Source organism: Pseudomonas piscis, assembly GCF_009380155.1.
Classification (GTDB): Bacteria; Pseudomonadota; Gammaproteobacteria; order Pseudomonadales; family Pseudomonadaceae; genus Aquipseudomonas; species Aquipseudomonas piscis.
Genome location: NZ_WHUV01000007.1, coordinates 114,679 through 170,661, shown reverse-complemented (window position 1 = coordinate 170,661; position 55,983 = coordinate 114,679). Strand labels below are relative to the sequence as shown.

The following is a 55,983-nucleotide window of genomic DNA, read 5'->3' as shown; positions in this document are numbered from 1 at the left end:
GGCATGGGCGGCCAGTTGTTCTTGCTGGTCCGCCGACCACAGCCGGTAGCACACCCCCGGTTCCAGGCGCCCGGCGCGACCGGCACGCTGGGTGGCGCTGGCCCGGGAGATGCGTTGGGTATCGAGGCGGGTCATGCCGCTGCCGGGATCGAAGCGCGGCACCCGCGCCAGCCCGGCATCCACCACTACCCGCACGCCATCGATGGTCAGGCTGGTCTCGGCGATGTTGGTGGCCAGCACCACCTTGCGCTTGCCCGGCGGCGCCGGATCGATGGCGGCGCGCTGGGCAGCAAGCTCCAGTTCGCCGTGCAACGGGCACAGCAGGATCTCGTCACGCTCGCCCAAGGCCTCGCTCAATTGCTGGTGCACCCGGCGAATCTCCGCCTGGCCCGGGAGGAACACCAGCAGGCTGCCGCTCTCGTCATGGACCGCCTCCAGGACCGCCTGCACCACCCGCGGCTCGATGAACTCACCAGGCTGGAACGGCCGGCCCCAGCGCTGGGCCACCGGGAACATGCGCCCCTCGCTGCGCAGGATCGGCGCATCGTCCAGCAACGCCGACAGGCGCTCGCCCTCCAGAGTCGCCGACATCAGCAGGATCTTCAGCGGTTGCTCGTCACGGAACAGTTCGCGGCCATTGAGGCTCAAGGCCAGGGCCAGGTCGGCATCCAGGCTGCGCTCGTGGAACTCGTCGAAGATCAGCAGGCCGACCCCCTCCAGGGCCGGGTCGTCCTGCAGGCGCCGGGTGAGAATGCCTTCGGTGACCACTTCGATACGGGTACGCGGGCCGACCTTGCTGTCCAGGCGGATGCGGTAGCCCACGGTTTCCCCGACTTTTTCTCCCAGCTCGCTGGCCAGGCGCTCGGCGGCGGCACGGGCGGCCAGGCGCCGGGGTTCGAGCATCAGGATGGTTTGCCCGGCCAGCCAATCCTGGTCCAGCAACGCCAGGGGCACGCGGGTGGTCTTGCCGGCGCCGGGCGGGGCTTCGAGCACCGCTTCGTGGCGTGTCGCCAGGGCGTCACGCAGTGCAGGCAAAACTTCATCGATCGGCAAGGATTTCATGCTGGCTCCAAAACAGAGGCGCGAGTATAACGGCGAACTGCCCGGGGCTGATCATGGTCTGAGTGCTGATCGACGAGACTTGCCCCCGCACCATTTGTCCGGGCCTTCATGCCTGTTAGGAGATATCCATGCGTATTCCCCACCGTGTCATCGGCGGCATCCTGGTGACCACCCTGCTGACCCAGCTCACCGCCTGCGGTTCGATCTTCTTTCCTGATCGGCGCGGCCAGATCGACGGCAAGATCGACCCGGTGATCGTGGCGCTGGATGCCGTGGGCCTGCTGTTCTACGTGATCCCGGGGCTGATCGCCTTCGGCGTCGACTTCGCCACTGGCGCCATCTACCTGGAGCCGGGCAAGACTGCGCAGGTCGCCCCGGAAAAACTCCAGCAGGCCATCGGCGCCGACGGTACAGTCGACAAGCGCAAGTTGCAGGCCATCCTCGAGCAGGAGCTGGGGGGCCACTTCCCGCTGGACGACCCACGCCTGATCCAGCACAAGGGCAGCGTGCAACAACTGGCCCTGTACGGACTGCAGCCAGCCGCTTGAACCCGCCACACAAGGAAATCCCATGATCGGCAGCCCGGAACACGCCCGCCTCCTGCGCCTCGCCACCCGCGCCTCGGTGACCGTGGCCGGCATCCTGATCCTGACCAAGGCCGTGGCCTGGTGGCTCAGCGGCTCGGTGAGCATGCTCGCGGGCCTGACCGACTCGGTGCTCGACGGCTTCACCTCGCTGCTCAACCTGCTGGCGGTGCACTACGCCCTGCGTCCGGCGGACGACGACCATCGCTACGGCCACGGCAAGGCCGAGTCCCTGGCCGGCATGGCCCAGGCGCTGTTCATCGCGGGCAGCGCGGTACTGATCGCCTTCCAGGCGGTCGAGCGCCTGCACCACCCGGAACCGGTCGGGGCACCGTGGCTGAGCATCGGGGTGATCGTATTGTCGCTGGTGCTGACCAGCGCCTTGCTGGTGCTGCAGCATCGGGTGATCCGGGCCACCGGCTCCAACGCGGTGCGCGCCGACTCGCTGCACTATCGCTCCGACCTGATGCTCAACGGCAGCATCCTCCTGGCCCTGGCCCTGGCGGCCTTCGGCTGGCAGCAGGTGGATGCCTGGTTCGGCCTGGGGATCGCCGTGTACATCCTCTGGAGCGCGATCCAGATCGCCCGGGAAAGCTTCTCGGTCCTGATGGACGAGGAACTGCCGACCGAGGTCAGCCAGCACATGCTGGAACTGGCCTGCGCGGTCCCCGGAGTATTGGGCGCCCATGACCTGCGGACACGGATTTCCGGCAGCCGCTGGTTCGTCCAGCTGCATCTGGAGCTACCCGGCGACCTGACCCTGAGGGTGGCCCACGGCATCAGTGACCAGGCCGCCGATGCGATCCACGCGGCCTATCCGCGGGCCGAAGTGCTGGTGCACGCCGACCCGCAGGAAGTGGTCAGGGCCGCCAGGGCTCAGTAGGTCACCTGGTAGCCCCGTGAGCTCAGGCAATTGCCCTGGGCCTGGCGATAGGCCTGGACCACTTCGGGCGCCGGCTGGTACGTCACGCTGGCCGGATCGAAACCACTCTGCTGCACTGCCCAGCGATAACAGTCGTAGCGGTCCTGATCGACCTGCTGCGGCGGCTGGCCGTTGACCGGATAGGCCAGCACGTCATAGCCGTTGCCAACCGGTTGCGGCGCAGGCGGCGCGACGCCTGCCGGCGGCTCCACCACCACGTACTCCTGGGTGTTGGCTTCATAGGTGTAGTAGGCACCGGCGGCAAGGAAGAACAGCGCGCTGCCGATCCACACTTCCCGCGCGTAATCGGGCAGGTAGCCCACGCGGATACCATAGGGCGGGGTCACCACCACATAGCGGCTGCCCTGGGGGCGATACCAGTAGCCACCCGAGAAAAAGTAGTCGTGGCCACGATAGGGCACGCGAAAGTTGCGCTCGGGGAAACGATCGATCACATAACCCGGGCGGTATTGCGGACCCGGCCCCCAACCGTTGCCACGACCGTCAGGACGACCCGGCCAGCGATGATCGTTGGGGTGGCGATTGTCTGGGCGCCAACCCGGATTGCCGGCCTGCCAATGCGGGTTGTAATCGTTGCGCCGGGGGATGTCCTGGTAATAGCCACGTTGTGGCTCCTGGGTCTGGCGCACAGTATCCGGACGCGGCTGGATCGGCAGGTTCGGGGCCGGTTGTGGCGCTGGCCGCCCCTGCTGCTCGGCTTCGTGGCGAGGCCGTCCCTGCCACTGCCCTTCCTGATGTTGAGGGCTGCGCTCGAACTGGCGGCTGTTGTCGCCACGGATGATTTCGTTCTGCACTCGCGGTTGCTGCGGGGCCGGCTGCTGGTACGCCGGATGGCCCTGGTTGCTCTCCCTGCGGCCTTCAGGAGCATGTTCGCGCTGTCCCCCGGCCTGCTCCCCCTGCTGGGGAGGGCGCCTCTCGTCTCGCTCATCGGCGAACACTTGCGCGCTGACGCTCACGCACAACACACCAACACCTGCCATACGCCAGATGCGCGACTTCATGCTATTCCTCACTGCGAATTGGGGGGACCTGAACATAAGACTGGCAAAAGCCCAGGGCGGTTCTGCTAGAGATTATCAGTCACGAAACTTATTTCGCAGGCAATAAAAAAGGGCGGCCCGTCGGCCACCCCTTGAGATTTTGTCCGTGCTCGGCGCTTGTGGCACCGGCTCACCTCACTCCGTCTTCTGGACAGGGTGCAGCCCGGGGGCCTGCCCAACCCTGTGGGGTTGGCGGCCGCGGCAGGCCTGATTCGGCGGGCCGCAGTGGACTCTATGTCCGGGCAGTGATTCTGGTGATAAGAATAGGCCTCGCCTCGCGACAGAGGATTGCGAAGATTGCTTTGCGAAACAGCTCTTGCGCAATTTTTAACCCGAGATAGATAATTCGACGCAATAGTTAAGACAAAGGCCTGAACGATGAGCAAACTGGACCGCTATGACCTGAGCATTTTGGCGGAATTGCAACGCGACGCCCGCATCTCCAACCAGGAATTGGCCGAACGCATCGGCCTGTCGCCCTCGCCTTGCTCGCGCCGGGTCAAGCAGCTGGAAGACGACGGCTACATCTCCCGCCAGGTCGCGCTGCTGGATCGCAAGATGCTCGGCCTGAGCCTGACCGCCTATGTGTTGATCGGCATGGATCGCCACACTCCGGAGCGCTTCGAGAACTTCGAAGCGGCGATCCGCAACCTGCCCCAGGTGCTCGAGTGCAGCCTGGTGACCGGGATGGATGCCGACTACCAGCTCAAGGTGGTAGTACCGGACATGGACCATTACCAGAAGCTGCTGCTGGGCCACCTGACTCGGATCGAAGGCGTGACCAGCGTCCGCTCCAGCTTCGTGCTCAACCAGGTACTCAACAGCACCGAACTGCCGCTGACCCACCTGCGCAACTGATCCGGCAAGCCGCCATGCGGTCCCGGGCTGTGGCGACGTAACGCACGCAGATCAATGCCCGGGCCGGAACGCTTGGCGTATACTCGCCCGGCTTTTTTTGTCCTGCGCGCACTGGAGATGTTCGATGGATCCGGCAGTATTCGAAGAGTGGATGATGACCGGCCTGGTCAGCATCCTGATCATTTTCATGGGTTTCATCGTCTGGGACCTGGCCAAGAAATCCAAGGCCGGGCGCTTCGGCTCGTTCATCCTGTTCTTCGTCCTGGGCCTGGGCGTGGCCGCCTTCATCATCAAGAGCGTGGTGATCGGCCTGATCGAGACCGGCGCCCTATAGCCGCGCCGGCACTTCCTTCCACTGGCCTTGGTCCAGCCCATCCAGGGTCCAGTCACCGATCCGCACCCGTACCAGGCGCAAGGTCGGCAAACCCACGGCGGCCGTCATGCGCCGCACCTGGCGATTGCGCCCTTCACGGATCACCAGCTCCAGCCAGCTGGTCGGCACGCTCTTGCGAAAGCGCACCGGTGGATTGCGCGGCCACAATTGCGGTTCTTCGAGTTGGCGAGCCTGGGCCGGCAAGGTCATGCCGTCGTTAAGCTCCACGCCGTCGCGCAAGCGCTGCAACTGCTCGGCACTGGGCTCGCCTTCCACCTGCACCCAATAGGTCTTGGCCAGCTTGTGCTTGGGATCGGCGATGCGCGCCTGCAACTGGCCGTCGTTGGTCAGCAGCAACAGGCCCTCGCTGTCGCGGTCCAGGCGCCCGGCGGGATAGACCCCGGGGATGGCGATGAAATCCTTGAGCGTCGCCCGGCCTTCGCCATCGCTGAACTGGGTCAGTACATCGAACGGCTTGTTGAACAGGATCAACCGTGGCTCGGCGGGCGGCGCCTTGGCCACGCGCTTGGCGGGGGATGCGGAAAACGGCTTCGCGCCAGGGCGACGGGAAGCGGGACGGGACGGACGGGACATGAGCTAGGGAACATCTGGCGATCAGGACCGACAATGCTAGTGGCCTGATCGCCAAATGACCATGGGGCGAGGTGTCAGCGGAACGGCGGCTCGTCGAAGCTGCGCAGTTTGCGCGAGTGCAGGGAGTTGAGTTCGCTGCGCAGCAGGTCCACGGCCTCGATACCGATCTTCAGGTGCTGGCTGACCGCCCGCTCGTAGAAAGCGTTGGCCGAACCCGGCAGCTTGATCTCGCTATGCAGGGGCTTGTCCGAAACGCACAGCAAGGTGCCGTAGGGCACCCGCAGGCGATAACCCTGGGCAGCGATGGTGCCGCTTTCCATGTCCACCGCCACGGCCCGGGACAGGTTGATCAGCGGCCGCTCCTCGGCCCAGCGCAACTCCCAATTGCGGTCATCGTAGGTCAGCACGGTGCCGGTGCGCAGGCGCTTCTTCAGTTGCTCGCCCTTCTCCCCGGTGACGTTGGCCGCCGCTTCTTGCAGCGCCAGCTGGACCTCGGCCAGGGCCGGGATCGGAATGTTCGGCGGCACCACGCGGTCGAGGATACCGTCGCGGCGCATGTAAGCGTGGGCCAGTACATAGTCACCGATAGTCTGGGACTGCCGCAGGCCGCCACAGTGGCCGATCATCAGCCAGCAGTGCGGACGCAGCACGGCCAGGTGGTCGGTGATGTTCTTGGCATTGGACGGGCCGACGCCGATGTTCACCAGGGTCACGCCGTGGCCATCGCTGGCCTGCAGGTGATAGGCCGGCATCTGGTAGCGATGCCAGACCACGCCGGCGGCAATGGCCGAGGCCTCGCCGTGGTCCATGCCCTTCTCGATGATCACGTTGCCCGGCAGCACCATGCGCACGAAGCGCGGATCGCTGCGCAGTTGCTCAAGGCCATGGACGATGAACTGGTCGACGTAGCGATGGTAGTTGGTCAGCAGGATCCACGGCTGCACATGGCGCCAGTCGCTGCCGGTGTAGTGCACCAGGCGGCGCAGGGAGAAATCCACCCGCGCGGCGTCGAACAGCGCCAGCGGCAGCGGATTGGCGTTTTCCCAGTTGTACAGGCCGTCGGCGATGCCATCGGTGGCGGCCGACAGGTCGGTGCTCGGGAAAACCCGGGCCAGGGCCGCGGCGGTCACGCCGGAGCCGGCCAGTTCATCGCCCTGCTCGACGACATAGGGATAAGGAATGTTCTGCTCGCTGACACCCACTTCCACCGTCACGGTGAAATCGTGCATCAGTGGCTCCAGTTGCTCGAGCAAGTAATTGCGGAAGGCCGCGGGATGGGTGACGGTAACGCTGTAGGTGCCTGGCAGCTGGACCTTGGCGTAGGCCCGGGTGGTCTGTGGCACTTCGCCCTGGCAGTGATAGGTCAGGCGCAGCTCGGGATAACGGAACAACGCTCGCTGCTCGGCATCCGGTTCGATGCGGTCCTTGAGGTAACGCTTGAGCGCCTGGCTCAGCGCGGTGGTGGCCCGCTCGTGCAGAGCAGCCAGCCGATCCACGGCTTGTTCGGCGGATTGAACGACAATAAAAGCTTCGGTCACGATGAGCACCCTGTGTTCTGATCTTGCAGGCGTCCATCTTGCCTGCAACCTCGCCCCACGGAAACAGTGGCATCGCAGCCAGGGCCGGCAAGCCGGCCCTGGAGCCCCTCAGAAGCCTTGTGGCGTTGAGCGAGCGACGATGGCGGCCACATCCAGCCCTCGCGGCAGGGTGCCGTAGGCCCGACCAGACTGGCCATCCAGGCGACTGGCGATGAAGGCGTCGGCAACTACTTGGTTGCCGGCCTCCAGCAGCAGCTTGGCCTGCAACCCCAGGGCAATGTCCTCGGTCAGCTGGCGAGCACGGTACTGGATGTCATCGGTGTCCTTGAAGCTCTCCTTCAATCCAGCGATATGGCCGGCCAGGCGCTGATCGCCATGGCCATCGCCCAGCTCGGCGAACAGCGCATCGAGCACGCCCGGCTCTTTCGACAGGGCCCGCAGCACATCCAGGCACTGGACGTTGCCGGAGCCCTCCCAGGTGGAGTTCACCGGCGCCTCGCGGTACAGCCGCGGCAGGATGCTGTCCTCGACATAACCGGCACCGCCCATGCATTCGGCGGCTTCGTTGATCATGGCCGGGGCCCGCTTGCAGATCCAATACTTGCCCACCGCCGTCACCAGGCGCGAGAACTTCGCTTCCTGGGCATCGTCCTGGTGATCCAGGGCCCGGCCCATGCGCATGCTCAGGGCCAGGGCCGCCTCGCTCTCCAGGGCCAGGTCGGCCAGCACGTTCTGCATCAGCGGCTGCTCGCCGAGCACCCGGCCACCGACGCTGCGGTGGGCGCAATGGTGGCTGGCCTGGGTCAGCGCCTGGCGCATCAGCGAGCTGGAACCCACCATGCAGTCGAAGCGCGTCATGGCCACCATCTCGATGATGGTCGGCACGCCCCGCCCTTCCTCGCCGACCATCCAGGCCAGGGCGCCACGGAACTCCACTTCGCTGGAGGCGTTGGATTGGTTGCCCAGCTTGTTCTTCAAGCGCTGGATATAGAACTGGTTACGGCTGTCGTCGGGACGATGCCGGGGCAGCAGGAAGCAGGTCAGGCCCTTGTCGGTCTGGGCCAGGGTGAGGAAGGCATCGCACATCGGCGCCGAACAGAACCACTTGTGCCCCACCAGCTCATAGGCCTGCCCCGGCCCCGTGGCCCCCACCGGATAGGCCCGGGTGGTGTTGGCGCGCACATCGGTGCCGCCCTGCTTCTCGGTCATGGCCATGCCGATGGTCAACCCGGCCTTGTGCTGCATGCCGACGTTGCGCGGGTCGTACTCGGTGGCGAGGATCTTGGGCAGCCACTGCTCGGCGATATCCGGCTGCAACTTCAAGGCCGGCACGCAGGCGAAGGTCATGGTCAGCGGGCAACCGCTGCCGGCCTCGGCCTGGCTGTGCAGGTAGGTCATGGCGGCCCGCGCCACATGGGCGCCAGGCTGGGGATGGGTCCAGGGCAAGGACGTGAGGCCGCCTTCGATCGCCGCCTGCATCAACTGATGGTAGGCCGGGTGGAACTCCACCAGGTCGATCCGGTGGCCGAAGCGGTCATGGCTGTTGAACACCGGCTTGTTCTGATTGGCCAGGAATCCCGCTTCCATCAACGGCCCGCCGGCCAGGGCACCATAGGCATCGACCCGGGACTCGGCCCAGCCGGCATCGAACCGACGCATCCATTGCTGCAATGGCAGGTCGATCCGATAGAGGTTGGTGCCATCCAGGGATGGTGGCTGGTTGGTGACTTCGTGGGTTTCAGCGAACTGGTGGAGGTTCATCACGGGGCTCCTTCAGGGTGTGCCAAGACCCCAGTTAAGCACCCGCCTCCCTCCGTTCAAAGTGGCATATCCGCCTAAATATCGGCGCTTTCGCCTTGTTCTTCCCGCAGCACCCACCTGGCCAGCACGGCTTGCAGTTCTTCGAATTTCACCGGTTTTCCCAGGTAATCGGCCCCGGAACCGCCGATGCAGCCCTCTGTACCGGGAACGCAGGCCAGCAGGATCGGCAAACGGGCATACCCCGGCAAAGCCTGGGCCTGGAGGCGGAACGCTCCGACCTGGGCGGTATTGATATCACCGTCCAGCAGCACCGCGCTGATGGCCTCGCGCCCCAACGCCTGCAAGGCATCGGTGGGACTGGCGACAGTGCGTACCCGGTACCCCAGCTTGAGCAGCATGCCCCGCAGCACCAGCTGGTTGACGTCGTTGTCGTCCACTAGCAGCACGCTGCAATCCTCGGGCAGGCGCCGCGAACCAACGACCGACGAACGGGCCACCGGTTCCTGGGAGTCGAGCGCCACATGCAGGCGGAAGCAGCTGCCCTGGCCCGGTGTGGATTCATGGGTAAGCTGCCCGCCGAGCAGTTCCACCAGCTGCCGGCAGATCGCCAGGCCGATACCCAGGCCACCGTATTCGCGGGTCATGGAACCATCGAGCTGGAAGAAACGCTGGTACAGGGTGGCTTCGTCCAGGTTGACGAAGCCGATGCCACTGTCGATCACCTCGAAGATCAGATTCACCCGCCCAGCCGGGGCGGTCCTGCTGACCACACGCAATATCACACCGCCGCCAGAGGTGAACTTGACCGCGTTCTCCAGCAGGCATTCCAGGCAATGGCTGAGCTTGCAGCGATCCCCCAGCAAGCGATCGGGGATACCGACGCCCAGGTCGACCCGGAACGACAACGACTTGTTCGCTGCGCTAGCGCCGAACTGGGCCTGCAAGGCGCTCAGCAACGAACGCAGGCTGAACGGCTGGCTTTGCGCCGTGAGCTTGCCGGCCTGCAATTCGGTGAGAGTGAGGATGCCGTTGACCATGCGCATCATGTCCCGGGCGGAGCCGGCGGCGGTCTGCTGGTACTGCTCCAGCTCCGGATCCAGCTCCAGGGTCTGCATCAGTTCCAGGGAGCCGATGACGCCATTCATCGGGGTGCGCAGTTCGTGGGTCAGGGTGGCCAGGAATTCATCCTTGAGCCGATTGCTATGGGCCAGTTGCTGGTTCAGCACCTCCAGCTTCTGCCCGGCGTCCTGCAGGGTCCGGGCTTGCTGTTCGCGCATCGAATTGATCCGGTCGGCCAGGGCCAGGGACAGCAGTGCCACCTCGATCGCCGAGCCGATCTGGCTGGCGTACATGGTCAGGAACACGTTGGGCAGGTAGCCGAGCACCATCAGGGTGTTGATCACTCCGCCGAACAGGAAGGCCGACCAGGCAATGATGAAATAGCGCGCCACCCGCAGGCCACGGCACCAGGCGACGATCCCCGCGACATAGATGACCACGGTGAAGACCAGGGCCAGGGTCGTGGCCAGGCGTAGCGCCAGGGCGTAGCTGGTCATCAGCGAGAGGGCCATGACCACGGCCCCGAAGGCCATCAGCGCCAACAGGACACGGTCGACCCAGGGACTGTGGCGGGCGGTCTGCAGGAAACTGCGGGCGAACTGGCTACCGAACAGGCCGGCCGAGCCGATGAAGAAGGGGGTCGCGGCGTTGGCCCACCAGGGGTTGTCAGGCCAGAAGTACTCTACCGCGGCGCCATTGACCGAAAGCTGGTACAGGCCGAACGAAGCGATATAGACGATGTAGTAGAGGTAGCTGGTGTCGCGGACGCTGAGGTAGATGAACAGGTTGTACACCAGCATGCCCAGCAACACCCCGTAGATCAGCCCCAGTACATACAACCGGGCGGGCTGGGCCTCCAGGTAGGCGGTGCTGGACCAGAGGCTCACTGGTGCCTGGATCGAACCTTCGCTGGAAAGGCGCAGGTAGACGGTCTTGTGCTCGTGGGGCGAGAAATTCAGGCTGAACAGGTAGTTGTTCTGGTGGATCTGCCGGCTGCTGAAGGGCAAGGCGTCACCGGTACGCCCGGCTAACCGATAACCGCCGCTTTCATCGGGGACGTACAGGTCCAGACGATCCAGGGGCGGGTAAGCTAACTCCAGCAGCCAGCTGCGTTGTGCGGCGGGGTTGGCGGGGCGGTAGTCCAGGTCGATCCGCAGCCAGAATGCCGAGCGCGAGTAGCCGGCATTGAGCGTGTCCTGGTCGTGGGCCTTGAAGGCTCCGGCCAGGGCTCCAGAACTGACATCGGCGATCGTCGCCTGGCCACTTGTGTCCTCGAGGACTTGCATCACCCGCCCCAAGGGCAGGCGTTGGGTGAACTCGTCGAACTCGACGGCACCAGCCAGCATCGGCAGGCTCAACAGCAACATCAGCAAATAGCGCATTAAAGCCCCGGCGTGGCTTGTCCGGTTGTGTCAGGAAGCCCCCCATTTCCCTTTGAGAAGACGTCAACCAGCATGACCTGTTATTGGTTTGAAACCACTCTAGCATAGCCTCTGATGGCCATTGAACACTATCGAGAATTTTAGTCTAAAGGCTCTAGAACGGGCCTTTCAGCGCAATCCCGCGAGCTAGAGCTGTTGCTTCGGTCAGGATTGTCGGCAGTAAAACAGCTCCGTGGATCATTCCGCGCCAGGCGCCGCGCAAAAAAGCGTTTGGTGGTAAGCTCGCCGCCCATGAATACCTACAGCTCCCGCCCCGTTGTCCTCTGTCTCTCCGGCCACGACCCCAGTGGCGGCGCCGGCTTGCAGGCAGATATCGAAGCCCTGCTGGCCCAGGGTTGTCACGCAGCTCCGGCTGTAACCGCCCTGACCGTGCAAGATACGGTCAACGTCAGCGATTTCCGCGTCCTGGATCGCGAGTGGGTACTGGCCCAGGCCAATGCCGTGCTCAACGACTCCACCGTGGCCGCGGTCAAGCTGGGCATGCTCGGCTCCCTGGAAATGGTCGACACCGTGGTCGAGCTGCTCCAGGCGCATCCGTACCTGCCCCTGGTCTGCGACCCGGTGCTGCGCGCCGGCGGTGGCGGCCGGCTGGGCAAGGATGAAGTGGGCTACGCCATGCGCGAACGCTTGCTGCCCCTGGCGACCATCGCCACCCCCAACCTCCCCGAAGCCCGGATCCTGGCGGAACTGCCCGAAGGCACCGCCGACCAATGCGCCGAAAAACTTTTGCCCTACATCAAGCACCTGCTGATCACCGGCGGCCATGGCGACGAGCACGAAGTGCACAACCGCCTGTACAGCCGCGACGGCCTGCGTGAAACCTATACCTGCCAGCGCCTGCCCGGCAGCTACCACGGTTCCGGTTGCACCCTGGCCAGCGCCCTCGCCGGCCGCCTGGCCCAGGGCGAGCACCTGGCCAGCGCCGTGAAAACGGCCTTGGACTACACCTGGCGGACCCTGCGCGACGCCGAACAACTGGGGCGCGGGCAGTTCGTCCCACGCCGCTTGCCGCTGGATTTCTGCTCGTAATGCCATGAGGCTCGCCCTATGAAACTACGTGGTCTGTATGCCATCACCGATAGCCAGCTGTTGGCTGGCAAGTTCCTGGAATACGTGGAAGCAGCGCTCGATGGTGGCGTCACCCTGTTGCAGTACCGCGACAAGAGCGACGACCAGGCCCGTCGCCTGCGGGAGGCCGAAGCCCTGCTCGGCCTGTGCGAGCGCTACAAGACCCAGCTGATCATCAACGACGACGCCGAGCTGGCGGCGCGCATCGGCGCAGGCGTGCACCTGGGCCAGACCGATGGCCCGCTGACCCCGGCCCGGGCCCTGCTGGGGCGCCAGGCGATCATCGGCTCCACCTGCCACAGCCAGCTGGCACTGGCCGAGCAAGCCGCGCGCGAGGGCGCCAGCTACGTTGCCTTCGGCCGCTTCTTCAACTCCAGCACCAAGCCCGGCGCGCCCACCGCCAACCTCGAGTTGCTGGACCAGGCCCGGGCCAGCCTGCAACTGCCGATCTGCGTGATCGGCGGTATCACCCTGGATAACGCAGCACCGCTGGTCAGCCATGGCGCCGACCTGCTGGCCGTGGTCCACGGGCTGTTCGGTGCCGATAGCGCCGAACAGGTGACCCGTCGTGCCCGCGCCTTCAACGCCCTGTTCGATCTTTGATATTTTTTGAGAGCCCTGCCATGTCTCGTTCCGAAACATTGTTCGCCAACGCCCAGAAACACATCCCCGGTGGCGTGAACTCGCCGGTCCGCGCTTTCCGCAGCGTGGGCGGCACTCCGTTGTTCTTCAAGCATGCCGAAGGCGCCTACGTCACCGACGAAGATGACAAGCGCTATGTCGACTATGTCGGCTCCTGGGGCCCGATGATCCTCGGCCACAGCCACCCGCAAGTGCTGGACGCCGTACGCAAGCAGCTGGAACACGGCCTGTCCTACGGCGCGCCGACCGCCATGGAGACCGAGATGGCCGACCTGGTGTGCTCCATCGTGCCGTCCATGGAGATGGTACGCATGGTCAGCTCCGGCACCGAAGCCACCATGAGCGCCATCCGCCTGGCACGTGGCTATACCGGCCGTGACGCCATCATCAAGTTCGAAGGCTGCTACCACGGCCACTCCGACAGCCTGCTGGTCAAGGCCGGCTCCGGCTTGCTGACCCAGGGCGTGCCAAGCTCGGCCGGGGTCCCGGCCGACTTCGCCAAGCACACCCTGACCCTGCCGTTCAACGACATCGCCGCCGTCGAGAAGACCCTGGCCGAAGTCGGCCAGACCGTGGCCTGCATCATCGTCGAACCGGTGGCCGGCAACATGAACTGCGTACCGCCGGCGCCGGGCTTCCTCGAAGGCCTGCGCGAGCAGTGCGACAAACACGGCGTGGTGCTGATCTTCGACGAAGTGATGACCGGCTTCCGGGTCGCCCTCGGCGGCGCCCAGGCCCACTATGGCGTGACCCCGGACCTGTCGACCTTCGGCAAGATCGTCGGCGGCGGCATGCCGGTGGGCTGCTTCGGTGGCAAGCGCGAGATCATGGGCTGCATCGCCCCGCTGGGCCCGGTGTACCAGGCGGGCACCCTGTCCGGTAACCCTCTGGCCATGGCGGCCGGCCTGACCACCCTGCGCTTGATCAGCCGCCCAGGCTTCCACGCCGAGCTGAGCGACTACACCAGCCGCCTGCTCGAAGGCCTGCAGCAACGCGCCGATGCCGCCGGCATCCCGTTCGTCACTACCCAGGCGGGCGGCATGTTCGGCCTGTACTTCAGCGGCGCCGACGACATCGTCACCTTCGACGACGTGATGGCCAGCGACGCCAACCTGTTCAAGCGCTTCTTCCACCTGATGCTCGAAGGCGGCGTCTACCTCGCGCCAAGCGCCTTCGAAGCCGGCTTCACCTCGATCGCCCACGGCGACACCGAGCTGAAGCTGACCCTGGATGCCGCGGAACGTGCCTTCGCTGCCTTGAAGTGATGCCTCGGCCGGCGGACGCTGCGACCCACAGCGTCCGTCACGCCCTTTATGCGGACTTTGCTCCCGCCGACCGGGAAAATACTGGCGAAAGCGGCGGATATCGCGCCCATGCGGCAGAAAAACGAGTAAAGACTTTGTAAGGTGGGCCCTGCTTATTTCATAATGCGCGCTTATTGGGCCCCACGCTGGGCCGCGCGCCCCTCAGAGGTAAGTCGATTCCCATGAACCGCACCGGCCGCGCCCTGACACTGGGCTGCCTGTTGCTCCTTCAACCCCTGCTCGCGCACGCACAAGCAGGCGGCAACTCGTTGTTGATCCCAGCGCTGGGTCGCTGCACCCTCGATCCCCAGGCACAGGAACAGGCCGAGGCTCTTACCGCGTGCCAGAAGGCCGCCGACGAAGGGGATGCCCAGGCGCAATACGAGTTGGGTGAGTTCTACTACGAGGGCAAGGGCGTACCACGCGACCTCAACCTGGCCCTGAGCTACTTCGAGAAAGCCTCCCTGCAAGGCCACGCCCAGGCGCAGTTCAAGCTCGGCACCATGTTCTTCCACGGCGAAGGCGTACCGGCCAACAACGTCCAGGCCTATATCGTGCTGAAGATGGCTGCGGTCAATGGCGCCGAAGACGCCCTGGATACCGCCGATGAAGTCGCCGAGCACATGCAGCGCGACGAGCTGGAAGTCGCCACCCAGGTGCTGGGACAGATCTTCCGTAAATACCTGCTGGAACTGCAGAGCGCCGACGGCCGCTCGCCCTTCTCGCCCCTGCCTTGACCGCCTCGGCCAGCCATTGGCCAGCAAGACGGCCGCCGCTCACCGGGAACGGCCAGCAATCATCGAACGACGTTACTTCTCCGGCATCGGCATCGGGAACGGCATGACATTGCCCACGCCACGGGCTTCGCTGATCTTCGGCGTTCCCAGGCGCTCCACCTCGTCGATGCGCACGATCGAATGCATGGGCACAAAGCTGCGTACCACGCCTTCGAACTGGGCCTTGAGCTTTTCTTCGCTAGGATCGACCACCACTTGCGTGCGCTCGCCAAAGACGAACTCCTCGACCTCCAGGAATCCCCACAGATCGCTCTGATAGATCTGCTTGGCGTACATCTCGAACACCTGGCCCTGGTTGAGGAAAATCACCTTGTAGATTGGAGCTTCGCGTTTGGTCATGGCGGACGGACAACAGGTCGGGGGAGAAAAATGGGGCGCGAACTATAGCATAGCTACCCGACGCGCAATGCTAGGAACCTGGGGGCATGGACCCTATAATGCGCGGTTCTTTGAATCACCTGAGACCTAGGTCCATGGCCAAAAAGCTTTACATCGAAACCCACGGTTGCCAGATGAACGAGTACGACAGCTCGCGCATGGTGGATCTGCTGGGTGAAAACCAGGCCCTGGAAGTCACGGCGCGCGCCGAAGACGCGGACGTCATCCTGCTCAACACCTGCTCCATCCGCGAACGGGCCCAGGACCGGGTCTACTCCCAACTGGGGCGCTGGCGCGAGCTGAAGCTGGCCAACCCGGAAATGGTGATCGCCGTGGGCGGCTGCGTGGCCAGCCAGGAAGGCGCGGCCATCCGCGACCGGGCACCCTATGTCGACGTGGTCTTCGGCCCGCAGACTCTGCACCGCTTGCCGGAAATGATCGACATCGCCCGAACCACCAAGCTGCCGCAGGTGGATGTCTCGTTCCCCGAGATCGAGAAGTTCGACCACCTGCCCGAGCCGCGCATCGACGGCCCCAGCGCCTATGTCTCGGTGATGGAAGGCTGCAGCAAGTACTGCACCTTCTGCGTCGTCCCCTACACCCGGGGCGAAGAAGTCAGCCGGCCGTTCGATGATGTGATCGCCGAGATCATCCACCTGGCGGAAAACGGCGTCCGCGAGGTCACCCTGCTGGGCCAGAACGTCAACGGCTACCGTGGCCAGACCCACGAAGGGCGCACTGCGGACCTGGCCGAGCTGATCCGCGTGGTCGCGGCCGTCGATGGCATCGAGCGGATCCGCTACACCACCTCGCACCCGCTGGAGTTCTCCGACAGCCTGATCCAGGCCCACGCCGAAGTCCCCGAACTGGTGAAGCACCTGCACCTGCCGGTCCAGTCGGGCTCGGACCGCATCCTGGCCGCAATGAAGCGCAACCACACCGCCCTGGAGTACAAATCCAAGTTGCGCAAGCTGCGCGCGGCGGTACCGGGGATCTGCATCAGCTCGGACTTCATCGTCGGTTTCCCCGGGGAAACGGAGAAAGACTTCCAGCAGACCATGAAGCTGATCGAGGACGTGGGGTTCGACTTCTCCTACTCCTTCGTCTACAGCCAGCGCCCCGGCACCCCGGCCGCGGACCTTGCGGACGACACCCCGGAAGCGCTGAAGAAAGAACGCCTGAACGCCCTGCAGCACCGGCTGAACCAGCAAGGTTTCGAAATCAGCCGACAGATGGTCGGCTCGACCCAGCGCATCCTGGTGACCGACTACTCCAAGAAAGACCCTGGAGAGCTGCAAGGACGGACCGAGAACAACCGGATCGTCAACTTCCGCTGCGACGATCCGACCCTGATCGGCCAGTTCGCCGACGTGCACATCGACTCCGCGCAGCCCCACTCGCTGCGTGGCTCGTTGCTGGCGTAGGGGCGAGGAAACCGGCCTGGGCGCAAGCCAGCCTGCCGAGCGGGCCAGAGGCCTGGAGAAACACCGGCAGTCATCGCTCCTCATAAGAGCTTTCGCACCCAGGCTGCTGGCGTTATCCTTGAATTCATCTTAATTGCCGTTGGGCGGCTAAAAACGACCTTGAACGCACCCATAGAACCTCATCGTTTCATCCTCGAGCCCTTCGAGGCTCGCCGCTTCGCCAATCTGTGCGGGCAGTTCGACGAGCATTTGCGCTTGATCGAGCAGCGCCTGGCGATCGAGATCCGCAATCGCGGCAATCAGTTCGAACTGATCGGCGAACCCAAGCACACCACCTCCGCGGAAAACCTCCTGCGCCGTCTCTACCGGGAAACCAAGGGTACCGAGCTGTCGCCGGATCTGGTGCACCTGTTCCTCCAGGAATCCGCCGTGGAACAGCTCGACAATCCTTCGGTGGCCGACGCCGCTGTCGCCCTGCGCACCCGCAAGGGCATGATCCGGCCGCGCGGCCTGAACCAGCAGCGCTACGTCAAGGAAATCCTCGCCAACGACATCAACTTCGGCATCGGCCCGGCCGGTACCGGCAAGACCTACCTGGCGGTAGCCTGCGCGGTGGACGCCCTGGAGCGCGAACAAGTGCGGCGCATCCTGTTGGTGCGCCCGGCGGTGGAAGCCGGAGAAAAACTGGGTTTCCTGCCTGGCGACCTGGCACAGAAGATCGACCCGTACCTGCGTCCGCTGTACGACGCGCTGTATGAAATGCTCGGCTTCGAGCATGTGGCCAAGCTGATCGAGCGCCAGGTCATCGAGATCGCGCCCTTGGCCTACATGCGTGGCCGGACCTTGAACAACAGCTTCATCATCCTCGACGAAAGCCAGAACACCACCGTGGAACAGATGAAGATGTTCCTTACCCGGATCGGCTTCGGCTCCACGGCGGTGATCACCGGCGACATCACCCAGGTCGACCTGCCCAAGGGCACCAAGTCCGGCCTGGCCCACGTGATCAAGGTGCTGGGCGATGTCCCGGGCATCAGCTTCACGCACTTCATGCCCAAGGACGTGGTGCGCCACCCTCTGGTGCAGCGCATCGTCGAAGCCTACGAGCGCTTTGAGCAGCACAGTGCCGACGAAGCCGCCAAGGCCGCCGCCGACAGGGGCAGCCGCCACGATGCTTGAGCTCGATCTGCAGCGCGCCAGCCAACAGCCGGCCCCCAGCGACCAACAGTTCCGCCAATGGTGCGAGCTGGCCCTGCGCCAGCGCACCGCTGACTCCGAACTGACCATCCGCCTGGTCGACGAAGCCGAAGGCCGCGAGCTGAACCACACCTGGCGTCATAAAGATTACGCCACCAATGTGCTGTCATTTCCTGCGGAAGTGCCGGATGAGTTGCTGGATATCCCGCTGCTGGGAGACCTGGTGATCTGCATCCCGGTGGTCGAACGGGAAGCGGCCGAGCAAGGCAAGGCGCTCGAGGCCCACTGGGCCCACCTGGTGATTCACGGCTGCTTGCATCTGTTGGGCTACGACCATATAGATGACGACGAAGCCGAGGAAATGGAAGCCCTGGAACGTACATTGCTTGCAGAACTGGGTCATCCCGACCCTTATGCAGACGACGAAAGCTGAACAACCCACTTGTAACAACCTAAGGATTCAGAGCAATCGCTATGAGCGAAGATCGATCGAGCAACGGGCAAAAGTCATGGCTGGGCAAACTGACCCAGGCTTTTGCCCATGAGCCGAAAAACCGCCAGGAGCTGCTGGAGCTGCTGCGCGAAGCCCATCAGAACAAATTGCTGGACAGCGAAGCGCTGGCCATCGTCGAAGGCGCCATCCAGGTCGCTGACCTGCAAGTCCGGGACATCATGGTCCCGCGCTCGCAGATGATCAGCATCAAGGCGACCCAGACCCCCCGGGAATTCCTGCCCGCGGTCATCGATTCCGCACACTCGCGTTATCCGGTGATCGGCGAAAGCCATGACGACGTGATGGGCGTCCTCCTGGCCAAGGACCTGTTGCCCCTGATCCTCAAGGAGAACGGCGACAGCTTCAATATCAAGGACCTGCTGCGCCCGGCCACCTTCGTGCCGGAGTCCAAGCGCCTGAACGTGCTGTTGCGCGAGTTCCGCGCCAACCATAACCACATGGCCATCGTCATCGACGAATACGGCGGCGTAGCGGGCCTGGTGACCATCGAGGACGTGCTGGAACAGATCGTCGGCGATATCGAGGACGAGCACGACGTCGAGGAAGACAGCTACATCAAGCCGCTGCCCAGTGGTGACTTCCTGATCAAGGCGCTGACGCCGATCGAGAACTTCAACCAGTTCTTCGACAGCGACTTCTCCGACGACGAGTTCGATACTGTCGGCGGGCTGGTGATGAGTGCGTTTGGCCACTTGCCAAAACGCAACGAAATCACTGAAATCGGTGCCTATCGCTTCCGCGTGCTCAATGCCGACAGCCGGCGGATCCACCTGCTGCGCCTGACCCCCGTCTCTCGCTGAGAACTGGACGTCTCGCCCCTCCCACTGGAACCTCGCCTGGCCGCCGACCGATCGGCAGCCGGCAGGGGGCCTGCGCAGGGGCCAGCGGCAAAGCGCTGCGTGATTCGACGCTCAGCTGAATCAACCCGAACAATCTCCTCGCGCCCTGCCCGGTGCGATACAGGAAAGAGCTGATGAAACGCCTCTTGCAGCGCTCGCTTCAACCCGGCTGGCCCGGCAACCTGCTGGCCGTCGCGGCTGGCGCCATCACCACCCTGGCCCTGGCCCCCTACGACATCTGGCCCCTGGCGTTGCTGGCCGTCGGCCTGTTCTACGCCGGCCTGCGGCAACTGACGCCACGCCAGGCCCTGGGCCGGGGCTGGTGCTTCGGTTTCGGCCTGTTCGGCGCTGGCACCAGCTGGATCTACGTCAGCATCCACACCTACGGCGGCGCCTCGGTTCTGCTTGCAGGCTTGCTGATGCTGGCCTTCATCGCCGCCATCGCCTGGTTCTTCGCCCTGCCCGCGTGGCTCTGGGCCCGCTGGCTACGACGCAACGAAGCGCCACTGGCCGATGCCCTGGCGTTCGCCGCCCTGTGGTTGGGCCAGGAAGCCTTCCGAGGCTGGTTCCTCACCGGCTTCCCGTGGCTCTATTCCGGCTACAGCCAGCTGGACGGTCCCTTGGCCGGGCTCGCACCGCTAGGCGGCATCTGGCTTATTTCCTTCGCCCTGGCCTTGACCGCTGCCCTGCTCTACAACCTGCCACGCCTGATCGGCAACGGTCGCAAGGGTTTCATCGCAGCAGGGCTGGTACTGCTGGCGGCCCCTTGGGTAGCCGGCCTGGCACTCAAGGGCCATGCCTGGACCAGCCCAGCGGGGGAGCCGCTGTCGGTTGCGGCCATCCAGGGCAATATCGAACAGAGCATGAAATGGGACCCCGCCCAACTCAATGCGCAACTGGGCCTGTACCGCGACATGAGCCTGGCCAGCAAGCGCGTGGACCTGCTGGTATGGCCGGAAACCGCGGTTCCAGTGCTCAAGGAGTCGGCCGAAGGCTATCTGTCGATGATGGGCAACTTCGCCGCCGATCGTCATTCCGCGCTGATCACCGGAGTACCGGTGCGCCAGCTGGTGCACCACGAGAAGCGCTACTTCAACGGCATCACCGTAACCGGCGAGGGCGACGGCACCTACCTGAAGCAGAAGCTGGTGCCCTTTGGCGAATATGTACCGCTACAGGACCTGCTGCGGGGCCTGATCGACTTCTTCGACCTGCCCATGTCCGACTTCGCCCGCGGCCCGGCCGACCAACCCTTGCTGCAAGCCAAGGGCTACCAGGTCGCGCCCTTCATTTGCTATGAGGTGGTCTACCCCGAGTTCGCCGCCAGTCTCTCGGCCCGCAGCGACCTGCTGCTGACCATCAGCAACGACACCTGGTTCGGCACGTCCATCGGCCCCCTGCAGCACCTGCAGATGGCCCAGATGCGCGCCCTGGAGGCCGGTCGCTGGATGATCCGCGCCACCAACAACGGCGTCACCGGACTGATCGACCCGTTCGGCAAGATCACCGTGCAGATCCCCCAGTTCGAGCGCGGCATCCTGTATGGCGAAGTAGTGCCCATGCACAACCTGACGCCCTACCTGCAATGGCGCTCCTGGCCTCTGGTAATACTCTGCACCCTGCTGCTGGGTTGGGCGCTGCTCGCCAGCCGGATCGCCAAGACCGTCTGAACCCCGCGCCGGCTCCCCGGGAGCCGGCACTCAGCGATAGAACAGGCGATACCCCACCTGGCCCACCGCCTCATTGAGCAACTGCCCGCTCTGCCAGATGGACTTGAACTCCGGCATCCAGCCACCTAGTGGCCGGGCGTTGTCCACCCCCAGGAACCCCACCGGCGCCGGCACCACCACGAACCCTGCATGCTCGAAGCTCCAGACCGAACGCGGCATGTGCCAGGCCTGGGTCACCACTACCACGCGCTTGATGCCCTTGGGCAACAGGACCTCGGCACTGAACTGCGCATTCTCCCAGGTGGTGCGGCTGCGATCTTCCTGCCAGCGCACCGTCACTCCGAAGTCGTCGCGCAGTGAGTCAGCCATCAACGCGGCCTCGCTTGGCGGCGTGCCGTAATGCAGGCCACCACTGGTCAGCACGGGCAGGCCGGAAGCCTTGGCCAGCCGGGCGGCATAGCGCTCGCGCTCGAGGCCCACGCCAGTGGGCTGGTCAGTGCCCCAAGCCGGATCGCCACGCTCGCGCCCCGACCCCAGGACCACAATGGCATCGGCCTGCTCGGCCAACCTGGCCCACTGTTCCTGTGGCAGGGGTGGCAATTGCTCGAGTCCACGGGCGCCCCACTCCACCATCACCGGCAAGCTCATCAGCCAGAAACCACCCAGGCCGAGAAAGAAACAGCAACGGGCGAGACGCGGCCTGGAACGACGCAACATCCAGGCGAATAGCAGCAACAGCAGGAGAATGCCGGGCGGCAGCAATAACTGTTTGATGAAATAGCGAAAAGGCATCGGACATCTCCAAAAAGATGCCCGAAGCCTAAAGGGATGGTTATCCGGCAACAACCGACGCCGGTGATTTTCGCTTTCGAGGTCCTCGGCAACGACCTCATTCGCCCCGTTCCGGGGCCCTGGAACCTACTTGAATTGCCGGGACCGGACCTTCACCGGACCCCGGACGGGGGCCTTGTCCTTCAGCCAGATGATCTTGGCCGAACGAGGCGCCTCCTGGTGTTGCAGTTTGCTCGATACATCGACCGGCATCTCACGCCGGTTATGGGCCAGGTAGGCCCGGATCAATTCCAGTTCGGCAGGGCTCAACCCCCGCAGCTCCAATTCGACGGAGCGTTCATCGCGCAGCCGATCCGCGGTTCTCGCTGCATCCAGGGCCAGAGCCAGTCGATTCAGCAGCCGCTCGTACACCTCCGATCCTGTTGCCTTGCGCTGCAATTCAAGCATCCGTTCACCTCATAGAAGAATAAGACTCACTCCCCTTTTTGAGCTTAGCCGGGCAGCCGCAGGCCACGCGCCGCCGCGACCAACGGCCCGCGCGCGCAATCAGGGTTTCCCTAGGCAGAGCGCGGTCATGTATGCTACGGCGCTTCCTGTAACTCCACTTCCAGCTCCACCGGGAACTGCAAACGCCATGTTTGGCGCCGTCACTACCCGAGTTGCGTTGAAGAGGATTAGGCCACCCTTATCCAGTACATAAAGTAGCCATGCACGAACAATACCTGCCCCGTGATATAGAAGCCGCCGCCCAGTCCTTCTGGGATGAGCAAAAGTCGTTTGAAGTCAGCGAACAGCCAGGCAAGGACACTTACTACTGCCTATCGATGTTCCCGTACCCGAGCGGCAAGCTACACATGGGGCACGTGCGCAACTACACCATCGGCGACGTCATCTCCCGCTACCAGCGCATGCAAGGCAAGAACGTCCTGCAACCCATGGGTTGGGACGCCTTCGGCATGCCGGCGGAAAACGCCGCGATGAAGAACAACGTCGCACCGGCCAAGTGGACCTACGAAAACATCGCCTACATGAAGAGCCAGCTGCGTAGCCTGGGCCTGGCGGTGGACTGGTCGCGCGAGGTCACTACCTGCAAGCCGGACTACTACCGCTGGGAACAGTGGCTGTTCACTCGCCTGTTCGAGAAGGGCGTGATCTACCGCAAGAACGGCACCGTGAACTGGGACCCGGCGGACCAGACCGTACTGGCCAACGAACAGGTCATCGACGGCCGTGGCTGGCGCTCGGGCGCGCTGATCGAGAAGCGCGAAATCCCGATGTACTACTTCCGCATCACCGACTACGCCGACGAGCTGCTGGAAAGCCTCGACGAGCTGCCGGGCTGGCCCGAGCAGGTCAAGACCATGCAGCGCAACTGGATCGGCAAGTCCCGCGGCATGGAAGTGCAGTTCCCCTATGACCAGGCCAGCATCGGCCAGGCCGGCGCGCTGAAAGTCTTCACCACCCGTCCCGACACCCTGATGGGCGCCACCTACGTGGCCGTCGCCGCCGAACATCCGCTGGCGACCCAGGCCGCCCAGGGCGATGCAGCACTGCAGGCGTTCATCGACGAATGCAAGAGCGGCAGCGTCGCCGAGGCCGACATGGCCACTCAGGAGAAGAAGGGCATGCCCACTTCCCTGTTCGTCGAACACCCGCTGACCGGCGAGAAGCTGCCGGTGTGGGTCGCCAACTACGTGCTGATGCACTACGGCGATGGCGCGGTGATGGCCGTGCCGGCCCACGACGAGCGCGACTTCGAGTTCGCCCACAAGTACAACCTGCCGATGAAAGCCGTGGTGCGCACCAGCGCCGGCAATGAAGTCGGTGGCGAATGGCAGGCCGCCTATGGCGAGCACGGCCAACTGATCAACTCCGGCGAGTTCGACGGCCTGGACTTCGCTGGCGCCTTCGACGCCATCGAAGCTGCGCTGATCCGCAAGGAACTGGGCAAGTCGCGCACCCAGTTCCGCCTGCGTGACTGGGGCATCAGCCGCCAGCGCTACTGGGGCTGCCCGATCCCGATCATCCATTGCCCATCCTGTGGCGATGTACCGGTGCCGGAAGACCAACTGCCGGTCAAGCTGCCCGAAGACGTGGTGCCCGACGGCGCCGGCTCGCCACTGGCGCGCATGCCGGAATTCTACGAGTGCACTTGCCCGAAATGCGGCACTGCGGCCAAGCGCGAAACCGACACCATGGACACCTTCGTCGAGTCGTCCTGGTACTTCGCCCGCTACGCCTCGCCGAACTACGAAGGTGGCATGGTCGATCCGAAAGCCGCCAACCACTGGCTGCCGGTGGACCAGTACATCGGCGGTATCGAACACGCGATCCTGCACCTGCTGTACGCGCGCTTCTTCCACAAGCTGATGCGCGATGAAGGCCTGGTCACCTCCAACGAGCCGTTCAAGAACCTGCTGACCCAGGGCATGGTGGTCGCCGAGACCTACTACCGTGTCGCCAGCAACGGCGGCAAGGACTGGTTCAACCCGGCTGACGTCGAAGTCGAGCGCGATGCCAAGGCCAAGATCATTGGCGCGCGCCTGAAGACCGATGGCCTGCCGGTGGAGATCGGCGGCACCGAGAAGATGTCGAAATCGAAGAACAACGGCGTCGATCCACAATCGATGATCGAGCAGTACGGCGCCGATACCTGCCGCCTGTTCATGATGTTCGCCTCGCCGCCCGACATGAGCCTGGAATGGTCCGACTCCGGTGTCGAAGGTGCCAGCCGTTTCCTGCGTCGCGTCTGGCGCCTGGCCCAGGCTCACGTAGCCCAGGGCCTGCCGGGCAAGCTGGATGTCACCACCCTGAGCGACGAGCAGAAGGTGATCCGCCGAGCCATCCACTCAGCCATCAAGCAGGCCAGCACCGACGTGGGCCAGTTCCACAAGTTCAACACCGCCATCGCCCAAGTGATGACCGTGATGAACGTACTGGAAAAAGCGCCACAAGCCAGCGAACAGGACCGCGCCCTGTTGCAGGAAGGCCTGGAGGCCGTCACCTTGCTGCTGGCTCCGATCACTCCACATATCAGCCATGAACTGTGGAACCAACTGGGCCATGACGGCGCAGTCATCGATGCCAACTGGCCGGCCGTGGACGAAAGCGCCCTGGTGCAGGACAGCCTGCAACTTGTGGTGCAGGTCAACGGCAAGCTCCGTGGCCAGATCGAGATGCCAGCCAGCGCCAGCCGCGAGGAAGTCGAAGCCGCCGCCCGCAGCAACGAAAACGTACTGCGCTTCACCGAGGGGCTGACCATCCGCAAGGTTATCGTGGTACCGGGCAAACTGGTCAACATCGTCGCCAGCTAATTGGATCAGGCGTCCGGTGGGAGCCGGGCGCCGAACAAGACCTTCAGGGCCACAAGGTTGGCCCATATGGTTTCAAGGGGAGCAATACATGATCAAACGTAACCTGCTGGTGATGGGCCTGGCTCTGGTATTGAGCGCCTGCGGCTTTCAACTGCGCGGTACTGGCACCCAGGAATTGAGCATCAAGGAACTCGACCTCAGCGCCCGGGACGCCTACGGCACCACCGTCAAGATGATGCGCCAGATCCTCGAGAGCAGTGGCGTCGACGTGCATGCCGGCGCACCTTACAAACTGATTCTGGTCAACGAAACGGAGAGCCAGCGCAACCTCAGCTATAGCGGTGGCGGTCGCTCTGCGGAATACGAGATCAGCATGGAGCTCAACTACCAGATCCGCACCCACGACAACCTGCAACTGCTGAGCGACAAGCTGCAAGTACAGAAAGTCTTCCTGCATGATGGCAACAACATCACCGGCTCCGACCAGGAAGCAGTTGAAACCCGTCGGGAGATGCGTCGTGACCTGGTCCAGCGCATGATGATCCGCCTGCAACTGCTGACACCGCAGCAACTGAGCGAATTGCAAGCCACCGCCGAAGCCAAGGCCAAGGCCGACGCCGACGCCCTGGAAGCAGCACGCAAGGCCGAAGCCGAAACTCCGCAACAGTCCCCTATGGAACTGCCGAACCAGTAAGCCTTGTGGGGCGCTCCGGCGCCCCACCGACCCGCATCTATGAAACTCGCTCCCGCCCAACTCGGTAAACACCTGCAAGGTTCCCTCGCTCCGGTCTACGTGATCAGCGGCGACGATCCCCTGCTCTGCCAGGAAGCCGCCGATGCCATACGCATCGCGGCACGCCAGCAGGGCTACGACGAGCGCCAGGTGTTCAGCGCCGATGCCAATTTCGACTGGGGCAGCCTGTTGCTGGCTGGCGCCAGCATGTCGCTCTTCGCGCAGAGGCGCCTGCTGGAACTGCGCCTGCCTTCGGGCAAGCCCGGGGACAAAGGTGCTGCTGCCCTGATCGAATACTGCTCGCGCCCGGCCGAAGACACCGTGCTGTTGATCAGCCTGCCCAAGCTCGACGGTAGCGCGCAGAAAACCAAATGGGGCAAGGCCCTGGTGGAAGGCGCCCAGACCCAGTTCGTGCAAATCTGGCCAGTGGACGCCAACCAGCTGCCGCAGTGGATTCGCCAGCGCCTGTCCCAGGCTGGGATGTCCGCCAACCAAGACGCCGTGGAGCTGATCGCGGCTCGGGTCGAGGGCAATCTGCTGGCTGCCGCCCAGGAAATCGAAAAGCTCAAGTTGATGGCCGAGGGAGGGCAGATCACTGTCGAAACGGTACAGGCGGCCGTGGCCGACAGTGCCCGCTTCGACGTATTCGGCCTGGTCGATGCCATCCTCAACGGGGAAGCTGCGCATGCCTTGCGCATGCTCGAAGGGCTCAAGGGCGAAGGGGTCGAGCCTCCGGTGATCCTCTGGGCCCTGTCCCGGGAGCTACGGCTACTGGCCAACCTGGCCCAGCAATTCGGCCAGGGAATCCCCTTGGACAAGGTTTTCAGCCAAGCCCGCCCGCCTGTCTGGGACAAGCGCAAGCCACTGATGAGCAAGGCCCTGCAACGCTATTCCGCCCAGCGCTGGAGCCAGTTGCTGCTGGATGCCCAGCGTATCGACGCACAGATCAAGGGCCAGGCCAGCGGTTCCACATGGAGCAGTCTGAGCCGCCTGTCACTGCTGATGGCCGGCCAACGCCTGCCCCTGCCTGCCGAGTAAGTCCGCAATACGGGAAAAGATCATGGGTACTGGACAGCAGTGCCCAGCTGGCCGATGATGCGCGCCGTTGTACCTCTCCCCATAAAGCGAGTATCGAGCATGAGCAAGCCATCCAAGCATGGCCCCAACAAGGCCAAATCCATCATTGCCCAGCCACTGTTCCGTTGCCGCCAGGAACGCCCGGCCAAGGGCAAAGGCAGCTACCGCCGCGAAGCCTTCCAGTCCAAAAGCTGGGAGGCTTCTTACTTTCTGGCCGCCTGAAGCCCTGGACCCCACAGGCATGATAAGGTCTGCACCTGATTGTCATTCTCTCTGGACCTGTGCATGCCCTTTTGTATTTCCCGTCGTTGGCACCTACGCCAACTGATCGCTGCCTCCAGCCTGATTCTGCTCGTCGCCTGCGCGGAAAAACCCACCGCCGCCGACGCCCAACCATTGCCCGCACTCCAGTCGGCCCCCATTGCCGCACCAGCGACCGTCGCCCCCCTGGTGGTCGATAACCTGGACATCCAACCGACCCAGAGCTTCGAACAGTGGCTGAGTGCCTTTCGCGCTGAAGCGCTGAATGCCGGTATCCGTGCCGATGTGTTCGACCGCGCCTTCGCCGGCATCACTCCGGACATGAGCGTGATCAAGGCCGATCGCAGCCAGCCAGAGTTCACCCGCCCGGTATGGGAATACCTGGACGGCGCCCTATCCCCCGTACGCGTGCGCAAGGGCCAGGCTCTGCTGAACCAGTATGGCGACATCCTGCAACGTATCGAACAGCGCTACGGCGTGGATCGCCAGGCGCTGGTGGCCGTCTGGGGCATGGAAAGCAACTTCGGCGATTTCCAGGGCAACAAGTCGGTGATTCGCTCGCTGGCGACCCTGGCCTATGAGGGCCGACGCCCGGCCTTCGCCAACAGCCAGCTGATCGCCGCATTGCAGATCATCCAGCATGGCGATATCCAGCCCGAGAAGATGCTCGGTTCCTGGGCCGGGGCCATGGGCCAGACCCAGTTCATCCCTACCACCTACAACACCCATGCCGTGGATTTCGACGGTGACGGCCGCCGGGATATCTGGAACAGCCCGGCCGATGCCCTGGCCTCGACGGCGCACTACCTGCAAAGCTCGGGCTGGCAGAAAGGCCAGCCCTGGGGCCTGGAGGTCCAGCTCAACAGTGGTTTCGACTACGCCCTGGCCGATGCCAGCACGCGCAAGAGCGTAGCCGAGTGGATGCGCCTGGGGATGAAGCCAGCCAACGGCAAGGCATTGCCCTACGGCTCCGAGCAACTGTCCGCGTCCCTGCTGCTGCCAGCGGGTTATCGGGGGCCGGCGTTCCTGATCCTGGATAACTTCCGGGCCGTGCTCAAGTACAACAATTCCTCATCCTATGCGTTGGCGGTGAACCTGTTGTCCGAGCGCTTCAGCGGTGCCGGACTGATCAGCGGCGACTGGCCCAAGGACGAACTGCCCTTGAGTCGCAGCGAACGTATCGACCTGCAGACCCAGCTCAACGCCAACAACTACGATGCCGGCAACCCCGACGGCATCATCGGCGCCAACACCCGCAAAGCCATCCGCAGCGCCCAGCAGACCCTGGGTTGGCCGGCGGACGGCTACCCGACCCGCAAGCTGCTGGACAGCCTGCGCAGTCGTTGAGCCGCAAGTCGCAACAGGAAAGTTCGCTGTTCCGCCAGCCGGTTATTTGAAGACCACATCCTGGGCCAGGGTCAGCTCCCTGGCTCCGGCATCCAGCCTGACCAGCGCCCCCATGGGCAAGGTCAGGTTGGGGTCGCAATGACCGCTGCGCCAGCCGGCCAGTACCGGTATCCGCAATGGCTCGAAGGTGCGCTTGAGCAAGTCACATAGCGCAGTGAAATCCACTCCGGCCACATCCCCCACCAACACACCCCGCAACTTGTCGAGCTTGCCCGCCAGCCGCAGGTGATTGAGCAGGCGATCGATGCGATACAGCGGTTCGTTGACGTCCTCGATGAACAGGATGATGCCGTCGGCGACGATGTCATAGGGCGTACCCAGGGTGCTGGCGATAATCGACAGGTTCCCCCCCAACAGCGCGCCCTGTGCGATACCTGGCTCGACGGTGGTCAAGGGAAATGCCACGGGATGGGGCAACGGGCTGCCGGCCCTGACCTGCCCGCGCAACAGATTGAAGAACGAGGCCTCAGTGGGAGCCTGCTTGGCTGCCAGCAGGTCGGCGTTGAGCAAAGGCCCGTGAAAACTCACGAACCCGGCATAACGATTGATCGCCAGGTGCAAGGCGGTGATATCGCTGTAGCCGACGAAGGGCTTGGGATTGCGCCGCAACAGGTCGAAGTCGATCTTGTCCAGCAACCGAGGGCTGCCATAGCCCCCGCGCAAGCACAGGATGGCGTCCACCTCGGAATCGGCGAAAGCGTCGTGCAGGTCTTGCAGGCGCACCTCATCACTGCCGGCCAGGTAGCCGTCCTGCTGCCCCACCCCGGGGAAGATCCGCAAGTCGTAACCCCTGGAGCGCATCCACTGGAAAGCCTTAGCGGTATCCAGCGCGGCCGGGCCGGCCGGAGCGATAAGACCGATGACGCCTTCGGCCGCCAGCGCCGGCACGGGCAGGTGGGCATGGAGGGCGGCGGTCGGTTGGATGGGCATACGGATTCTCCCTGTGCGAATTCACTGGAGCACAGTAGCCATGAATGCCGCGAAACAGAAGGGGGAAATAGCCCGCGAGGAGCAGAAAGCCCAAGGGCAGGCGATGGGACTCGAGGGAGTCGGCGGGAACGCCCGCAGGAGCCAGCTCCTGCGGGCTTGGCGAATCAGGAAACCAGACCTTCCTTGGCCAGCTTCGCTTGTTCGTCGGCGTGGTACGAGGAACGCACCAGCGGACCGGAGGCCACGTTCTTGAAGCCCATCCGGTAGCCTTCCTCGGCGAACCAGGCGAAGGTGTCCGGATGCACGAAACGCTGCACCGGCAGGTGGTTACGCGACGGCTGCAGGTACTGGCCAAGGGTCAGCATGTCGATGTCATGCTCGCGCATGCGCTTCATCACTTCGATGACTTCGTCGTCGGTCTCACCCAGGCCCAGCATCAAGCCGGATTTGGTCGGCACATGGGGCACCAGCTGCTTGAACTTCTGCAGCAGGGTCAGCGACCACTGGTAGTCGGAACCCGGACGGGCGGCCTTGTACAGGCGTGGCACGGTTTCCAGGTTGTGGTTGAACACGTCCGGTGGAGTCGCCGCGGTGATTTCCAGGGCAATGTCCATGCGGCCACGGTAGTCGGGAACCAGGGTTTCCAACTGTACGTTCGGCGAGAGCTTGCGGATTTCACGGATGCAATCGGCAAAGTGCTGGGCGCCACCGTCGCGCAGGTCGTCGCGGTCCACCGAGGTGATCACCACGTACTTCAGGCGCAGGTCGGCGATGGCCACCGCCAGGTTCATCGGCTCATCCACGTCCAGGGGCTTGGGACGACCATGGCCCACGTCGCAGAACGGGCAACGGCGGGTGCAGATGTCACCCATGATCATGAAGGTCGCGGTGCCGCCGGAGAAGCACTCGCCCAGGTTCGGGCAGGAAGCCTCTTCGCAGACGCTATGCAGCTTGTGCTTGCGCAGCAGTTGCTTGATCCGGTCGACTTCCGGGGATACCGGGATACGTACGCGGATCCAGTCGGGCTTCTTCGGCAGCTCGGTGGTCGGGATGATCTTCACCGGGATACGCGCGACCTTTTCCGCACCGCGCAACTTGACGCCGGTTTCAACTTTCGCGCGGGCTGGCCGCTCGGAAACATCCAGCGTCGGGATCAGGGTTTGAACAGCGTCTTGTTGCGCAGTAGTCATATCAGTCGATTCCGCCCGTTAGGGTCGTCTGCTCAGCGTAGTCGAGGTGTTTGACGAGCTGCGCACGCAGCCGGGCACTTACCTCGGCAAATTCAATCGGCCCTGCATGGTCGCTCAGCTGGGTCATCGCCAGACCGGCATAACCACAGGGGTTAATCCGTCGAAACGGCTGCAAATCCATATCCACGTTCAAGGCCAGACCGTGAAAGGAGCATCCATGACGGATACGCAGGCCCAGGGAGGCGATTTTCGCCCCATCGACGTAAACACCCGGTGCATCGGGCTTGGCCGCCGCCGGCACGCCGTAGCTGGCCAGCAACTCCACCAGGCATTGCTCCATGCGGCTGACCAGTTCACGCACGCCGAAACCCAGCCTGCGCACGTCCAGCAGCAAATAGGCTACCAGCTGGCCCGGACCATGATAGGTCACCTGGCCACCACGATCGGCCTGCACCACCGGAATATCCCCCGGCACCAGCAGATGCTCGGCCTTGCCGGCCTGCCCCTGAGTGAAGACCGGAGGATGCTGCACCAGCCAGACCTCGTCCGGTGCATCGGTCCCGCGTTCGTTGGTAAAGCGCTGCATGGCCTGCCAGACCGGCTCGTAGGCCCTCAGGCCAAGCTCACGAAAGCCCAGCGTCTGTGGCATCACAGCACCATGTGGACGACACCGGTAGCGCGCAGGGCACTATTGATATCACGCAGTTGGTCTTCACCAGTGGCGGTGATGTGCAGTTGCACCGTGGTGTACTTCCCATTGCTGCTCTGGCGCTCGGCCAGGGACTTGATGTCCAGGGTGGCGTACTTGGCAAGGATCTCGATCACGGTGTCCTTGAAGCCGACGACCGTGTCACCGATCACCTTGATCGGATAGTCATCGACGGGAAACTCAATCTTGTGCGACTTAACGTCAGTGTCTGTCATGGCAATAACGGCCTCGTAAGCCGTGGCGACGGACATGGCCCCCGCTCCGCTTGGGAGCGAGGGCCACGTGGGTCGACAATATCAGTTGAACAAGCCGTAGAAGAATAGACGGATGCTATCCCACATGCGACGGAAGATACCACCTTCGTCGACTGCTTCCAGGGCGATCAGGTCGGCGCTGTGCACCACCTTGTCGTCCAGTTTCACTTCGACTTTACCGATCACGTCGCCCTTGGCGATCGGCGCGACCAGCTGTGGGTTCATGGTCATGCTGGCTGCCAGCTTCTTCAGCTGGCCCTTGGGCATGGTCATGGTCAGATCCTGGGCCAGGCCAGCCTTGACCTGATGCGTGGTGCCCTTCCATACCGGCGCCTGGGCCAGTTCAGTGCCCTTCTGGTAGAAGGTCTGGGTTTCGAAGAAACGGAAGCCATAGGTCAGCAGTTTCTGGGTCTCGGCAGCCCGGGCCTGCTCGCTGTTGGTGCCGAACACCACGGCAATCAGGCGCATGCCATCACGTACCGCCGAGGACACCATGCAGTAGCCCGCTTCGTCGGTATGCCCGGTCTTGAGGCCATCGACGGTCTTGTCACGCCACAGCAACAGGTTGCGGTTAGGCTGCTTGATGCCGTTCCAGAAGAACTCCTTCTGCGAGTAGATCGCATAGTGGGCCGGATCTTCATGAATGATCGCGCGTGCCAACAGCGCCATGTCATGGGCCGACGAGTAATGCTCGGGGTTCGGCAGGCCGGTGGGGTTCATGAAGTGGCTGTTGCTCATGCCCAGGTCGCCGGCGGTCTTGTTCATCATGTCGGCGAAGGCGTCTTCGCTACCGGCGATATGCTCGGAAATCGCCACGCTGGCATCGTTGCCCGACTGGATGATGATGCCGTGCAGCAGGTCGCTGACGGACACCTGCGACCCCACCTTGATGAACATCCGCGAACCGCCAGTGCGCCAGGCGTTTTCGCTGACGGTCACCGGGTCGTTCTCGCCGATCTGGCCACGGCGGATTTCCAGGGTGGCGATGTAGGCGGTCATCAGCTTGGTGAGGCTGGCCGGCGGCAGGCGCTGGTCACCATTGTTCTCCACCAGCACGTTTCCGCTGCTGGCATCCATGAGCACGTAGGACTTGGCGGCCAGCTGCGGTGGTGACGGCATCACCTCGACCGCCCAAGCGGCGGGTGTGATGATCAGCGGTAGAAGCAGGCACAGGCGTTTGGCAAAGGTGGTGATGTTCATCCGTCTCTCGAAGTTGCTAATGGAAACTTGCCCCTGGGGGCAAAACTATTTCAGACAACCTTCTGAAGGGTTGTCGCGTGTGCGTTGTTCACTCACGACCCTTGCCGGGCTTTTGTTGTTCGGCGAGCCAACAACCCGGATCCGCCCCCCGATGTCGCAAGCGGACCCTCAATCTCGATGTCGCTATTCCGCAGTGACCACGCTGGCCTGGCCCAGGTTGGCCAGACGCACGCTGTTCTGCGCTTGCTGGGTTTCGTCCGGCGAACCGAACGGCCCAAGGCGTACCCGATGCAGCGTCTGCTGATTGCGTACGATGGAACTGATGAACACCGGAGCGCTCACCATCGAGCTCAGTTTCGACCTCAACAGTTCGGCAGCGTCCGGGTTGGCGAAGGCGCCCACCTGCAGGTACTGGCCGGAGGCTGCGGTGTTCTTGACCTGCACCGGGACCACGGCGGCCGCATGCTGCTGCGGCGGAGGCGTCCACTGCTCGACGGTACCGGCCGAGCTGGTGACCACCGGCGCGCTATTCTGCGCCACTTGCGGCTCATTGAGCATCAAAGGCGCCGGACGGCCACGCTGGGCCCACCATTGCTGAGGATCGATGCCCTCGACCTTGACCCGGGCGGTACCGGTTTCGGCATAACCGAGTTTCTTCGCCGCGGCATAGGACAGGTCGATGATCCGGTCGGAATAGAACGGGCCACGATCGTTGACCCGCAGGATCACGCTGCGGTTGTTGTCCAGGTTGGTCACCCGCACATAGCTGGGCAACGGCAGGGTCTTGTGTGCGGCACTCATGCCGTACAGATCATAGACCTCGCCATTGGCGGTGTTCTGGCCATGGAACTTAGTGCCATACCAGGAAGCCGTGCCCGAAGCCACGTAGTTCCTGGATTCCTGGATGGGAAAGTAGGTCTTGCCCAGCACCGTATAGGGGTTGGCCTTGTACGGACCGGTATGCAGGGTCGGCGTCGCATCGGGAATGCGCGATACGTCGACATCCCACCAGGGCGCGCCATCCTTGTGGGCGCGGTTGACATCCAGGCCCGGCATCGAACGCACGGCATTGGAGGATTTTGGCTGCGGCGAGCGGCTCGTCGAGCAACTGGCCAGCGACAGCGCCAACGCGGCAAAAGCCAGCAGCTTCAGGGGGTTGCGGATTGGCATTGCCAGCATTACTTGACGCCCCGTGCTTGGACCAGCTGTTCAGACAGCTGATGTACGGCCATGGCATACATCACGCTGCGGTTATAACGAGTGATCGCGTAGAAGTTCTTCAGCCCCATCCAGTATTCCGGACCGTTATCACCTTCCAGGCGAAAAGCGGTAACCGGCATATCGTCGCGCAGCGCATCATGACTCGACCAGCCCAGGGCTCGCAACTCCCCGACGGTCTTGGTCGGCTCAATACCGCTGGTCAGCCCCTCGTCCACCCGGTCCCCGCGCACATCGGCACGGCTGACCACCGGCTCGCCAGCTGCCCAACCATGGCGCTTGAAGTAACTGGCGACACTGCCAATGGCATCGTCCGGATTGGTCCAGATATTGATGTGCCCATCGCCGTCGAAGTCCACGGCGTAGGCGCGGAAGCTGCTGGGCATGAACTGCGGCAGCCCCATGGCTCCGGCATAGGAGCCCTTGAGGCTCAGGGGATCGAGCTGCTCTTCACGGGCCAGCAACAGGAACTCGCGCAGCTCCTTGCGGAAGAATTCGGCACGCGGCGGATAATCGAAGCCCAAGGTGGAAAGCGCGTCGATCACCCGGTAATTGCCGGTATTGCGGCCAAAAAAGGTCTCCACGCCGATGATCGACACGATGACCTGGGCCGGGACCCCATATTCCTGCTCGGCACGGGCCAGGACCGCCTCGTGCTGGCGCCAGAAGTCCACGCCACGAGCGATACGCGCATCGGTGATGAACATCGGGCGATATTCCTTCCATTGCTTGACCCGCTCGGCAGGCCGCGAAATGGCATCGAGGATCGCCTGCTTGCGCTCGGCTTCGCGGAACACGCCCATCAGCTGTTCTCCGGCGAAACCGTAGTCCCGGGTCATTTCCCCGACGAATTCGGCGACCTGGGGCGAGCCTTCGTAGGCACCAGCCGAAGCAGGCTCCACGGCCCCCAGGATGCTCGCCAGACCGACCCATGGAGCGTACCGAGCGGCCCAGCCACGCATTACTTGCATTGAGTTGTTCACCTTATTCAAACCTGCGCGATCCACTTGCGATGGGTATGGATCGACATCAAAACCCCAAACGCTGACAGTAGCGTCACCAGCGAAGTTCCTCCGTAGCTAATGAAGGGCAACGGCACCCCCACCACCGGCAACAAGCCACTGACCATACCGATGTTGACGAAAACGTAAACAAAAAACGTCATGGTCAGGCTGCCTGCCAGCAACTTGCCGAACAGCGTCTGGGCCTGGGCCGTGATCACCAGCCCGCGCCCGATCAACAAGAGGTAGATCAGCAGCAGCGCGCAGATGCCCACCAGGCCGAACTCCTCGCCCATGACCGCGATGATGAAGTCGGTGTGGCTTTCCGGCAAAAAGTCCAGGTGCGATTGGGTACCCAGCAGCCAGCCCTTGCCGAACACCCCGCCGGAGCCGATGGCGGCCTTGGACTGGATGATGTTCCAGCCGGTCCCCAAGGGGTCGCTTTCCGGATCGAGGAACGTCAGGATCCGCTGCTTCTGGTAGTCATGCATGATGAACATCCACATGGCCACCGCCACCGGCACAGCCGCCGCCAGCACACTGATGATCCAGCGCCAGCGCAACCCGCCCATGAACAGCACGAAGGTGCCGCCGGCCAGGATCAGCAGGGCCGTGCCCAGGTCCGGCTGGCGCACGATCAGCATGAATGGAATACCGATCAGTACCAGGCTGATACCCACATGCTTGAGGTGCGGCGGCAAGGTGCGCTTGGACAAGTACCAGGCGATGGTCGCCGGCATGATGATCTTCATGAACTCCGAGGGCTGGAAGCGGATCACCCCGGGGACGTTGATCCAACGGGTCGCGCCCATGGCGTTGTGGCCCATCACGTCCACTACCACCAGCAAAACCACGCCGAACACATAACCAAGCGGCACCCAGCGGGCCATGAAGCGCGGCTCGAACTGGGCAATGACGATCATCGACACCAGGCCGATGCCGAACGAAGTGGCCTGCTTGGCCAATAGGTCCCAGCTCTTGCCACTGGCCGAATACAGGACGAACAGGCTGCCGGCCGCCAGGGTCAGCAGCAGGATCAGCAGGGGACCATCGATATGCAGGCGCTGCAATAGCGTCGCCCGACGCCGCATCACGTCCTCGCTGGAGAGAATGCGGTCGAAATTACTCTTCACGGGCCGTAGCCTCCGTAATGGTAGGGCTGGCGAACTCTGGCTTGAGCTGGCCATCCAGGCCCAGGAGCCAGGCATCCATGACCTGGCGCACTACAGGGGCGGCGACGCCGGAGCCCGACTCACCGTTCTCCACCATCACCGACACCACTATCTTGGGGTTCTCGGCCGGGGCAAAACCAACGAACAAGGCATGGTCGCGATGGCGCTCCTGGACCTTGGAGCGGTCGTATTTTTCACCCTGCTTGATCGCCACCACCTGGGCGGTACCACTCTTGCCGGCAATCCGGTAGGGCGAGCCGACCGCCGCCTTGCGCGCAGTACCCCGGGGGCCGTGCATCACCTGCTGCATACCGTGGTTGACCCGCATCCAGTCCGCCGGATCACGCAGCACGATGTCCGGCATCGGGTTGTGGTCCACCGGCCGTGCGCCTTCGATGCTCTTGGCCAGGTGCGGCCGGTTCCAGCGCCCCTTGCTGGCCACCAGGGCCGTGGCCTGGGCCAACTGCAGGGGCGTCGATTGCATATAGCCCTGGCCGATCCCGAGGATCAGGGTTTCCCCCGGGAACCAGGCCTGGCGCCGGGTCGCACGCTTCCACTCACGGGTCGGCATCAGCCCTGGCGACTCCTCGAACATATCCAGGGAAACCTTCTGGCCGATGCCGAACTTGCCCATGTAGGCCGAGAGCCGGTCGATCCCCAGCTTGTGGGCCAGATCATAGAAATAGGTATCGTTGGACCGCATGATCGCCGTGTCCAGGTCGACGTAACCGTCGCCGGTGCGGTTCCAGTTGCGGTACTTGTGGTCATAGTTGGGCAACTGGTAGTAGCCCGGGTCGTAGACCCGGCTCGTGGCCGTCACCACTCCCGCGTCGAGCCCGGCAATGGCTACCGCCGGCTTGATGGTCGAACCCGGTGGATACAACCCGCGCAACACTCGGTTGAACAGTGGCCGGTCGATGGAATCACGCAGCTCGGCATAAGCCTTGAAGCTGATCCCGGTGACGAACAGGTTGGGATCGAAACTCGGCTGGCTGACCATCGCCAACACTTCGCCGGTGTTGGGGTCCAGGGCCACCACCGCGCCGCGTCGACCGCCCAGGGCCGCCTCCGCAGCCTCCTGCAGCTTGATATCCAGGCTCAGGATGATGTCCTTGCCGGGAATCGGGTCGGTGCGCTTGAGCACCCGTAGCACACGGCCACGGGCATTGGTCTCGACTTCCTCGTAGCCCACCTGGCCATGCAGGTCGTCCTCGTAGAAGCGTTCGATGCCAGTCTTGCCGATGTGGTGGGTGCCGCTGTAGTTCACCCGATCCAGGGACTTCTGTTCTTTTTCGTTGATCCGTCCCACATAACCTACGGAGTGGGCGAAATGCGCACCCTGGGGATAATGCCGGACCAACTGGGCCACCACCTCCACACCAGGCAGGCGGAACTGGTTCACCGCGATACGAGCGATCTGCTCTTCCGTCAACTCGAACAGGATCGGCACCGGCTCGAACGCCCGCCGCCCCTGCTTGACCCGCTTCTCGAACAGCACCCGGTCTTCCGGCGTCAGTTCCAGCACCTCGACTATCACGTCGAGAACCTGCCGCCAGTCGCCGGAGCGCTCGCGGGTCATGCTCAGGCTGAAGCTGGGCCGGTTGTCGGCCACCACCACGCCATTACGGTCGTAGATCAAGCCCCGGCTCGGAGGGATGGACTGGACGTGAACCCGGTTGCTCTCCGAAAGCGTGGAGTGAATCTCGTACTGGATCACCTGCAGGTAATACAGCCGGGCGATCAGCACGCCGATCAGGCTGACCACCAGGATGGCGCCGAACACCACCCGGTTACGCACCAGGCGGGCGTCTTTTTCATGGTCCTTGATACGGATCGGCTGGGACATGGGGGGCGCAGGCTACTTGTGGTAAGGGTGGCCGGACAGCACGGTCCAGGCGCGATACAGCTGTTCGCCGATGAGGATCCGCACCAACGGGTGCGGCAAGGTCAGGGGCGACAGAGACCAGCGCTGGTCCGCCCGCGCGCAGACTTCCGGCGCCAACCCTTCCGGGCCGCCGACCATGAAGTTCACGGTACGCGAGTCCAGGCGCCAGCGGTCCAGCTCCACCGCCAACTGCTCGGTGCTCCAGGGCTTGCCGTGCACCTCGAGGGTCACGATGCGTTCGTTATGCCCGACCTTGGCCAGCATGGCCTCGCCTTCCTGACGGATGAAGCGGGCCACGTCGGCATTCTTGCCCCGGGTGTTGAGCGGTATTTCCACCAGTTCCAGCGCCAGCTCGGATGGCAGACGCTTGGCATACTCATGCCAACCCTCTTCCACCCACTTGGGCATGCGTGAACCGACAGCGATCAGACGCAGGCGCACAGCCGTCCCTTATTGCTGGTCTTTGTTGAGCTTGGCGAAATGCTCGTGGGTGTTTTCCGGGCTGTGGTGCTTGCCATCGGCCGCGCGGCTCTGCTCGGCGCCCTGCCACAGGCGCTCCAGGTCGTAGAACTGGCGGGCCGAGGCGGTCATCATGTGGACGATCACTTCGTCCAGGTCCAGCAGCACCCAGTCGCTGTCGCCCTTGCCTTCTTCACCCAGCGGACGCACGCCCTTGGCCTTGACCATCTCGCGGACCTTTTCCAGCATCGCGCCGATCTGGCGGTTGGAGGTACCGGTGGCGATCACCATGTAGTCGGTGATGCTCTGCTTGTCGCGCACATCGATCACCAGGATGTCCTGGGCCTTGACGTCTTCCAGCGCGGCGACAGCCACCTTGACCAGATCTTCGCCTTTCATTACTTGGTTAGTCATATAAAACTCGTTCAGCTCGTATGTATGGAACGCCGCACGACATGGGCCGGCAGCCTTCCTTCAGTTCGGCACACGGTACAGTCCGTGAGCATCGATATAGGCCAGGACCGCGTCAGGCACCAGGAAACGTACCGACTTACCGCTGGCCAGCAGTTGACGGATCTGGGTGGCAGACACCGCGAGCGGTGTCTGCCAGACGAATGCAATGTGTCCCCCCGGCCCTTGCAGGGCCAGCGGATCGCTCACCGAGCGGGCCGCCAGAAGGTTGCGCAGGGCATCCGGCGGCTCACTGTCGGCATCCGGGCGTTGCAGCACCAGGATGTGGCAGTGCTGGAGCAGTTCTTCCCAGCGATGCCAGGTGGGCAGGCCGCAAAAAGCGTCCCAGCCCAACAGCAGGAACAACTGGTCGTCCGCGGCCAGTTCGGCGCGCATCTGCTCCAGGGTGTCTATGGTGTAGGACGGTTTGTCCCGTTTCAGCTCACGGTCGTCCACCACCAGGGGTGAAACGCCCGCCACCGCGCGCTCGACCATCGCCAGACGATCGAGCGCCGACACCTGCGGTGTATCCCGATGAGGCGGCCTGGCACTGGGTGTCAGGCGCAGCTCGTCGAGTCGCATGGATTCGGCCACTTCCAGTGCGCCACGCAGGTGGCCGATATGCACTGGATCGAAGGTGCCGCCCAGCAGGCCGATACGTTTGCCCATCAAGTACGCACGTGACCGTCGCCAAAGACCACGTACTTCTCGCTGGTCAGGCCTTCCAGGCCTACCGGCCCACGGGCGTGCAGCTTGTCGGTGGAGATGCCGATCTCCGCGCCCAGGCCGTATTCGAAACCGTCGGCGAAGCGCGTCGAGGCATTGACCATGACCGAGCTGGAATCCACTTCGTTGAGGAAGCGCCGGGCGTCACTGAAGTTCTCGGTGACGATGGAGTCGGTATGGTGCGAGCCGTAGGCATTGATGTGTTCGATGGCCTGCTCCAGGCCGTCAACCACGCGGATCGAGAGGATCGGCGCGGTGTACTCGGTACGCCAGTCTTCTTCGCTGGCCTCCAGCACATCGGTCCCGAGGATCGCCCGGGTCTGCTCGCAACCCCGCAACTCGACACCCTTGTCGCGATAGATCGCGGCCAGCGGCGGCAGTACGCGCCCAGCGATACCGGCATGGACCAGCAGGGTCTCCATGGTGTTGCACGGGGCATAGCGCTGGGTCTTGGCGTTGTCGGCGATGCGGATGGCCTTGTCCAGGTCCGCGGCGACATCGATGAATACGTGGCAGACGCCATCCAGGTGCTTGATCACCGGCACCCGGGCATCACGGCTGACCCGCTCGATCAGGCTCTTGCCGCCACGGGGCACGATCACGTCGACGAACTCGGGCATGGTGATCAGCGCGCCCACCGCGGCGCGGTCGGTGGTCTCCACCACTTGCACCACATGGGCCGGCAGGTCGGCCGCCGCCAACCCTTGCTGGATGCAAGCGGCGATGGCGCGGTTGGAATGAATGGCCTCGGAACCGCCACGCAGGATGGTGGCGTTGCCGGACTTGAGGCACAGGGCCGCGGCGTCGATGGTCACGTTGGGACGCGACTCGTAGATGATGCCGATCACGCCCAGGGGCACCCGCATCTTGCCCACCTGGATGCCCGAGGGCAGGTAGCGCATATCGCGGATTTCACCGATGGGGTCAGGCAGCTTGGCCACCTGACGCAGGCCTTCGATCATCTCGTCGATACGGGCGGGGGTCAGTGCCAGGCGATCCAGCAGGGCCGGTTCCAGACCATTGGCCCGGCCGCTGGCCAGGTCCTGCTCGTTGGCCACGGTCAGTTCCGGTCGCGCAGCGTCCAGCGCATCGGCAGCCGCCAGCAGCGCGCGGTTCTTCTGCACGGTGGTGGCGCGGGCGATGACCCGGGAAGCTTGGCGGGCAGCGCGACCCAAACGGGTCATGTAGTCAAGAACGGACTCAGTCATGGTCTGGTGTGGTCTTGGCAAAGAGGAAAGCGGCTGATTATAGCTGTCGCGCCGGCCCACGGACAGCGGTCACGGGCGGATGGTCGAAATACTGCTGGTTCAGCCTGAATTAAGCCTGAAGTTGTTATCATTCCGGCACTTTCCTGGCCATTACCCTTCACCATCATGTCCATCCTGACCTCTGCGAAACTGCCCAAAGCCCTGCCTGACAGCTTTTTCGACCGTGATGCTCAGCTCCTGGCCCGTGAACTGCTGGGCAAGGTGATCCGCCACAAAGTCGGGGACCTGTGGCTGTCAGCGCGCATTATCGAGACTGAAGCCTATTACTGCGAGGAAAAAGGCAGCCATGCCTCCCTCGGCTTCACGGAAAAACGTAAGGCGTTGTTTCTGGATGGTGGCCACATCTATATGTATTACGCCCGGGGCGGTGACTCGCTGAACTTCAGCGCCCAGGGCCCCGGCAACGCGGTGCTGATCAAGTCCGCCTATCCCTGGGTCGACGAGGTTTCAGGCCCTGCCAGCCTGCAACAGATGCAACTGAACAACCCGGATGCCAGCGGCCAGCCTCGCCCAGCGCAAAAGCTCTGCGCCGGCCAGACCCTGCTATGCAAGGCCCTGGGCCTGAAAGTCCCGGTCTGGGACGCGAAACGCTTCGATCACGAAATCCTTTTTGTCGAAGACGCCGGCAACGCCGTGCCCAAGATCATCCAGACCACCCGCCTGGGCATTCCCCACGGGCGCGACGAACACCTGATGTATCGCTTCGTCGATGCCGCCTACGCCCCCCGCTGCACTCGGAACCCACTGCGCCGAGGCCAGGTCGAAGGCCGCGACTACCTCATCCTCGGCTGATCCACCGGCCCTGCCTGACACTGAAATGGAGTTGAACCTATGGGCCCATGGCTCGACAGCGTGACCGCCTGGCTGAGCACCAATCCGCAGTGGCTGGCCGCCGCGGTATTCATCGTCGCCTTCGTGGAATGCCTGGCCATCGCCGGCCTGATCGTCCCCGGTACGGTGCTGCTGTTCGCCATTGCCGTACTAGCCGGCAACGGTGCCCTGTCGCTGGGCGAGACCTTAGTGCTGGGCTTTACCGCCGGGATCCTCGGCGATGTGATCTCCTACCTTTTAGGTCGGCGCTTCCACCAGAGCATCCGGCGCCTGCCGGGCTTGCGCCAGCATCCTGAATGGATCAATGGCGCCGAGGCCTACTTCCAGCGCTATGGCATCGCCAGCCTGTTGGTCGGACGCTTCATCGGCCCCCTGCGCCCGATGCTGCCGATGGTGGCGGGCATGTTCGACATGCCGTTCCCGCGCTTCTTCGCCGTCAGCCTGCTGGCCGCGGCGGGTTGGTCGGTGGCCTACCTGTTGCCGGGCTGGGCCACTGGCGCGGCCATTCGCCTGCCGCTGCCCGAAGGCTTCTGGCCCCAGGCCGGGGTAGTCATCGGCAGCCTCGCGGTGTTGATCGGGCTGAGCGTCAACAGCAGCCTGCGCCGCCACCGCCGGGCAACCCTGCTGATGTCCGGCCTGGGCCTGGCCTTGCTGATCGGGCTGTTCATCGGCTATCCCCACCTGGCCCAGTTCGATCAGGGACTGATCGCCCTGGTACAGGAACATCGTGACCCGGCGCTGGACAAGGTCATGGTGATGGTCACCCAGATCGGTGAGTTCCGCGCCATGTTCGTCATCAGCGCGGTCCTGACCCTGCTGCTGGTGCTGCTGCGCCAGTGGCGCCAGGCGGTATTCGCCGGCGCCACGCTGCTGTGTACCGCGCTGGCCAATACCGCCAGCAAATGGTTCTTCGCCCGGGTGCGTCCCGAGGTGCTGACCGAGCCGCTGACCAGCTTCAGCATGCCCAGTGGGCATTCTTCCGGATCCTTCGCGCTGTTCCTGACCCTGGCCGTACTGGCCGGGCGTGGCCAACCGCCGCGGATGCGCCTGACCTGGCTGCTGCTGGGCTGCCTGCCGGCGCTGTCGATCGCGATGTCGCGGGTCTACCTGGGGGCCCACTGGCCTACCGACATTCTCGCCGGAGCCATGCTGGCGACCTGCGTCTGTGCTGCGAGCCTGACCCTTTGCCAGTGGCAGGCCCCGCTCAAGCCGATGCCGGCCAAGGCCTGGTGGCTGGTACTGCCGGTGATGGTCCTGCTGTGTGCCTTCATGTCGATGCGGCACCTGCCACAGGCGCTGCTGCGCTACGCCTATTGAGGCGGGCTGCGCGGCAGCTCAGGCGAAGAGCTCGCCCTGCAGCTCGTCCAGCAACTGCTGGATCGCATCCAGACGCTGCTGCGGATCGTCCAGTTGCAGCAGGTCGATCTTGTCCAGCTCGGTAAAGGGCAGCAGATAGGCCAGCTGATTGCCCAGGGACAGTTGCCCGGCCGCCTCGGCCCCCATTTCCAGGGCCTCGACCATGGGGTGTTCGGCCAAGGCCTTGAGCAGCGCCACCAGGTCGGCATCGTCGTCCCGCAGCGGCTGCTCCGTCGCCTCCTCCAGCCATTGCACCCGGGCCACCGTCAGCTGGTCCTTCTGCACCTCGCTGTCCAGTACGCGAAAGCGCCGCCCGCCCTTGACCCGGATTCCCAGCAGGCCGTTGTCCTGCTGGTGGAAGTCGGTGATCAGCGCCTCGCAGCCCACCCGGGCATAGCCCTGGGGCGCAAGACCGGTCTCCTCGCCCTCCAGGATGCACACCACACCGAAACCGCTGCCCTGCTTCATACAGCGACCGATCATGTCCAGGTAGCGCGCCTCGAATATCTGCAGGTCGAGGATGCACTCGGGAAACAACACGGTATTCAGGGGGAACAACGCCAGACTCATGCCACCATCCTCAAACCAGCAACGACACCGCCAGCGGCAGAAGGACCGCCGTGGCCACGCCCATTAGACTCATCGCCAGCGCCGCGAAGGCGCCACACTCCTCGCTTTCCTGCAGGGCCACCGAAGTGCCCACCGCATGGGCCGTCATGCCCAGGGCCATGCCCCGCGCCTCCGGCGCCTCGACCCCCAGGCGATCCAGCAGCGCCGTGCCGAAGATCGCCCCCAGCACCCCGGTGATCAGCACGAATACCGCCGCCAGCGCCGCCACGCCGCCGATCTGCTCGGCCACCAGCATGGCGATCGGTGACGTCACCGACTTGGGCGCCATGGTCATGAGGATCATGTGCTCGGCACCGAACCACCAGCCCAGCAGCACTCCCAGGCTGGTGGCCAGGACTCCGCCCAACACCAGCGTAGTAAAGATCGGCCAGAACAATTGGCGGATGCGTCGCAGGTTTAGATACAGCGGCACCGCCAGGGCCACGGTGGCCGGTCCCAGCAGGATGCTCAGGATCTCGGTGCTCTTGCGATACTCGGTGTAGCTCAGGCCACAACCGACCAGGACGCCGATCACCAGCAGCATGGACACCAGCACCGGTTGCAGGAATATCCAGCGGGTCTTCTCGAAGGCCGCCAGCACCAGTTGATAGGCCCCCAGAGTGATGCCGATGCCGAACAGCGGATGGTGGATCACCGCCGCCCAGGCCCCCTGCCAGTCGAAGGTCATTGGCCATCCTCCCGGCGCGCCTGGCGCTTGACCAGGCGCTGCATCAGCACACCGGCGAAGGCCATGGACAGCACCAGCGACAAGACCAGTGCCCCGACGATGGCCCAGAAGTCCGCGGCGATATCCCGGGCATAGACCATCACCCCAACGGCGGGCGGCACCAGCAGCAGCGGCAGGTAGCGCAACAGGCTGCCGGCGGCCTGGCTCAACGGCTCGCCCACCTCACCGCGGATGATCAGGAACACCAGGAGCAGCAACAGGCCGATGATCGGACCGGGAAGCACGGGCAACAGCAAGTGATTGAGCGCCGTCCCGAGCAGCTGGAACAGCACCAGCCATGTCAAACCCCGTAGCAACATACCGCCTCTCCAGCCAGATACCGTGGCGCATTATAAGCACGCAGGCGCTATGAACCGGCATTCGCCAAAAGCATGGACGTTTACCCGGGCCGGATCGCCATGATGATCTACAGTGGAGATTCCGGATCGAAAAACACCCTATCGATCACTAAAACCGTTGAAACCAAGGAGAGTGTCAATGCCCTATGTTCCTGCTGCAGAGCTCAAGGACTATGTTGGGAAGGAACTGGGACGTTCCGCATGGCTCACCATCGACCAGGAGCGTATCAACCTGTTTGCCGAGGCCACCGGTGACTTCCAGTTCATCCACGTGGACCCGGTCAAGGCCGCACAGACTCCGTTCGGCGGCACCATCGCCCATGGGTTCCTGACCCTGTCGCTGATCCCCAAGCTGATGGAAGACATCCTGGTGCTGCCCAAGGGCCTGAAGATGGCGGTCAACTATGGCCTGGACAGCGTGCGCTTCATCCAGCCCGTGGCAGTCAACTCCCAGGTGCGACTCAAGGTCGACCTGACCGACGTCACCGAGAAGAAACCCGGCCAATGGCTGCTCAAGGTCACCGCCACCCTGGAGATCGACGGCCAGGAAAAACCCGCCTACATCGCCGAGCCCCTGTCGCTCTGCTTTGTCTGATGCCTCTCGATGCGAAACAGCTCACGCTGTTTCGCTCGGTCTCTCTATATACAAGGCACACCGCTACGGCATACTCGGACCCCTAATCATCCGGAACCCGTTATGCGCCCACTTGTACCCCTGGTCATGACCCTCCTGCTCAGCGCTTGCGGTGACGGCGAATCGCTGTTGCCGCCCGATGCCCGCCTGCCGGATGGCGGCCGCTACCGGGGCGACCTGGTGGACGGCCTGCTGCAGGGCCAGGGGCGCATCGACTATCCCAACGGCAGCTGGTACGCAGGCCAGTTCGACAAGGGCCAATGGCACGGCCAGGGCGAATGGCACGGCAGCAATGGCGAGGTCTATCGCGGCCAGTTCCAGCAGGGGCTGTTCCACGGCCAGGGCACCCTGACCACCAAGGACAGCAACTACAGTGGCGGCTTCAAGCTGGGGCGCCGGGATGGCGAAGGCACCCTCAAGGAAGACGGCATGACCTACCGGGGCGAGTTCAAGGCCGACCTGTACTCGGGCCTGGGCCGCCTGGAGCTCGAGGACGGCAGCCAGTACCAGGGTCAGTTCGCCAAGGGCAAACCCAATGGCGAGGGCCAGCGCAGCGACTCCAGCGGCAACCAGTTCAGCGGCCACTTCGTCGATGGTCAACTGGAGGGCAATGGCACCTTCAACAGCGCCGAAGGCGATATCTACGTCGGTGGCTTCAAGCACAACCAGCTCAACGGCAAGGGCCGCTACGAAAACTCCGATGGCGATGTCTGGATCGGCCAGTTCAAGGAGGGCGCCCTGGGCGGCAAGGGCGAGCTGATCGGCGCCGACGGCAGCCATTACATCGGCACCTTCAGCGACTGGCGCTTCAGCGGCGAAGGCCGCCTGAACCTCACTGACGGCAGCTTCTACATCGGTGGCTTCGACAGCGACAACTACCAGGGCCGCGGGGTACTGGTACTGCGGGACGGCAGCGTGCAAAGCGGGACCTGGAACAACGGCCTGCGAGTTCGCGACGCCGAGGGCAAACTGCTCCCCGACCCGCTTGAAGGCGCCCTGCTGGCCCAGGGCCGCTTGCTCCAGGAGGCCCTCGATGCCGTGCCCGCCTCCACCCCGGCCATCGAGCTCTACAGCCTGACTCTCGCCGGCGATGGCAAGCAGAGCGTATTCCTGCGCGAAGCCGACTACGTCAGCAACATGCTCACCAGCCGCTTCGGCGCCCTGGGCCAGGTTCGCCTGGTCAACCACCGCGACCAGATGATGACCCGCCCCATGGCTACCAGGGAAAACCTGCGCCGTGCCGCCCAGGTCCTGGCCGAACGCAGCGGCCCCGAGGACCTGGTGTTCATCTACCTCACCAGCCACGGCACCAGCGAACATGAGCTGGTCCTGGACCAACCGCGCCTGGAACTGGCGGACCTGCCTGCCGACGAGCTGGCAAGCGCCCTGGCACCGCTGAAGAATCGCGACAAGATCGTCGTCATCTCGGCCTGCTATTCCGGTGGCTTCATTCCAGCCCTCAAGGATGAGCGAACCCTGGTCATGACCGCCTCCCGGGCTGACCGGGTGTCCTTCGGCTGTTCCGAGGAAGCCGACTTCACCTACTTCGGCGATGCGCTGTTCGCCCAGGCCCTGAACCAGACCGACGATCTGGAGCACGCCTTCCTGCTGGCCAAGGCGACCGTGGCCGAACGTGAGCAGGCCGAAAACTTCGAGCCCTCCGAACCACAGATCTGGGCGCCCAAGGGAGTACTCGCCCACTGGCAGCAACTGCGCAAGCAGCAGGCACGAAAAGCGCTGCAGAGTGTCTCTATCAGCAACAAGGAAGCGCAGAGCTACTAAGCTGAAACTGTACCAAGGGGGAATGACCATGTACCTGACGCCTCAGCACATCCTGCTGGCCGGCGCCTCTGGCCTGACCGGAGAGCAACTGCTCGATCGCCTGCTCAGCGAGCCCACCATCAGCCGCGTCCTGGCCCCCAGCAGACGCCCGTTGAGCCAGCACCCGCGACTGGAAAACCCGGTAGGCGACCCTGCTGTGCTCCTGCCCCAGTTGAGCGGCAAGGTGGAGATCGCCTTTTGCTGCCTGGGCACCACCATCAAGCGCGCCGGCTCCGAAGCGGCCTTCCGCGCCGTCGACCTGGACCTGGTCGTAGCGTTCGGCAAGCGCGCCCTGGAAATGGGCGCACGGCACCTGATAGTGGTCAGCGCCCTGGGCGCGGACCCCAAGTCGTCGATCTTCTACAACCGGGTCAAGGGCGAGATGGAAGAAGCCCTGAAGCGCCAGGGTTGGCCGCAACTGACTATCTGCCGACCTTCCCTGTTGCTGGGCGACCGGGTCGAACCACGCCTGGGCGAACAACTGGCCGGTCCGCTGTCGCGACTGATCCCCGGCAAGTACCACGGCATCGAGGCCTGCCAGCTAGCGCGAGCCATGTGGCGCCTGGCCCTGGAAGAACAAAGCGGTACCCGGGTGGTGGAGTCCGACGAGCTGCGCAAACTGGGTAAATGACCTCGCGCTACAAACCGCCCGTGGCGCGAAACCCCACCCCCAGTGCCGTCAGCACTGACAACGGCAGCAGCAGGGTATCGAGCAAGGCGCTGGCCGGCAGGTCCAGCCCCGGGTAACCGGGAGCCTGGGCGCCGAAGCGATCCACCGGGCAGCAACCGCCCTGCATTGCATACAAGTCCAGGCGCGTTCCGGCGTATACCACCGGCGCCCCGGGCTTCGCCGCATCCAGGGTACGGGCCGTGGCGCAGCCGCCCAACTGCAGGGCGGCCAGCAACAGCAGCAGGGCTCTACTCATCACTGCTCAAGTGATGTTCGCCCCAGCGGGGCAGCATGTCCTGGGGAATATTCAGCAGGTTGAGAATCCGCGCCACGACGAAATCCACCAGGTCATCGATGGTCTGCGGCTGGTGATAGAAGCCCGGCGACGCCGGCAGGATGGTCACGCCCAGGTTCGACAGCTTGAGCATGTGCTCCAGGTGAATACTGGAGTACGGCGCCTCGCGCGGCACCAGGATCAATTGCCGACGCTCCTTGAGGGTGACGTCCGCAGCCCGCTCGATCAGGTTGTTGCAGGCCCCGGTGGCGATCGCCGACAGCGTGCCGGTGGAACACGGCACCACCACCATCGCCGCGGGCGAGCCGGAGCCAGAGGCCACCGGCGACATCCAGTCTTCCTTGCCGTAGACCCGGATCTGCCCCGCCGCCGCCCCTGTGTATTCGGTGAGGAAGGCCTGCATCAGTTGCGGCTTGGCCGGCAAGGTCACGTCGGTCTCGGTGGCCATCACCAACTGCGCGGCCTTGGAGATCAGGAAATGCACTTCCCGGTCCTCGCGGACCAGGCAGTCGAGCAGGCGCAGGCCATATTGGGCGCCGGACGCCCCGGTCATGGCCAGGGTGATGCGTTCCGGGCCGTTGTTCATTGCAGCGCCTCGGCCAGCTTGCCGTGCAGGCCGCCGAAGCCGCCGTTGCTCATGATCACCACCTGGGTCCCGGGCTTGGCCTGGCTCTTCACTCGCTCGATGATGCCGTCCAGCGAATCGCTGACGATCGAGGGTACCGTGCACTGGGCCGCAGTGGCCGCCAGGTCCCAACCCAGGTTGGGCGGCGCGTACCAGATCACCTGGTCGGCCTGGTTGACGCTTTCCGGCAGGCCGTCACGGTGGGCACCGAGCTTCATGGAGTTGGAGCGCGGCTCGATGATGGCGATCACCGGCGCCTCGCCGACGCGCTTGCGCAAGCCATCCAGGGTGGTGGCGATGGCGGTCGGGTGGTGGGCGAAGTCATCGTAGATGGTCACCCCTTGCACCTCGGCGACTTTCTCCATGCGCCGCTTCACGCTCTTGAAGGCACTCAGCGCAGCGATGCCCATGGCCGGCACCACGCCCACATGACGGGCCGCGGCCAGGGTCGCCAAGGCGTTGGCGACGTTGTGCTGGCCGGTCAGTTCCCACTCGACCACGCCTTGGCTCACACCCTCGAACAACACCTCGAAGGCCGAACCGTCTTCGCTGCGCAGCTTGACCTGCCATTGACCGCCGGCGCCGGTAGTCTGTACCGGAGTCCAGCAGCCCATCTCGATCACTCGCTGCAAGGCGGGTTCGGTGGTGGGGTGGATCACCAGGCCTTCGCTGGGGATGGTCCGTACCAGATGGTGGAACTGCCGCTCGATGGCCGCCAAGTCCGGGAAGATATCCGCATGGTCGAATTCGAGGTTGTTGAGGATGGCTGTGCGCGGACGGTAATGGACGAATTTCGAGCGCTTGTCGAAGAAGGCGCTATCGTACTCATCGGCCTCGATCACGAAGAACGGCGTACCGCCCAGGCGCGCCGAAACCGCGAAGTTCTGCGGCACGCCGCCGATCAAAAAGCCCGGGCTCATCCCGGCATGCTCCAGCACCCAGGCCAGCATGCTGCTGGTGGTGGTCTTGCCGTGGGTACCGGCCACCGCCAGGACCCAACGCCCTTGCAGCACATGGTCCGCCAGCCATTGCGGGCCGGACACATAGGGCAAGCCCTTGTTCAACACATATTCCACCGCCGGGTTGCCCCGGGACATGGCGTTGCCGATCACCACCAGGTCCGGCGCCGGGTCCAGCTGGGCCGGGTCATAACCCTGGGTCAGCTCGATGCCCTGGGCTTGCAGTTGGGTGCTCATCGGCGGATAGACGTTGGCGTCGGAGCCGGTGACGTGGTGGCCGAGCTCTTTGGCCAGAACCGCCATCGACCCCATGAAAGTGCCGCAGATACCGAGAATATGGATGTGCATAGTCGACCTCATAAAACATCGGCGCAGGGTAGCCTAGAGGGCTGCAAATCGCACCCTTTAGCTGACGGGGAGATGCCGCCGCGGCCTGGGCCACGGCTGGCGATGGACGTGCCTGGGCTCAGCGCGAAATGCCGTGCTTGCGCAGCTTGCGATACAAGGTGTTGCGACTGACCCCCAGTTGCTCGGCGGTATGGGTCATGTGCCAGCGCTGCTGCTCCAGTGCCGCCAGCAGCGCCTGGCGCTCGGCGTCGTCCAGGGGGCGCTCCGGCTGCGCCTCGAGCGCTTCGCTCGCCGGAGTAAGGCGGCTGCCCTGGCGAATCATCGCCGGCAAGTCGTCGACACCGATCCGGCCGTCTTCGCACAAGGCCGCCAGGGTCCGCAGTACATTGCGCAGCTGTCGTACGTTGCCCGGCCAGGAATAGCCCAACAGCGCCTGGCGTGCAGGCTCGTCCAGGCCCACCGGCTGCGTGCCCGCCTCTTCGGCCAGGAGGAAGTCCAGCAACTGGGATTTGTCACTGCGCTCACGCAAAGCCGGCAGGGCGATCTCCAGGCCATTGAGCCGGTAGTACAAGTCTTCACGGAAGCTGCCATCGCGCACCCGCTCCTGCAGGTCGCGGTGAGTGGCACTGATGATGCGCACATTGACCGGTTGCGGCTCGCCGCCGATGGGCACCACCAGCCGATCCTCCAGGACCCGCAGCAAGCGGGTCTGCAAGGCCAGCGGCATGTCGCCGATCTCATCCAGGAACAAGGTGCCGCCGTCGGCCTGCTGCAGCTTGCCGCGCATGCCTTCCTTGCGCGCCCCGGTGAAGCTGCCGCCGCGGTAGCCGAACAGTTCGCTCTCGATCAGGCTTTCCGGGATCGCCGCGCAGTTGAGGGCGACAAAGGCCTTGTCCGCCCGGACGCTGCCCTGGTGCACGGCCTTGGCGAACGCCTCCTTGCCGGAGCCGGTCTCGCCATTGATCAGCAGCGGCACATCACGCTCGAACACCCGCGAAGCCCGGCGAAAATCGTTCTGCAGGCCGGCGTCCCCCAGGCAGATCCCCGGGGCGCGGGGCTGGAGCACTTCCAGCGGCGCGCGCAACAAAGGTGGCGTGACGGGCTGCGGGGCACCGCGCAACAAGGCGAACAAACGCCGCCCGTCCCGGGTTCGCAATGGCCAGCTGGCGCTGGCATTGAGGCTGGCACGAGCGAACAGCTCATCCAGGGAACAATCGAAAAAACTATCCACGGGCTTGCCCAGCAGGCCGCCGCGAATATGCCCCAGCAGGTTCAGGGCACTCTGGTTCACCGCGCAGATCCGCCCTTCGCCGTCGAACGCCAGCAGCCCCTCGCTGAACAGCCCCACCGACTCGGCCTGCAAGTGAAAGCGCAGCAACCACTGGTTTTCGAAGTAACGCAGGAAGTAACAGCTCTCGATCATCTTCGCCGAGAGATTGACCATGGCCATGGTGTGGAACTGGCTCTGGCGGGAAACATCCTGGCGGGCCGAAGACACGTCCAGTACCGCCAGCAACTCGCCATGGGGATCGAACACCGGGCTGGCGGAGCAGGTCAGGCCGGTGTGCCGGCCACGGAAATGCTCGTCCTGATGGATGGTCAACGACTGGCGTTCCACCAGGCAGGTACCGATGCCGTTGGTGCCCTCGCGGGCCTCGCTCCAGTCGGCGCCTAGCCACAGGCCGGCATGCTCGAAGATCTTGCGCTCGCTGGGAGCGGTGATGCAGTTGAGGATGACCCCGCGGGCATCGGTCAGCAGCACCGCGTGACCGGCACCGGACAACTGCTGGTGCAGGTTGGCCATTTCCGTACCGGCGATCTGCAGCACATCGCGCAGGCGTTCGCGGCTCTCCAGCAAGCGGCCGTGCTCGAGCACCGTCGGCGCCATGGCCAGTGCCGGGTCGAGGTGATAGTCCTCCAGGCAGCGCAGCCAGGAACGGGCGATGGATGGATCGCTGCCAGGTCCCTGCAGATGGGCCTTGCCCCGGGCGACCGTCAGCACTTGCTGGGCATGGCGGGTCAGATGATTGCTGCTGTGCATTTCTTATTGTTCTCCTGCTGTGCTGTCACGCGCGGGCGCCATCCTGTAGCCGCCGAAAGTTCGAGAATCGCTGCCAGCCGACAAAAACTCCGAGGATTCAGCGGATTTGTCCGACAGGATTCGACACGCGAATCAGCATCCTCCAGCCGTGACCGCATTGCAACGTCGGCTTGACCCACAAGTCACAGGTTGTGCCATCAAGGTTACAAACTGTCACTCGATACTGCGCCAGATTTGCCACAGCCCAGGTCCAGGGGCTGCGACCTGTTGTCGCAAGGCCTTGATTCACCTGGCATGGAGCACACTGGCCCGGGCTTTGCTCTACGCTTGCCATGCGCTAAAGCGCGTCCTCCCCCATAAGCATAAAAGCCAGGAGATACCCCATGCGTTACGCACACCCCGGTACTGAAGGCGCTATCGTTTCGTTCAAGAGCAAGTACGGCAACTACATCAACGGCGAATTCGTCGCGCCCATCAAAGGCCAGTACTTCACCAACACCTCGCCGGTGAACGGCAAGCCGATCGCCGAATTCCCGCGCTCCACTGCCGAAGACATCGATAAAGCCCTGGACGCCGCCCATGCCGCCGCCGATGCCTGGGGCGCGACCTCGGTCCAGGCCCGCTCGCTGATCCTGCTGAAGATCGCCGACCGTATCGAGCAGAACCTCGAACTGCTGGCCATCACCGAAACCTGGGACAACGGCAAGGCCGTACGCGAGACCCTGAACGCCGACATCCCCCTGGCCGCCGACCATTTCCGCTACTTCGCTGGCTGCCTGCGGGCCCAGGAAGGCAGCGCCGCCGAGATCGACGGCAACACCGTGGCCTACCACATCCATGAGCCACTGGGCGTGGTCGGCCAGATCATCCCGTGGAACTTCCCGATCCTGATGGCCGCCTGGAAGCTGGCCCCGGCCCTGGCCGCCGGCAACTGCGTGGTGCTCAAGCCTGCCGAGCAGACCCCGCTGGGCATCACCGTGCTCATGGAAGTGATCGGCGACCTGCTGCCAAAAGGCGTGCTCAACGTGGTGCAAGGTTTCGGCCGCGAAGCCGGCGAGGCCCTGGCCACCAGCAAGCGCATCGCCAAGATCGCCTTCACCGGCTCGACCCCGGTGGGCTCGCACATCATGAAATGCGCCGCCGAGAACATCATCCCGTCCACCGTGGAACTGGGCGGCAAGTCGCCGAACATCTTCTTCGAAGACATCATGCAGGCCGAGCCGAAGTTCATCGAGAAGGCCGCCGAAGGCCTGGTGCTGGCGTTCTTCAACCAGGGTGAAGTCTGCACCTGCCCATCCCGCGCCCTGGTGCAGGAGTCGATCTACGACGAATTCATGCAAGCGGTGATGAAGAAGATCGAGCAGATCAAGCGTGGCGACCCGCTGGACACCGACACCATGGTCGGCGCCCAGGCATCCGAACAGCAGTTCGACAAGATCCTGTCCTACCTCGACATCGCCAAGAACGAAGGTGCGCAACTGCTCACCGGCGGCAAGGTGGAGAAACTCGAAGGCGACCTGGCAACCGGCTACTACATCCAGCCGACCCTGCTCAAGGGCACCAACAAGATGCGCGTGTTCCAGGAAGAAATCTTCGGGCCAGTGGTGAGCATCACCACCTTCAAGGACGAAGCCGAGGCCCTGGCGATCGCCAACGACACCGAGTTCGGCCTGGGGGCCGGGGTCTGGACCCGCGACATCAACCGCGCCTACCGCATGGGCCGTGGGATCAAGGCCGGTCGCGTGTGGACCAACTGCTACCACCTGTACCCGGCGCACGCCGCGTTCGGTGGCTACAAGAAATCCGGCGTGGGCCGCGAGACCCACAAGATGATGCTCGACCACTACCAGCAGACCAAGAACCTGCTGGTGAGCTACGACATCAATCCGCTGGGCTTCTTCTGATCGACCCTCCCGGCGACCCCAAGGTCGCCGGGAGGTTTTTTCGCGGCCCTGCCGCACATCTACACCTTCGTGGTCCGGTGCCACTGGCTTGCCGGACGGGACGCTGCTGTCGGAAGTTCTGAGTCAACGACCTCGCGCGCACAGCCCCGGGCTCGAACAAGAGCCTTGAAAAACAATAAGACAAGGGAGCAAAGCAATGGACCAGATCGGCAACTACGTGCTCTACCTCATCATGCTCTGTGCCGTGCTCGGCGCCCTCGCTGCCATCTATGACAGTGATCGCGGGCTGGGCAAGGAGTTCATGGAAGGCATCCACGCCACGGGCTACATCTTCGTGCCGGCGGCGGGGATCATGGCTTCCATCCCCTATCTCACCGTATTGATCGAATCGGTCTTCGGACCCTTCTTCGAATCCCTGGGTGCCGACCCGGCCCTGGCGGCGACCATGATCATCGCCTCGGACATGGGCGGCTACCACCTGGCCTCGGCCCTGGCGGCCAGCAAGGAAGCGCTGGTGATGGCATTGATCACCGGCTTCATGGGTGGCGCCACCATCGTCTTCTCGATCCCCATGGGCCTGGCGATGCTCGACAAGCGCGACCACAAGTACATGGCCCTGGGGATCATGTCCGGCATCCTGACCATCCCGGTCGGGGTGATGGTGGCCAGCCTGATCCTGGCCTTCAGCAACCCGATGGTCCGCGAGCTGGTCAGCACCAACTCCGAGGCCAGCTACCAACTGGCCCTGGCCGTGGGCGGCCTGTTCGCCAACCTGCTGCCGATCCTGATCTTCGTCGTGGCCCTGGCCCTGGGGCTGCGCTTCCTGCCGGACCTGATGATCAAGGGCTTCATCATCTTCGGCCGGACCCTGGACGCAGTGATCAAGCTGGTGCTGGTGGCGTCGATCGTCCAGCACTTCACCGGCGTGTTCACCACGGTTTTCGGCAGCTGGGGCTTCCACCCGATCATCGCCGACGCCGAGGACCAGACCCGCGCGCTGGAAACCGCCGGCTACATCGGCATCATGCTGGCCGGGGCCTTCCCCATGGTCTACCTGCTGCGCAAGTACCTGGGCAAACCCCTGGAGAGCCTGGGCGGCAAGGTCGGCCTGAGCGCCGTGGGCAGCGCCGGCATGCTGGCCACCATCGCCAACATCCTGGCGATGTTCCGCCTGGTGCGCTACATGCCGCCAAAGGACAAGGTGGTCAACATCGCCTTCGGTGTCTGCGCGGCCTTCCTGCTGGGCGACCACCTGTCCTTCACCGCCAACTTCCAGCCGACCATCATCCTGCCGGTACTGATCGGCAAGCTCAGCGCTGGTTTCGTCGCGGTGGGCCTGGCCTACTGGCTGTCGGTGCCCAAGGCCCTGCAACTGGAAGCCCAGGACCGCGCGGCCGGGATCATCGCCGAGGGCGAATACCTGGGCGATAGCGTGCAGCAAGCACCAGCAGCGCCTGGGCAAAAGGCCACAGCCTGAGCCCGGCACGGCGAGGAACGCCTGCATGCAAGCCATCACGGGCGGCGCACCGGTATTGCTGCTGGGACTGGACTTCGGCTCCACCACCAGCAGCGCGCTGATCGCCCAGGCCAGCCTCAGCAGCCATTGCGTCACCGGACGCATGGCCCTCAATGAACCCCGGGTGCTGTTTCGCGGCGACCCGGTGTTCACGC

At 64.0% G+C, this 55,983-nt stretch carries 54 protein-coding genes and 1 pseudogene (2 of these 55 cut by a window edge); 26 read left to right on the top strand and 29 right to left on the bottom strand.

Features of this window, described 5'->3' with window-relative positions:
• On the bottom strand, nt 1–1,062 hold the 5' portion of the coding sequence (hrpB, locus tag GDH07_RS29685; protein WP_152899631.1) for an ATP-dependent helicase HrpB. It extends 1,458 nt beyond the left edge of the window; the window shows 1,062 of its 2,520 coding nt (coding positions 1–1,062); it begins with the start codon at nt 1,060–1,062; its stop codon lies beyond the left edge, outside the window.
• A 128-nt stretch (nt 1,063–1,190) separates the two neighbouring features.
• Here hrpB and GDH07_RS29680 point away from each other — a divergent pair, with 128 nt between their 5' ends.
• Together GDH07_RS29680 and GDH07_RS29675 are read left to right on the top strand one after the other, a co-directional pair.
• A complete protein-coding gene (locus GDH07_RS29680; protein ID WP_022641172.1) occupies nt 1,191–1,610 on the top strand; it encodes a hypothetical protein in 420 nt (139 codons plus the stop codon).
• A gap of 22 nt (nt 1,611–1,632) precedes the next feature.
• Nucleotides 1,633–2,529 (top strand): cation diffusion facilitator family transporter, encoded by an 897-nt coding sequence (locus GDH07_RS29675; RefSeq protein WP_022641173.1) that lies wholly within the window; start codon nt 1,633–1,635, stop codon nt 2,527–2,529.
• On the opposite strand, the gene GDH07_RS29670 is transcribed toward GDH07_RS29675, so the two are convergent.
• A complete protein-coding gene (locus GDH07_RS29670; RefSeq protein ID WP_152899630.1) occupies nt 2,523–3,590 on the bottom strand; it encodes a DUF6515 family protein in 1,068 nt (355 codons plus the stop codon). The genes GDH07_RS29675 and GDH07_RS29670 overlap by 7 nt on opposite strands.
• 417 nt (nt 3,591–4,007) lie before the next feature.
• On the opposite strand from GDH07_RS29670, the gene GDH07_RS29665 reads away from it, so the two are divergent.
• Nucleotides 4,008–4,487 carry an Lrp/AsnC family transcriptional regulator gene (locus tag GDH07_RS29665; protein ID WP_022641175.1) on the top strand — a complete coding sequence of 160 codons (480 nt, stop codon included), beginning with the start codon at nt 4,008–4,010 and terminating at the stop codon, nt 4,485–4,487.
• Between the two features lie 124 nt (nt 4,488–4,611).
• A complete protein-coding gene (locus GDH07_RS29660) occupies nt 4,612–4,821 on the top strand; it encodes a DUF2788 domain-containing protein (protein WP_022641176.1) in 210 nt (69 codons plus the stop codon).
• Here the strand turns inward: GDH07_RS29660 and GDH07_RS29655 are convergent.
• From GDH07_RS29655 to GDH07_RS29640, 4 genes are all read right to left on the bottom strand, one after another.
• Nucleotides 4,816–5,382, bottom strand: coding sequence for a pseudouridine synthase (locus GDH07_RS29655; RefSeq protein WP_164823759.1), 567 nt, complete (start codon nt 5,380–5,382; stop codon nt 4,816–4,818). The genes GDH07_RS29660 and GDH07_RS29655 overlap by 6 nt on opposite strands.
• A gap of 146 nt (nt 5,383–5,528) precedes the next feature.
• Entirely contained in the window at nt 5,529–6,992 is a 1,464-nt protein-coding gene (amn, locus tag GDH07_RS29650) for an AMP nucleosidase (protein ID WP_031320582.1), read from the bottom strand.
• Between the two features lie 108 nt (nt 6,993–7,100).
• Nucleotides 7,101–8,753: an acyl-CoA dehydrogenase family protein gene (locus tag GDH07_RS29645; protein WP_152899628.1), complete on the bottom strand. Its 1,653-nt coding sequence runs from the start codon at nt 8,751–8,753 to the stop codon at nt 7,101–7,103.
• Nucleotides 8,754–8,827: 74 nt separating this feature from the next.
• Nucleotides 8,828–11,194 carry a hybrid sensor histidine kinase/response regulator gene (locus tag GDH07_RS29640; protein WP_152899627.1) on the bottom strand — a complete coding sequence of 789 codons (2,367 nt, stop codon included), beginning with the start codon at nt 11,192–11,194 and terminating at the stop codon, nt 8,828–8,830.
• A 291-nt stretch (nt 11,195–11,485) separates the two neighbouring features.
• Between GDH07_RS29640 and GDH07_RS29635 the strand changes: the two genes are divergently transcribed.
• From GDH07_RS29635 to GDH07_RS29620, 4 genes are all read left to right on the top strand, one after another.
• Nucleotides 11,486–12,283 (top strand): hydroxymethylpyrimidine/phosphomethylpyrimidine kinase, encoded by a 798-nt coding sequence (locus GDH07_RS29635; RefSeq protein WP_152899626.1) that lies wholly within the window; start codon nt 11,486–11,488, stop codon nt 12,281–12,283.
• A gap of 18 nt (nt 12,284–12,301) precedes the next feature.
• On the top strand, nt 12,302–12,925 hold the full coding sequence (gene thiE / locus GDH07_RS29630) for a thiamine phosphate synthase (protein WP_022641182.1): 624 nt from the start codon (nt 12,302–12,304) through the stop codon (nt 12,923–12,925).
• Between the two features lie 20 nt (nt 12,926–12,945).
• Nucleotides 12,946–14,229 carry a glutamate-1-semialdehyde 2,1-aminomutase gene (gene hemL, locus GDH07_RS29625; protein WP_022641183.1) on the top strand — a complete coding sequence of 428 codons (1,284 nt, stop codon included), beginning with the start codon at nt 12,946–12,948 and terminating at the stop codon, nt 14,227–14,229.
• 221 nt (nt 14,230–14,450) lie between these two features.
• Nucleotides 14,451–15,005, top strand: a complete 555-nt coding sequence (locus GDH07_RS29620) for a tetratricopeptide repeat protein (RefSeq protein ID WP_022641184.1) — start codon at nt 14,451–14,453, stop codon at nt 15,003–15,005.
• Between the two features lie 72 nt (nt 15,006–15,077).
• Here GDH07_RS29620 and GDH07_RS29615 read toward each other — a convergent pair whose 3' ends face one another.
• The gene (locus GDH07_RS29615) at nt 15,078–15,404 is read right to left on the bottom strand and encodes a DUF1820 family protein (RefSeq protein ID WP_022641185.1); all 327 of its coding nucleotides are present in this window, start codon (nt 15,402–15,404) and stop codon (nt 15,078–15,080) included.
• Between the two features lie 134 nt (nt 15,405–15,538).
• Between GDH07_RS29615 and miaB the strand changes: the two genes are divergently transcribed.
• From miaB to lnt, 5 genes are all read left to right on the top strand, one after another.
• Nucleotides 15,539–16,867, top strand: a complete 1,329-nt coding sequence (miaB, locus tag GDH07_RS29610; protein ID WP_022641186.1) for a tRNA (N6-isopentenyl adenosine(37)-C2)-methylthiotransferase MiaB — start codon at nt 15,539–15,541, stop codon at nt 16,865–16,867.
• Nucleotides 16,868–17,026: 159 nt separating this feature from the next.
• Complete coding sequence (locus GDH07_RS29605) at nt 17,027–18,046, top strand: PhoH family protein (protein ID WP_022641187.1); 1,020 nt, start codon at nt 17,027–17,029, stop codon at nt 18,044–18,046.
• The gene (gene ybeY, locus GDH07_RS29600) at nt 18,039–18,497 is read left to right on the top strand and encodes an rRNA maturation RNase YbeY (RefSeq protein WP_022641188.1); all 459 of its coding nucleotides are present in this window, start codon (nt 18,039–18,041) and stop codon (nt 18,495–18,497) included. Before GDH07_RS29605 ends, ybeY begins: the two co-directional genes overlap by 8 nt.
• A 41-nt stretch (nt 18,498–18,538) precedes the next feature.
• Nucleotides 18,539–19,378, top strand: coding sequence for a CorC family transporter (locus GDH07_RS29595; RefSeq protein WP_022641189.1), 840 nt, complete (start codon nt 18,539–18,541; stop codon nt 19,376–19,378).
• Between the two features lie 173 nt (nt 19,379–19,551).
• A complete protein-coding gene (gene lnt, locus GDH07_RS29590; protein ID WP_022641190.1) occupies nt 19,552–21,087 on the top strand; it encodes an apolipoprotein N-acyltransferase in 1,536 nt (511 codons plus the stop codon).
• Nucleotides 21,088–21,117: 30 nt separating this feature from the next.
• Here the strand turns inward: lnt and GDH07_RS29585 are convergent, their stop codons facing one another.
• On the bottom strand, nt 21,118–21,879 hold the full coding sequence (locus tag GDH07_RS29585) for a YdcF family protein (protein WP_152899625.1): 762 nt from the start codon (nt 21,877–21,879) through the stop codon (nt 21,118–21,120).
• Nucleotides 21,880–22,005: 126 nt separating this feature from the next.
• A complete protein-coding gene (locus tag GDH07_RS29580) occupies nt 22,006–22,326 on the bottom strand; it encodes a hypothetical protein (RefSeq protein WP_152899624.1) in 321 nt (106 codons plus the stop codon).
• A 260-nt stretch (nt 22,327–22,586) separates the two neighbouring features.
• Between GDH07_RS29580 and leuS the strand changes: the two genes are divergently transcribed.
• The 5 genes from leuS to GDH07_RS29555 all read left to right on the top strand — a co-directional run bounded on the left by leuS (nt 22,587) and on the right by GDH07_RS29555 (nt 28,611).
• Nucleotides 22,587–25,193 carry a leucine--tRNA ligase gene (leuS, locus tag GDH07_RS29575; RefSeq protein ID WP_152899623.1) on the top strand — a complete coding sequence of 869 codons (2,607 nt, stop codon included), beginning with the start codon at nt 22,587–22,589 and terminating at the stop codon, nt 25,191–25,193.
• A gap of 88 nt (nt 25,194–25,281) precedes the next feature.
• The gene (locus tag GDH07_RS29570) at nt 25,282–25,887 is read left to right on the top strand and encodes an LPS-assembly lipoprotein LptE (RefSeq protein ID WP_152899622.1); all 606 of its coding nucleotides are present in this window, start codon (nt 25,282–25,284) and stop codon (nt 25,885–25,887) included.
• Between the two features lie 39 nt (nt 25,888–25,926).
• The gene (gene holA / locus GDH07_RS29565; protein ID WP_152899621.1) at nt 25,927–26,964 is read left to right on the top strand and encodes a DNA polymerase III subunit delta; all 1,038 of its coding nucleotides are present in this window, start codon (nt 25,927–25,929) and stop codon (nt 26,962–26,964) included.
• Nucleotides 26,965–27,063: 99 nt separating this feature from the next.
• Complete coding sequence (gene arfA, locus GDH07_RS29560) at nt 27,064–27,225, top strand: alternative ribosome rescue factor ArfA (protein ID WP_103325142.1); 162 nt, start codon at nt 27,064–27,066, stop codon at nt 27,223–27,225.
• Between the two features lie 63 nt (nt 27,226–27,288).
• The gene (locus GDH07_RS29555) at nt 27,289–28,611 is read left to right on the top strand and encodes a lytic murein transglycosylase (protein ID WP_152899620.1); all 1,323 of its coding nucleotides are present in this window, start codon (nt 27,289–27,291) and stop codon (nt 28,609–28,611) included.
• 42 nt (nt 28,612–28,653) lie between these two features.
• Here the strand turns inward: GDH07_RS29555 and GDH07_RS29550 are convergent, their stop codons facing one another.
• The 13 genes and pseudogenes from GDH07_RS29550 to GDH07_RS29490 form a co-directional block, all read right to left on the bottom strand.
• On the bottom strand, nt 28,654–29,601 hold the full coding sequence (locus tag GDH07_RS29550; protein WP_022641198.1) for a S66 peptidase family protein: 948 nt from the start codon (nt 29,599–29,601) through the stop codon (nt 28,654–28,656).
• A gap of 164 nt (nt 29,602–29,765) precedes the next feature.
• Complete coding sequence (gene lipA, locus GDH07_RS29545; protein WP_022641199.1) at nt 29,766–30,791, bottom strand: lipoyl synthase; 1,026 nt, start codon at nt 30,789–30,791, stop codon at nt 29,766–29,768.
• Nucleotide 30,792: 1 nt separating this feature from the next.
• Nucleotides 30,793–31,440, bottom strand: a complete 648-nt coding sequence (gene lipB, locus GDH07_RS29540) for a lipoyl(octanoyl) transferase LipB (protein WP_022641200.1) — start codon at nt 31,438–31,440, stop codon at nt 30,793–30,795.
• Complete coding sequence (locus GDH07_RS29535) at nt 31,440–31,715, bottom strand: DUF493 domain-containing protein (RefSeq protein WP_025129297.1); 276 nt, start codon at nt 31,713–31,715, stop codon at nt 31,440–31,442. Before GDH07_RS29535 ends, lipB begins: the two co-directional genes overlap by 1 nt.
• A gap of 81 nt (nt 31,716–31,796) precedes the next feature.
• Entirely contained in the window at nt 31,797–32,954 is a 1,158-nt protein-coding gene (locus tag GDH07_RS29530) for a D-alanyl-D-alanine carboxypeptidase family protein (RefSeq protein WP_022641202.1), read from the bottom strand.
• A gap of 183 nt (nt 32,955–33,137) precedes the next feature.
• Nucleotides 33,138–34,133 carry a septal ring lytic transglycosylase RlpA family protein gene (locus GDH07_RS29525; protein ID WP_022641203.1) on the bottom strand — a complete coding sequence of 332 codons (996 nt, stop codon included), beginning with the start codon at nt 34,131–34,133 and terminating at the stop codon, nt 33,138–33,140.
• Nucleotides 34,133–35,143, bottom strand: a complete 1,011-nt coding sequence (gene mltB, locus GDH07_RS29520) for a lytic murein transglycosylase B (protein ID WP_152899619.1) — start codon at nt 35,141–35,143, stop codon at nt 34,133–34,135. The genes GDH07_RS29525 and mltB overlap by 1 nt, the downstream gene beginning before the upstream one ends.
• Before the next feature lie 17 nt (nt 35,144–35,160).
• A complete protein-coding gene (gene rodA / locus GDH07_RS29515; protein ID WP_152899701.1) occupies nt 35,161–36,264 on the bottom strand; it encodes a rod shape-determining protein RodA in 1,104 nt (367 codons plus the stop codon).
• 31 nt (nt 36,265–36,295) lie between these two features.
• On the bottom strand, nt 36,296–38,191 hold the full coding sequence (gene mrdA / locus GDH07_RS29510) for a penicillin-binding protein 2 (RefSeq protein WP_152899618.1): 1,896 nt from the start codon (nt 38,189–38,191) through the stop codon (nt 36,296–36,298).
• 12 nt (nt 38,192–38,203) lie between these two features.
• Nucleotides 38,204–38,671 (bottom strand): 23S rRNA (pseudouridine(1915)-N(3))-methyltransferase RlmH, encoded by a 468-nt coding sequence (rlmH, locus tag GDH07_RS29505; protein ID WP_011063671.1) that lies wholly within the window; start codon nt 38,669–38,671, stop codon nt 38,204–38,206.
• A gap of 9 nt (nt 38,672–38,680) precedes the next feature.
• Nucleotides 38,681–39,085: pseudogene (gene rsfS, locus GDH07_RS29500) on the bottom strand (ribosome silencing factor); the annotation flags it as partial.
• A 78-nt stretch (nt 39,086–39,163) separates the two neighbouring features.
• Nucleotides 39,164–39,808 carry a nicotinate-nucleotide adenylyltransferase gene (gene nadD / locus GDH07_RS29495; RefSeq protein WP_022641207.1) on the bottom strand — a complete coding sequence of 215 codons (645 nt, stop codon included), beginning with the start codon at nt 39,806–39,808 and terminating at the stop codon, nt 39,164–39,166.
• Complete coding sequence (locus GDH07_RS29490; protein WP_152899616.1) at nt 39,808–41,073, bottom strand: glutamate-5-semialdehyde dehydrogenase; 1,266 nt, start codon at nt 41,071–41,073, stop codon at nt 39,808–39,810. The genes nadD and GDH07_RS29490 overlap by 1 nt, the downstream gene beginning before the upstream one ends.
• A gap of 165 nt (nt 41,074–41,238) precedes the next feature.
• Between GDH07_RS29490 and GDH07_RS29485 the strand changes: the two genes are divergently transcribed.
• Nucleotides 41,239–41,925 carry a DNA-3-methyladenine glycosylase gene (locus GDH07_RS29485; protein WP_152899615.1) on the top strand — a complete coding sequence of 229 codons (687 nt, stop codon included), beginning with the start codon at nt 41,239–41,241 and terminating at the stop codon, nt 41,923–41,925.
• Between the two features lie 39 nt (nt 41,926–41,964).
• Nucleotides 41,965–43,281 carry a bifunctional DedA family/phosphatase PAP2 family protein gene (locus GDH07_RS29480; RefSeq protein ID WP_053134812.1) on the top strand — a complete coding sequence of 439 codons (1,317 nt, stop codon included), beginning with the start codon at nt 41,965–41,967 and terminating at the stop codon, nt 43,279–43,281.
• Between the two features lie 18 nt (nt 43,282–43,299).
• On the opposite strand, the gene GDH07_RS29475 is transcribed toward GDH07_RS29480, so the two are convergent.
• Genes GDH07_RS29475 through GDH07_RS29465 form a run of 3 tightly spaced genes read right to left on the bottom strand, consistent with a single transcriptional unit; the run spans nt 43,300 to nt 44,976 of the window.
• A complete protein-coding gene (locus GDH07_RS29475) occupies nt 43,300–43,890 on the bottom strand; it encodes an LON peptidase substrate-binding domain-containing protein (RefSeq protein WP_022641212.1) in 591 nt (196 codons plus the stop codon).
• A 10-nt stretch (nt 43,891–43,900) separates the two neighbouring features.
• Nucleotides 43,901–44,617, bottom strand: coding sequence for an LrgB family protein (locus GDH07_RS29470; protein ID WP_152899614.1), 717 nt, complete (start codon nt 44,615–44,617; stop codon nt 43,901–43,903).
• Nucleotides 44,614–44,976, bottom strand: a complete 363-nt coding sequence (locus tag GDH07_RS29465) for a CidA/LrgA family protein (protein WP_022641214.1) — start codon at nt 44,974–44,976, stop codon at nt 44,614–44,616. Before GDH07_RS29465 ends, GDH07_RS29470 begins: the two co-directional genes overlap by 4 nt.
• 178 nt (nt 44,977–45,154) lie before the next feature.
• Between GDH07_RS29465 and GDH07_RS29460 the strand changes: the two genes are divergently transcribed.
• The 3 genes from GDH07_RS29460 to GDH07_RS29450 all read left to right on the top strand — a co-directional run bounded on the left by GDH07_RS29460 (nt 45,155) and on the right by GDH07_RS29450 (nt 48,101).
• A complete protein-coding gene (locus GDH07_RS29460) occupies nt 45,155–45,610 on the top strand; it encodes a MaoC family dehydratase (protein ID WP_085596955.1) in 456 nt (151 codons plus the stop codon).
• Between the two features lie 102 nt (nt 45,611–45,712).
• On the top strand, nt 45,713–47,431 hold the full coding sequence (locus GDH07_RS29455) for a C13 family peptidase (RefSeq protein WP_022641216.1): 1,719 nt from the start codon (nt 45,713–45,715) through the stop codon (nt 47,429–47,431).
• A gap of 28 nt (nt 47,432–47,459) precedes the next feature.
• Complete coding sequence (locus GDH07_RS29450; protein WP_152899613.1) at nt 47,460–48,101, top strand: oxidoreductase; 642 nt, start codon at nt 47,460–47,462, stop codon at nt 48,099–48,101.
• Between the two features lie 7 nt (nt 48,102–48,108).
• On the opposite strand, the gene GDH07_RS29445 is transcribed toward GDH07_RS29450, so the two are convergent.
• From GDH07_RS29445 to GDH07_RS29430, 4 genes are all read right to left on the bottom strand, one after another.
• Nucleotides 48,109–48,396: a YceK/YidQ family lipoprotein gene (locus tag GDH07_RS29445; protein ID WP_022641218.1), complete on the bottom strand. Its 288-nt coding sequence runs from the start codon at nt 48,394–48,396 to the stop codon at nt 48,109–48,111.
• Entirely contained in the window at nt 48,389–49,021 is a 633-nt protein-coding gene (ubiX, locus tag GDH07_RS29440) for a flavin prenyltransferase UbiX (protein ID WP_022641219.1), read from the bottom strand. Before ubiX ends, GDH07_RS29445 begins: the two co-directional genes overlap by 8 nt.
• A complete protein-coding gene (mpl, locus tag GDH07_RS29435; RefSeq protein ID WP_022641220.1) occupies nt 49,018–50,367 on the bottom strand; it encodes a UDP-N-acetylmuramate:L-alanyl-gamma-D-glutamyl-meso-diaminopimelate ligase in 1,350 nt (449 codons plus the stop codon). Before mpl ends, ubiX begins: the two co-directional genes overlap by 4 nt.
• A 118-nt stretch (nt 50,368–50,485) precedes the next feature.
• On the bottom strand, nt 50,486–52,408 hold the full coding sequence (locus tag GDH07_RS29430) for a sigma-54-dependent Fis family transcriptional regulator (protein ID WP_152899612.1): 1,923 nt from the start codon (nt 52,406–52,408) through the stop codon (nt 50,486–50,488).
• Nucleotides 52,409–52,791: 383 nt separating this feature from the next.
• On the opposite strand from GDH07_RS29430, the gene exaC reads away from it, so the two are divergent.
• From exaC to GDH07_RS29415, 3 genes are all read left to right on the top strand, one after another.
• Nucleotides 52,792–54,312 (top strand): acetaldehyde dehydrogenase ExaC, encoded by a 1,521-nt coding sequence (gene exaC, locus GDH07_RS29425; RefSeq protein ID WP_022641222.1) that lies wholly within the window; start codon nt 52,792–52,794, stop codon nt 54,310–54,312.
• Between the two features lie 196 nt (nt 54,313–54,508).
• Complete coding sequence (eutH, locus tag GDH07_RS29420) at nt 54,509–55,789, top strand: ethanolamine utilization protein EutH (protein WP_022641223.1); 1,281 nt, start codon at nt 54,509–54,511, stop codon at nt 55,787–55,789.
• A gap of 25 nt (nt 55,790–55,814) precedes the next feature.
• Nucleotides 55,815–55,983: the 5' portion of an ethanolamine ammonia-lyase reactivating factor EutA gene (locus GDH07_RS29415; protein WP_152899611.1), read on the top strand. The gene runs 1,268 nt beyond the window's last position; only the first 169 of its 1,437 coding nucleotides appear in the window; its start codon is at nt 55,815–55,817; the stop codon falls past the right edge of the window.

Bases quoted from the DNA above. Each gene is read 5' to 3' on its own strand.
- GDH07_RS29680 (WP_022641172.1), top strand. From the start codon at position 1,191: ATGCGTATTCCCCACCGTGTCATCGGCGGCATCCTGGTGACCACCCTG.
- GDH07_RS29675 (WP_022641173.1), top strand. From the start codon at position 1,633: ATGATCGGCAGCCCGGAACACGCCCGCCTCCTGCGCCTCGCCACCCGC.
- GDH07_RS29670 (WP_152899630.1), bottom strand. From the start codon at position 3,590: ATGAAGTCGCGCATCTGGCGTATGGCAGGTGTTGGTGTGTTGTGCGTG.
- GDH07_RS29665 (WP_022641175.1), top strand. From the start codon at position 4,008: ATGAGCAAACTGGACCGCTATGACCTGAGCATTTTGGCGGAATTGCAA.
- GDH07_RS29660 (WP_022641176.1), top strand. From the start codon at position 4,612: ATGGATCCGGCAGTATTCGAAGAGTGGATGATGACCGGCCTGGTCAGC.
- GDH07_RS29645 (WP_152899628.1), bottom strand. From the start codon at position 8,753: ATGAACCTCCACCAGTTCGCTGAAACCCACGAAGTCACCAACCAGCCA.
- GDH07_RS29640 (WP_152899627.1), bottom strand. From the start codon at position 11,194: ATGCGCTATTTGCTGATGTTGCTGTTGAGCCTGCCGATGCTGGCTGGT.
- GDH07_RS29635 (WP_152899626.1), top strand. From the start codon at position 11,486: ATGAATACCTACAGCTCCCGCCCCGTTGTCCTCTGTCTCTCCGGCCAC.
- thiE (WP_022641182.1), top strand. From the start codon at position 12,302: ATGAAACTACGTGGTCTGTATGCCATCACCGATAGCCAGCTGTTGGCT.
- hemL (WP_022641183.1), top strand. From the start codon at position 12,946: ATGTCTCGTTCCGAAACATTGTTCGCCAACGCCCAGAAACACATCCCC.
- GDH07_RS29620 (WP_022641184.1), top strand. From the start codon at position 14,451: ATGAACCGCACCGGCCGCGCCCTGACACTGGGCTGCCTGTTGCTCCTT.
- GDH07_RS29615 (WP_022641185.1), bottom strand. From the start codon at position 15,404: ATGACCAAACGCGAAGCTCCAATCTACAAGGTGATTTTCCTCAACCAG.
- miaB (WP_022641186.1), top strand. From the start codon at position 15,539: ATGGCCAAAAAGCTTTACATCGAAACCCACGGTTGCCAGATGAACGAG.
- ybeY (WP_022641188.1), top strand. From the start codon at position 18,039: ATGCTTGAGCTCGATCTGCAGCGCGCCAGCCAACAGCCGGCCCCCAGC.
- GDH07_RS29595 (WP_022641189.1), top strand. From the start codon at position 18,539: ATGAGCGAAGATCGATCGAGCAACGGGCAAAAGTCATGGCTGGGCAAA.
- lnt (WP_022641190.1), top strand. From the start codon at position 19,552: ATGAAACGCCTCTTGCAGCGCTCGCTTCAACCCGGCTGGCCCGGCAAC.
- GDH07_RS29585 (WP_152899625.1), bottom strand. From the start codon at position 21,879: ATGCCTTTTCGCTATTTCATCAAACAGTTATTGCTGCCGCCCGGCATT.
- GDH07_RS29580 (WP_152899624.1), bottom strand. From the start codon at position 22,326: ATGCTTGAATTGCAGCGCAAGGCAACAGGATCGGAGGTGTACGAGCGG.
- leuS (WP_152899623.1), top strand. From the start codon at position 22,587: ATGCACGAACAATACCTGCCCCGTGATATAGAAGCCGCCGCCCAGTCC.
- GDH07_RS29570 (WP_152899622.1), top strand. From the start codon at position 25,282: ATGATCAAACGTAACCTGCTGGTGATGGGCCTGGCTCTGGTATTGAGC.
- holA (WP_152899621.1), top strand. From the start codon at position 25,927: ATGAAACTCGCTCCCGCCCAACTCGGTAAACACCTGCAAGGTTCCCTC.
- arfA (WP_103325142.1), top strand. From the start codon at position 27,064: ATGAGCAAGCCATCCAAGCATGGCCCCAACAAGGCCAAATCCATCATT.
- GDH07_RS29555 (WP_152899620.1), top strand. From the start codon at position 27,289: ATGCCCTTTTGTATTTCCCGTCGTTGGCACCTACGCCAACTGATCGCT.
- GDH07_RS29550 (WP_022641198.1), bottom strand. From the start codon at position 29,601: ATGCCCATCCAACCGACCGCCGCCCTCCATGCCCACCTGCCCGTGCCG.
- lipA (WP_022641199.1), bottom strand. From the start codon at position 30,791: ATGACTACTGCGCAACAAGACGCTGTTCAAACCCTGATCCCGACGCTG.
- lipB (WP_022641200.1), bottom strand. From the start codon at position 31,440: ATGCCACAGACGCTGGGCTTTCGTGAGCTTGGCCTGAGGGCCTACGAG.
- GDH07_RS29535 (WP_025129297.1), bottom strand. From the start codon at position 31,715: ATGACAGACACTGACGTTAAGTCGCACAAGATTGAGTTTCCCGTCGAT.
- GDH07_RS29530 (WP_022641202.1), bottom strand. From the start codon at position 32,954: ATGAACATCACCACCTTTGCCAAACGCCTGTGCCTGCTTCTACCGCTG.
- GDH07_RS29525 (WP_022641203.1), bottom strand. From the start codon at position 34,133: ATGCTGGCAATGCCAATCCGCAACCCCCTGAAGCTGCTGGCTTTTGCC.
- mltB (WP_152899619.1), bottom strand. From the start codon at position 35,143: ATGCAAGTAATGCGTGGCTGGGCCGCTCGGTACGCTCCATGGGTCGGT.
- rodA (WP_152899701.1), bottom strand. From the start codon at position 36,264: ATGCGGCGTCGGGCGACGCTATTGCAGCGCCTGCATATCGATGGTCCC.
- mrdA (WP_152899618.1), bottom strand. From the start codon at position 38,191: ATGTCCCAGCCGATCCGTATCAAGGACCATGAAAAAGACGCCCGCCTG.
- nadD (WP_022641207.1), bottom strand. From the start codon at position 39,808: ATGGGCAAACGTATCGGCCTGCTGGGCGGCACCTTCGATCCAGTGCAT.
- GDH07_RS29490 (WP_152899616.1), bottom strand. From the start codon at position 41,073: ATGACTGAGTCCGTTCTTGACTACATGACCCGTTTGGGTCGCGCTGCC.
- GDH07_RS29485 (WP_152899615.1), top strand. From the start codon at position 41,239: ATGTCCATCCTGACCTCTGCGAAACTGCCCAAAGCCCTGCCTGACAGC.
- GDH07_RS29480 (WP_053134812.1), top strand. From the start codon at position 41,965: ATGGGCCCATGGCTCGACAGCGTGACCGCCTGGCTGAGCACCAATCCG.
- GDH07_RS29475 (WP_022641212.1), bottom strand. From the start codon at position 43,890: ATGAGTCTGGCGTTGTTCCCCCTGAATACCGTGTTGTTTCCCGAGTGC.
- GDH07_RS29470 (WP_152899614.1), bottom strand. From the start codon at position 44,617: ATGACCTTCGACTGGCAGGGGGCCTGGGCGGCGGTGATCCACCATCCG.
- GDH07_RS29465 (WP_022641214.1), bottom strand. From the start codon at position 44,976: ATGTTGCTACGGGGTTTGACATGGCTGGTGCTGTTCCAGCTGCTCGGG.
- GDH07_RS29460 (WP_085596955.1), top strand. From the start codon at position 45,155: ATGCCCTATGTTCCTGCTGCAGAGCTCAAGGACTATGTTGGGAAGGAA.
- GDH07_RS29455 (WP_022641216.1), top strand. From the start codon at position 45,713: ATGCGCCCACTTGTACCCCTGGTCATGACCCTCCTGCTCAGCGCTTGC.
- GDH07_RS29450 (WP_152899613.1), top strand. From the start codon at position 47,460: ATGTACCTGACGCCTCAGCACATCCTGCTGGCCGGCGCCTCTGGCCTG.
- GDH07_RS29445 (WP_022641218.1), bottom strand. From the start codon at position 48,396: ATGAGTAGAGCCCTGCTGCTGTTGCTGGCCGCCCTGCAGTTGGGCGGC.
- ubiX (WP_022641219.1), bottom strand. From the start codon at position 49,021: ATGAACAACGGCCCGGAACGCATCACCCTGGCCATGACCGGGGCGTCC.
- mpl (WP_022641220.1), bottom strand. From the start codon at position 50,367: ATGCACATCCATATTCTCGGTATCTGCGGCACTTTCATGGGGTCGATG.
- GDH07_RS29430 (WP_152899612.1), bottom strand. From the start codon at position 52,408: ATGCACAGCAGCAATCATCTGACCCGCCATGCCCAGCAAGTGCTGACG.
- exaC (WP_022641222.1), top strand. From the start codon at position 52,792: ATGCGTTACGCACACCCCGGTACTGAAGGCGCTATCGTTTCGTTCAAG.
- eutH (WP_022641223.1), top strand. From the start codon at position 54,509: ATGGACCAGATCGGCAACTACGTGCTCTACCTCATCATGCTCTGTGCC.